This is a genomic window from Nocardiopsis sp. FR4 (assembly GCF_009830945.1).
Taxonomy (GTDB): domain Bacteria; phylum Actinomycetota; class Actinomycetes; order Streptosporangiales; family Streptosporangiaceae; genus Nocardiopsis.
In genome coordinates this window covers 1-56,390 of sequence record NZ_VWVV01000011.1, presented here as the reverse complement: position 1 = coordinate 56,390, position 56,390 = coordinate 1, and the positions used below count along the sequence as shown (strand labels likewise).

Genomic DNA, 56,390 nt, shown 5'->3' with positions numbered 1-56,390 from the left:
GCGACGTGGAGCGCGGGTTGGCGGCCCGGGGTCTTGGTCAGCCACACCACCTCGGTGCGGTCGCGCAGCGCGGGTTCGAAGGACTCCAGGACCCGCACGGCGGTGTCGTGCACCTCGCCGAGCGAGGCCAGGGCCAGGCGCCGGTCGCTGGCGCTGTCGGGGTCCAGCTCGCCCGGCGAGGGGCCGATCGCGGTGACACAGGCCGAGGCGGCGTCCCTGGTGGCGGCGACGGCGTTGGCCAGGGCGTCGTCGATGTGGTCCAGGCGCCCCTCGGGCACGTCGGAGAACATCAGGGCCAGGCCGTCGGCGCACTCGGTCAGGCGCTCGCTGGTCCCGGGTTCGACCAGGCGGGCCGCGCGCTTGGCGGCGGTGGTGACGGTGCGCTCGTTGAGGACGCCGGTGGCCACGGAGGTGGCGCGGTCGACGAGCTCGTGGGCCTCGTCGATCATGATCGTGTCGTGCTCGGGCAGGATGTGGTGGCCCTGGGACATGTCGATGGAGAGCATGGCGTGGTTGGTGACCACCACGTCCACCCCCTGGGTGGCCTCGCGGGCGAACTCGGCGAAGCACTCCTGGCCGAAGGGGCAGATCCGGGCGCCCACGCACTCGTTGGCGCCCACCGACACCTGGCGCCAGGCCAGGTCGCTGACGCCCGGAACCAGCTCGTCGCGGTCGCCGGTGGCCGTCTCCTCCGCCCACTCGTGCAGGCGGGCCACCTGGCGGCCCAGCGAGGAGAGCTGGCGGGGGTCGAACAGCTCCGCGTCCTCGGTGTCCTCCCCCGCGGTCTGGAGCCGGTTGCGGCACAGGTAGTTGCGCCGGCCCTTGAGCACGGCGAACGTGGGCTCGCGGGGCAGCAGCGGGGCCAGGGCCTTGGCCAGGCGCGGCAGGTCGCGGTCGATGAGCTGGTTCTGCAGGGCGATGGTGGCGGTGGAGACCACCACGGTGCTCTCCTTGGCCATCGCGTGCCGGATCGCGGGCACCAGGTAGGCCAGGGACTTGCCGGTGCCGGTACCGGCCTGGACCACCAGGTGTTCGCGTTCGTCGACCGCGTGGGCCACGGCGTCGGCCATGGCCGCCTGGCCCTCGCGGCGGCTGCCGCCCAGGGCGGTGACGGCCGCGTCGAGGAGGACGGGGATGTCGGGGAGATCTGCCACGGATCGACAGTACCGGCCCGAGCGGACAGGCCAGGAGTTATCCACAGGGCGCTTGTCCGCCGGGGCTCAGCCGCGGGTCCGGGCGCACTCCCGGACGGCGGCGTCGAAGGCGTCGGGGCGCTCGGCGTCGCACACGTGGCCGGCCCCGGGGATGACGGTGAGGCGCGCGGGGCGGACGCTCCGCGCGGGCGGAGCCGACGGTGCCAGCCGGTGCGCGCAGGTCGTCGGAGCCGTGGAGCGGCGGCACCGGGCGAAGGTCCGCCTCCGCGGCCGCGAGGCGCGGCGGCCGAGCGGCGCACCGGGGGCTCGGGGGTCTCCCCCCGGGAAAAACGAAGGACGACCCGGCGAGGCGGCCGAAGGCCCCCGAGCAGGATCGTCCTGAGTCCGTGGAGCTATGGGGATTCGAACCCCAGACCTCCTCCATGCCATGGAGGCGCGCTACCAACTGCGCCATAGCCCCGTGTGCCTTGCGGCAACGGTGCTCAGTCTATCGGATGCGGGAGGGTGCGATGGCCGCGGCCGGTGTCGGACAGCCCACACGCCCTCCTCCGCCCGTGTTCACCCCCGGCCGGTGCGGGGAACGGGGAGGGCATGGACGGTGAGGCACGGCAGGACCCGGTCGCGGTGTTGAGGCGCTGGGAGGAGCACGGTGCCGTGTGGCGGGTGGTGGAGCGCTCCCCCGGCCGGGTCACGGTCGCCCTGTGCCGCTGTGACGGAGGCGAGGAGGTGGAGCGCCTGGTGTCGGGGGACCCTCGGCTCCTGGCCTTCGTGGACGCCGCGGACCGGGCCGGGCCGCCCCGGACGCCGCCGTCCACACGGACGGGGTCATCCCGTAGGCGCGCTTGAACATGCGGCTCATGTGGCTCTGGTCGGCGAAACCGGCCGCGGTCGCCGCCTCGCTCAGCGGTGTGCCCCCGGCCGCCAGCCGCCGCACCAGGTCGAGTTGGCGCATGGTGCGGAACCGGGTCGGGCTGGTTCCGAACGCGGCGCGGAACTGGCGGGCGAGCGTCCACCGGTCCAGCCCGGCGGCCGACTCCAGCTCCGCCGCCGAGTGCCGGACGGCCGGGTCGGAGGCGATGAGGTCGCGCGCCCGGCGCAGTGCGCCCAGGGCCAGCCGCTCCCCTCCGGACGCGCCCGGGCCCGCCAGCAGGTCGGCCACCAGGCAGACCACCTCCGTCCGCTCGGCCTCACCGAGCGGGGTGTCGATGTCGAGCAGCCAGTCCAGCAGCGGCGCGCCCGCCCGCTCCGGTTCCAGCACGGGGTCCGCCACGAAGGGCAGCCGGACGCCGCCGAGCGCCTCCTGTACCACCGCGGGGTCCACGCGCAGGATCCGGTAGCGCACGCCCTCCCCCGTCCCCGGGGCCCCGTCGTGGACCTCGTCGGGGTGGAGCACGCAGACCTGGCCCGGCCGACAGGTGTGCCGCCGCCCCCGGTAGCCGAAGGACAGCACGCCGCCCAGGGTGACGCCGATGCCGTAGGTGTCGTGGCGGTGCGCGGCGAACGCCGAGCGCACCAGGAACGCCTCCAGGCGCTCGATGCCCTCGGTCCCCGTTCCGACGCGCAACCGGGACCTCTCCAGCCCGCCCACCGCCACCCGTACCACCGCTTCCTCCGGAACGCCCTTCCCGGCCATCCCAGCCGGTCCGGCCGCCGGTGACAACGGTCCAACGCGCCTACAGTGGACCGCATGCCCGTCGCCGCACACGCCCGAACCCGGTTGTCCGCCCGGCGCCTGTCCTCCCTGCTCGGTGAGTGGGAGAACGGCCCGAGCGTCTACGCGGCCCTGGCTGACCGGATCCGGCTCCTGGTGGTCGACGGGCGCGTGCCCACCCGGACCCAGCTGCCCTCGGAGCGCGAGCTGGCCGCCGAGCTCGGCCGCAGCCGGTCCACGGTCGTCGCGGCGTACCGGTCGCTGCGCGCCTCCGGGCACCTGGTGAGCGTGCGCGGCTCGGGCAGCGTCACGACGCTGCCCCCGCGATCCGCCTCCGCCCCGCCCGCCGTCGACTTCGCGCACGCGGTCCCGCCCCCGATCGCCGGGCTGGAGGAGATCATGGCCGAGGCCGCCGCGGCGGTGCCCCTGGCCCTGGACGGCCCCGGGCTCGACCTGTGGGGCGACCGCGAGCTGCGCGGTCGCATCGCCGACCGCTACACCGACCGGGGGCTGCCCACCACGCCCGAGCAGGTGATGGTCACCATGGGCGGACAGCACGCCATCGCGCTCACCGCACGCGCCCTCGTCAGCCGGGCGGACCGCGTCCTGGTCGAGTCACCGACCTACCCCCACGCCTGTGAGGCGCTGCGGGAGGCCGGGGCCAGGCTGGTCACGACCCCCGTGTCCGTGCACGGCTGGGACGGCGACCACCTCACGGCCGTCCTGGAGCGGTCCCGCCCGTCGCTGGCCTACCTGGTCCCGGACTTCCACAACCCGACCGGCGCGTCGATGCCGCCGGAGCTGCGCGAGCGCGTCGCGGCGGTCGCCGCCCGCACCGGCACCGTCCTGCTGGTGGACGAGACCACGGCCGACCTCGGTGTCGACCGGCCCTGGGACGACGGGCCGCTGGCCCGGTACCTGCCCTCGGGCACGGTGACGGTGGGCTCCCTGAGCAAGAGCGTGTGGGGCGGTCTGCGCCTGGGCTGGGTGCGCGCGGACACGGAGGTCATCGACCAGCTGGTCCGGGCGCGTCCCTCCCATGACCTGGGAACGCCGTGGTTGGAGCAGTTGGTCGCCCGCGGAGTCCTGGACCGCCTTCCCGAACTGCTGCGCCGGCGCTCCGAACAGCTGCGCGAGCGGCGCGGGCTGCTGTCCTCCCTGCTGCGCGAGCGGATCCCCGAGTGGGGAGTGCCCGCGCCTTCCGGCGGCCTGTCCCTGTGGGTGGGCCTGGGGCAGCCGCTCAGTTCCGCGCTCGCACTCGTCTGCCGCTCCAGGGGCATCGCGCTCTCGGCCGGTCCGCGGTTCGCCGTCGACGGCTCGCAGGAGAGGTTCGTACGCCTGCCCTTCACCGCCGAGCCGGACCGGTTGCGCGCCGGGGTGGCGGCACTGGCCGACTGCTGGTCCCTCCTGCCGCCGGCCCCACCGGCGGATCACCTGCCGGACGTCGTCTGAGGGTCGATCACAAACCTTCAAGACCGGCCTCCGACGCCCGGACTACAACGGTGTCCGGACACGAGGGGAGCCACCATGGGAGTCGGTTTCGTCGGCCTGGGCGTCATGGGCCAGGCCATGGCCCTGAACCTGGCCAGGGCGGGCACGCCACTGGTCGTGTGGAACAGGACGGCGTCCCGGTGCCGTCCGCTGGCCGGTCTGGGCGCGGCCGTCGCCGGATCGCCCGCCGAGGTGTTCGGACGGGCGGAGACCGTGTTCCTCATGCTGACCGACGAGCGGGCCACCGACGAGGTCCTCGGTCGCGGCCCGCGGGGCTTCGGCGTGGAGGTCGCCGGGCGCACGGTGGTGCAGACCAGCACGGTCTCCCCGGCCTACTCGCGGGAGCTGGAGGCGGCCCTGGAGGCCGCCGGGGGCCGTTACGTGGAGGCTCCGGTCTCCGGCTCGCGCGGACCCGCCGAGGCGGGGCGGCTCGTGGCGATGCTCGCCGGGCGGGAGGCGGCGGTGAAGGAGGTCACTCCCCTGCTGGCGCCGATGTGCCGGGAGTCGTTCGACTGCGGGGCCGTACCCGGTGGGCTGCTGATGAAGCTCGCCGTGAACGTGTTCCTGGTGACGCTGGTGACCGGGCTGGCCGAGTCGGTGCACTTCGCCGAACGCCACGGGCTCGACCTGGACCGCCTGCTGGACGTGCTCGACGCGGGTCCGATGGCGAGCGAGGTCTCCCGGGCCAAGACGGCCAAGCTGGTCGGCGGGGACTTCACGGTCCAGGCGGCGATCAGCGACGTGTGGAAGAACAGCCGCCTCATCGCCGACGCGGCCCGCACGGCGGGGATCGCCTCCCCGCTGCTGTACGCCTGCGAGGAGCTCTACGGGGAGACCGACGCGATGGGGCACGGCCACGAGGACATGGCCGCCGTCATCCGGGCCCTGCGGGCCCGCAGCGACACCCGCCCGTCCTGAGGGCCCGACCACAGCCCGGAAGCCGAAGGACCACCGCGACCACGGCCGTGCCGTGAGGCGCGGCGGCCGAGCGGCACACCGGGGGTCGGGGGAGTCCCCCGGAGAAACGACGGGACGACCCGGCTGGCGCGGTCACGCGCGAGCGGGGTCGTCCCGGAGTCGAGTGGAGCTATGGGGATTCGAACCCCAGACCTCCTCCATGCCATGGAGGCGCGCTACCAACTGCGCCATAGCCCCTGGTGTGCCGGGCGGTTTCCCCGCTCGGCGATGTGAATACTGTACCGGAGGTTGGGAGTGGGTTGCGACGCCGGGGCCGCGGGGTGGACGGACGGTGGCCGGTTTGGGGGCGCATACCCTGGAGTGGTGCCCGAATCAAAGCTTGAGATCCAGATGCTCCACGACCGCCTGTTGGTGAAGGCGGTCCCGGACAAGAGCGAGCGGCGCAGCAGTGCCGGTCTGGTCATCCCGGACACGGTCAAGCTGGCGACCCGGCTCGCGTGGGGTGAGGTCGTCGGTGCCGGAACCGGCGCCCGCCACGTCAAGACCGGGGACCGCGTGCTCTTCGACCCCGAGGAGCAGGGCGAGGTCGAGCTGAACGGGGAGCGCTACGTGATCCTGCGCGAGCGCGACGTGCACGCCGTCGCCAACGAGGCCCCCGAGCGGGGCACCGGGCTCTACCTGTAGCCCCGCGGGATCTCCCCCAGCCGCTCAGGCGCGTCCCCGGCCCTCGGCGGCCACGGCCTTGACCAGCGAGCGCACGCAGAGGTTGAGTGCCTCGTAGGCGGACGTGCCCTCGACGTTGACGTAGGTCCACGCCGCGTAGAGACCGGCCCACAGGATCTGCCGCGCCCAGCCCGGCGTGACCTCGGGGTCGATGCTGCCGTCGGCGTGGCCGCGTTCGACGAGCGAGCGCAGGGCCAGGTCGGCGGGCCCCCACTCGGCGTCCTCTTCCCACGTCTCCTCGCCGCCGAACGCGAGCATGACCACCCGCTGGAGCCCGAAGTACTCGGGGATGAGCCGCCGGAACGCCTCCAGTCCGGTGCCCTCGGTGGTGCGCGCCCGCTTGGTGGCCTCGTTGATGAGCTCTTCGGCGTACTCGCCGAGGGCGCGGACCAGGTCGGCGCGCTCGGCGAAGTAGCGCTGGAGGGTGCTGCGCGCCACCCCGGCGGTTCTGGCCACCTCGGACAGCGGCGCCGAGGGGCTCTCCGCCAGTACCTCCACCGCCGCCTCCAGGATCGCGCGACGCGTCCGGGCCCGGGCCCTGGTCTCTTCCTCCGCGGGAGCGCTCTTCACCATGCGCCCATCCTAGGCTCGCTGATAATTGGTTGACACGAATCGGTCAACCATGACCTACTTTGGATCATGAATGATCCTTCTGAGATAGACAACGAATCGCCCTCGGGTGCTTCCGAACCCCGCCTGGCCCAGTTACGGGTGCTGTGGTCCTTCGTGCGCCCGCACCGGGGCGCGCTCGCCCTGGGCCTGGTGCTGGCCCTGCTCGGTTCGGCGCTCGAACTGGCCAACCCGATGGTCATCAAGCTCGTCCTGGACACCGTCTCCGGGGGAGGCGGCCTCCTCGGTCCCGTCCTCCTCCTGCTGGGGCTGTTCCTGCTGGGCATGGGGTTCGGCCTCTGGCACTGGATCCTGCTGGGGACCGTCGCGGAGAGGGTGGTGCTGGACGCGCGCGCCTCGCTCGTGCGCCGCTACTTCCGGGCGGCGCTCCTGCCGCTGTCGCGCCGCCCCTCCGGTGAGCTCGTCACCCGGGCCACCTCCGACACCGTGCTCCTGCGCGAGGCCGCCTCCAGCAGCGTCATCAGCCTCATCAACGGGGGTGTGCTGCTGGTGGGAACCCTGGTGATGATGGGGTTCCTGGACCTGGTGCTGCTCGCTGTCACATTCACGGCGGTGGTCGTCGTCACCGTCCTGTTCCTGACGCTGATGCCCGCCCTGGCCCGGGCCCAGGAGCGGGCGCAGAACTCCCTGGGCCTCATGGGCGGTGTGCTCGACGGGGCGCTGCGGGCCATCCGCACGGTCCGGGTCAGCCGCGCCGAGGAGCGGCTGGGAGAGCGGATCCTGGAGCACGCCGAGGAGGCGGCGCGGCAGGGCGTGCGCGCGGTGCGGCGCCAGGCGGTCTCCTGGACGGTGGCCTTCGGCGGTGTCCAGCTGGCCATCATCACCATCCTGGACGTGGGCGCGCTGCGGGTGACCTCCGGGGACCTGGAGGTGTCCTCGCTCATCGCGTTCCTGCTGTACGCCTTCACCCTGATGAACCCGGTCATGGAGCTGTCCCAGAGCATCACCACGCTCCAGTCGGGCGTGGCCGCCGCCAGGCGTATCCGCGAGGTGGAGGCCCTCCCCCTCGAACCCTCCGCCCGGGCCCCGGCGGCCGGGACCGGCGGAGGAGGCCCCTCCCGGGGCCCGCTGCTGGAGCTGCGCGGGGTCACCGCCCGCTACGGGCCCGGCGCCGAACCCGCGGTGGAGGGGGTGGACCTGGTCCTGCCCCGGCGGGGCCACACGGCGATCGTGGGCCCCTCCGGAGCGGGCAAGACCACGGTGTTCTCCCTGCTGCTGCGCTTCCTCGAACCCGAGGAGGGTCAGCTGTTCCTGGACGGAACGCCCTACCGGGAGCTGACCCCGGGACAGGTGCGCGACCGCTTCGCCTACGTCGAGCAGGACGCCCCGGTCGTGCCGGGCACCCTGCGGGAGAACCTGCTGTTCAGCCGCCCCGAGTCCACCGAGGAGGAGGTCCGCCGGGTGCTGGAGCGGGTGCGGCTGTCGGACAAGGTCGACGCCCTGCCGGAGGGACTGGACACCGTCGTGGAGGCCACGTCCTTCTCCGGCGGGCAGCGCCAGCGGATCGCCCTGGCCCGCGCGCTGCTGCGCTCGCCGGACGTGCTGCTCCTGGACGAGGCCACCTCGCAGGTGGACGCGATCACCGAGGCCGCCGTCACCGAGAGCGTGCGCGAGCACGCCGACCGGGCCGCCGTGGTAACCATCGCGCACCGGCTGTCCACGGTGGTCGGGGCCGACACGATCGTGCTCATGGCGGAGGGGCGGGTGCGGGCCCGGGGCACGCACGTGGAGCTCCTGGAACGGGACGGCCTCTACCGGGAGCTGGTGGCGGCGCTGCGCATCGCGGCCCCCGAGGAGGAGTCGGCCCGGGTGGCCCCGCTCACGTGAGCGCGCGGTAGCATCCGCCCAGAGCCGGTCGGCGCGAACGGCTCGACGGCCGCGGGAGCGGCCGGGGTCCGCCCCGGCCTCCCGCCCCGCCCGCCCCGCGCCGTGCCCCGCGGCGCCCGTACCCGGCGCCCCGGCGCCACTTGAGGAAACATGAGCGACTACGCCCGGTACCAGGACGGCGTCTACGCCGACGCGACCAACGGCAGGCTCCCCGAACTGCCCTACCACCACGAGGATCTGCGCGACCTGGCCGAGCGCGCCATGGAACCGGGGCCGTTCGGTTACGTGGAGGGCAGCGCCGGACGCGAGCGGACCGCACGGGCCAACGTGGCGGCCTTCGAGCGCTACGCGCTGCGCCCGCGCACCCTGCGCCCGGGGTCGGAGGGGTCCGGCGACCTGGAGGTCACCCTGTTCGGGGAGCGCTACCCCACCCCGTTGCTGACCGCGCCGATCGGGGTGCTGGAGCAGGTGCACGAGGAGGCGGAGCTGGCCGTGGCCAGGGGAGCCAACGCGCTCGGGGTGCCCATGGTGCTCTCCACCGCCGCGTCGACGCCGATGGAGGAGGTCGCCGAGGCCGTGGACGCGTGGTGGTACCAGCTGTACTGGCCCAGCGACGACGCGCTGGCGGAGTCGTTCGTGCGGCGGGCGACGGCGGCCGGGGCACGGGCGGTCGTGGTCACCTCCGACACCAGGCGGCTGGGCTGGCGTCCGCGCGACCTGGCTCTGGGCCACCTGCCGTTCCTGCGCAGCCAGGGCACGGCGAACTACTTCAGCGATCCGGAGTTCCGGTCGCGGTTGAAGGCCGACCCGGAGCCGGGCGGGGTGTTCACCGAGGCGGTGTTCCACTTCCTCGGCGCCTTCGCCAACCCGTCCCTGAGCACCGACAACATCGCACGGATCCGCCGGTGGACGGACCTTCCCGTGCTGGTCAAGGGGGTGGTGCGCGGGGACGAGGCCGCCGACCTCGTGGCGGCGGGCGTGGACGGGATCGTGGTGAGCAACCACGGCGGACGGCAGGTCGACAACGCGGTGGCCGCCCTGGACGCCCTGCCCGAGGTGGTGGACGCGGTCGGCGACCGCGCCACGGTGCTGTTCGACTCCGGTGTGCGCTCGGGCGCGGACGTGGCCGTGGCGATGGCCCTGGGCGCCAAGGCGGTGCTGTTGGGGCGGCCGTGGGTGTACGGGCTGGCCGTGGCCGGTGCGGCGGGTGTGGAGCACGTGCTGCGCGCGACCCTGGCGGAACTGCAGATCACCGCCGAGCTGATGGGCCGGGACGCGGCCGACCTGGACAGGAGCGACGTCGCGCGCCGCTGACCGGGTACCGCACGTCCGTCCCGCCCCGCGTGACCGCACTTCCCGTGGAGGAGAGACCATGAACACACCACTGCTGCCTCCCGGTGCGGAGGTGGAGCGCGTTCCCCTGGAGGGCGGAAGCGTTCGGGTCCTGCGGGGAGGTTCCCCCCGCGGACCGGCGCTGCTCCTGGTGCACGGCGGGAGCTCGGACAACGCGGCGATCTCCTGGTACCGCCTGTTCGCCCCGTTGTCGCGGAAGTACCACGTGGTCGCCCCCGACCTGCCGGGGTTCGGCGGCACGACGGGCATCGATCCGGTCGGCGGGCCCGAGCGGCAGGCCGACTTCGTGGCGGCGCTCGCGTCGGAGCTGGGGCTGGCCGACGTGGTGGCGGTGGGCGTGTCCATGGGCGGCGACACCGTGCTCAACCTCGCCCTGCGCCACCCGCGGCTGGTCCGGGGCATCGTGCTGATCGCCCCGGGCGGTCTCGTGCCGGCCCTGCGCGGCCGGACCGCGCAGCGGGCGGCGTGGCTGTTCACCCGTCTGCCCGACCGGGTCCTGCTGCCCGCCGCGAGGCTGGCCAACCGCTTCGTCGGGACCGCGCTGCGCACGGTCGTCAGGGACGTCTCCGCCCTCCCGGACGAGGTGGTCCGGGAGTTCCGCCGGGAGGCGCTGCGCGCGGACGCGGGCCTGGGGTACCTGCGCTACAACCAGGCCGTGATCGGTCCGCGTTCCATGCGCAACAACCTGCTGCCGCTGGTGGGGCGGATCACCGTTCCCGCCCTGTTCTTCCACGGGCGGAACGACCCGCTGGTGCCGCCCGAGGGATCGCGCGAGGCCGTGCGCCGGATGCCGAACGCCCGGCTCGCGCTGGTCTCCGACTGCGGTCACTGGGCCCAGCTGGAGGCGCACGAACGCTTCCTGGCGGAACTGACGGACTTCCTGGCCGGTCTGAAGGAGTGAACCTACCCGGTGACCGGGGGCGCGGAGGTGCCGAAGGGACTGTCGACGACGTAGCGCCACAGGCCGTCGGCGCCCCGCCGCGCCACGTCGGTCGCGGTGCCCCGGATGTCGACCCCGCGGCCGCCGGTCCCCTCGCCCCGGATGGCCCAGTCCACGACGAGGAACGCGATGTCGTCGACGACGTGGACGCGCCGCGGGGCGACCGTGATGGGCGCCCCCAGGGCCATGAGTCGGGCGTTGGCCTCGCGCCTCGCCGCACCGGTCAGCGGGGCGGCCGGGTCCAGGACGAGGACGCCGCGGTCCTCGTAGACCCCGTCGACCCGGTCGGGGTCGCCGGAGTTGAAGGCGCTGGCGAACACGTACGGGTGTTCCTCGGCCTCCGTCGTCAGGGGGAGGATGTCCTCATGCGCGCTGCTTCGATCGTTCACGGCCACAGCACAGCAGACTCCCCCGCGGCTCACCAAGCGGTGAGCCACGGGTGGGACCGGGAGCTGGTGCCCGACGGGGCGGGGGAGACTCGCGAGCCCACACCCACCTGTCCGGTGGAGGCCGCCCTGGCGGCGGTCTCCGGCCGGTGGACCACGCTGGTGCTACGCGAGCTGGCGCACGGTCCGCGCTCCTACGGCGGGTTGCGCCGGGCGCTGCCCCGCCTGAGTGACAAGGTGCTGTCCGACCGTCTGCGGACACTGGTGGAGCAGGGGCTCGCCGAGCGCCGGGAGACCGCGGGGTTCCCGACCCGTACGGCGTACTCGCTCACCGCCCGGGGGGCGCTGCTGCGTCCCCTGCTGGTGCAGCTGTACCGGACGGGCAGTGAGCTGCTCGCCACCGGCGGGGACCGGGCCGGGGCGGGGTCCCCGGTCAGGCCAGACGGCCCAGGACGCCGATCGCACGGTTCCTGACCCCGCCGGCGCGGACGCCGGTGCTCAAGCGGTTGAGGACGCGGGAGGCGCGGACCACCCGGCGGGCGGGGCCGCGGCGCCGGCGGTCGTAGCGGGCCAGCGCGCCGCCGACGGTGGACTCGGCCCCGAGCGCCTCGGAGAGGACGGCCGCGTCGACCAGTGACTCGCAGGCGCCGCGTCCCAGGTTGGGCGCCATGGCGTGGGCGGCGTCCCCGATGACCGCGTGGCGGCCGTGGACGTAGCTCGCCAGGGCGGGGAGGTCGTACAGCTCGCGCCGGTCCACCCCGGTTCCGGGCAGGGCGTCCAGGACACGGGTGACTCCCGGGTGCCAGTCGCCGTACAGGTCCCGCAGCAGGTCCACGCGGTCCTGTCCGTCCCGGCCGTGGAGGAGTTCCCCGCGAAGGCAGGCGAACCAGTTGGTGGTGCGGTCGTCCATCGGGGTGACGCCGAAGAGCCTGCCCCTCCCCCACGTCTCGGCGGCCGTGTCCGTCCGGCCGGGGACCGTGCCCCGGTAGGCGACCGTGCCGAGCGGGCGGGGGGCGACGGCCCCCGGCAGGGCGGTACGGCGGACGATGCTGTGGATCCCGTCCGCTCCCACCACGGCGTCGAACCCCTCCGCGTCGCGGACCTCGTCCTCGGTGACGGGCGTGTCCCAGCGCACGACGCCGTCGGGGAGCCCTTCGAGGAGGACGGCGAGCAGGGACGAACGGGGGATGAGGCAGGCGTCCGCGCGCCGCGGGCCGACGGACACGAGGGCACGCCCCGAGGGGTCGGCGAGCACTCCCCGGCCGGGGCGCTCGGCGCGCTCGCGGATGCGGTCGCCGAGGCCGAGCCGGTCGAGCGCGGCCATGCTCCCGCGCCACAGGGCCAGGGCCCCGCCGATGTCGGGCGGATCGCCCCGGCGCTCGCGGACCTCCACCTCCCAGCCCGCGCGCAGCAGTCCCCGGGCCGCCGCGAGCCCGGCGATGCCTCCTCCGACGACCAGTGCCCTGCCGTGCATGTCCGCCACCTCACTACGATCGTAGTAGTACGCACTACGAATATAGTGGACAGATGTCGCGCACCAGGACCCGGGCCCTCGACGCAGCCCTGTCCCTGCTGGGCACCCAGGGACTGCACGCCCTCACACACGGCAGGGTGGACGCCGCCGCGGGGCTGCCCCGGGGTTCGGCCTCCAACCACTTCCGCACCCGCGCCGCCCTGGTGCGCGGGGTGGTGGAACGGTTGGAGGAGAGGGACCGGGAGGTCTGGGCCGGCCTCTACGACGCCTCGTTGGGTGACGTCGAGCACCTCACCGACGCGGCGATCGGTTTCGTCACCGCCGCGACCACGACGGAGCGCGTGCTCACCGTCGCCCGCTACACCCTGGCGATGGAGGGCGCGCACGACCCGGAGGTGCGCGCCTCGCTGGCCCGGGGGTCCGAACTCATCCACGGGTGGGCCTCGCGCGTGCTCGCCGATCTGGGGGCGGCCGACCCGGACGCGGCCGCACGCACCCTGGTGGCCTACGCCGACGGGCTCATCCTGCGCGGCATCACCCGGCCCGGGGTCGTCGAACCCCGCGAGCGGGTACTCCGGGTGGTCCGGGCCTGCCTGGACTGAGCGGCCCGGGTGCGGCGTCGCGGACCGCTCGCCCTCAGCCCTTGACCGCGCCCGAGGTCAGGCCCGCCACGATCCTGCGCTGCAGGATCAGGGCGAAGGCGATCAGCGGGACGGAGACCAGCACCGAGGCTGCCATGACCTGCCCGATCGGGTTCTCGTAGCCCACCCTCTGGAAGGTGCCCACGAAGACCGGGACGGTCTGCACGTTGAGGTCGTTGGGCGCGAAGGAGAAGGCCAGCAGGAACTCGTTGGTGGCGTACACGAAGGTGAGGATGGCCGCCGCGCCCACACCGGGCGCCGCCAGCGGGGCCACCACCCGCAGGAAGGCCTGGAAGGGGGTGGCCCCGTCCACCTTCGCCGACTCCTCGATCTCCCGGGGGATGCCCGCGAAGAACGTGGCGAGGATGAAGATGGCCAGGGGCAGGGTCAGCGCCACGTACGGGATGACCATGCCCGCGTAGGAGTTGAGCAGGCTGATCCCCGTCCACTCGTCGAGCCGCAGGTACATCTGGTAGAGCGGGTTGACCAGGGCCACCGGCGGGAAGAGCGTGGCGACCAGGGTGGCGGCCAGGAGCGCGAACTTGCCCGCCAGGGGCAGCCGCGCCAGCGCGTACCCGGCCAGCGAGGCCACCGGGATGCAGATGAGCGTGGTCACCGAGGCCACGATCAGCGAGTTGCGCAGCGCGAACTGGAACCCCTGGTCGAAGACCTCGCGGTAGTTGCTGAGGTCGAACGGGCCCCGGAGGATGTTCGGGTCGGTGATCGCCGCCGACCCCGACCGCAGGCTGGTCATGCCCATCCACAGGAAGGGGAACAGGCACCACACCAGCACCACGGCCAGGCCCAGGAGCTTGAGCGCGTTGACCACGGCCGGGTGCGTCCGGCGGCGGGGCCGGTGAACCGGTCCGCTGGCCCTGGCCCTCTCGGTCGCCATCACTTCTCCTTCCGCGCCACGTCACCGACCATGTGGCGGCCCATCCGGCTGATGAAGGCCAGGCCGACGAGCATGACGATGATGAACGTGACCGTGGACAGCGCGTTCGCGTAGCCCAGGTCCGGGTCCCGGACCAGGTAGCGCTGCGCGTAGACCGACAGCGTGGCCAGCGAGTTCGAGTAGCCGGTGAACACGTAGGCGAAGTCGAACATGCGCAGGGCGTCCACCGTGCGGAACAGCAGGGCCACGACGATGGCCGGGCGCAGCAGCGGCAGGGTGATGGTCCAGAAGCGCTGCAGCACGCCCGCGCCGTCCACCTTGGCGGCCTCGTAGTAGTCCCTCGGGATCGTCTGCAGGCCCGCGAGCAGCAGCAGCGCCACGAACGGCGCGGTCTTCCACACGTCCGCGCTGATGATGCCGACCATCGCCCAGGACGGGTCGCGCAGCCAGTTGATGTCCGTGCCCAGGACGGAGTTCACGAATCCCGGGTTGCGGTCGAACATGTAGCGCCACACCTGCGCGGCCACGGCGGTGGGGATGACCCACGGGATGAGGATGACCGCCCGGGTCAGGCCCCGGCCGACGAAGGCCTGGTGCATGATCAGCGCGAAGGCCATGCCGATCACGAACTCCAGCGACACCGACGCGGCGGTGAACACCAGGGTGTTGCCGACGGCGTTGAGGAAGCCGGAGTCGCCCAGGACCCGGAGGTAGTTGTCCGCCCCGGTGAACTCCTGGCGGAACCCCCGGATGTCGTAGAGGCTTATCCCGACCGCGTAGAACACCGGGAAGAGCGCGATCACGGCCATGAAGGCGAACGAGGGGGCGAGGAAGACCCGCCCCATCGCGCGTTCGCCCAGGCCCCGCGCGCGGGCCATCGGGCTCGTCGCCATCGGACCTACTCTTGTTCGAGCGCGTCGCCGGCCGCCCGGTCCACCGCGTCCAGGGCCTCCTGGGCGTCCCCCTGCCCGCGGAAGGCGGGGTGCAGGTTGTCCTGGATGGCCAGTGACAGGGAGTTGTACCCGGGCACCGGCGGCCGGGCGTGGGCCTCGGACAGGATCTCGCCGAGCATCTCGAAGTTGGGGTCCCCGGCGTTCTCGTAGGCGCTGAGCATGGTCGGCGGCAGGCTGTTGCGGGCCAGGATGTCCTGCGCCTCGGGGTCGGTGGCGGCCCAGACGGCGAACTCGCGGGCCAGCTCCTCGTTCTCGCTCAGGGTGCTGACCGCGTTGTTGAGCCCGCCCAGGGCGCTGGTGGTGCCCTCACCGGTGAAGGCGGGCAGCGGGGCGACGGCGAAGTCGTCGGCGACCGCGCTCTCCTCGCCGCCCTCGCCCGCCAGCAGCGGCACGGCGTAGGGCCAGTTGCGCATGTAGACGGCCTCGCCCGCCTGGAACAGGGCGCGCGCGTCGTCCTCCACCATGGAGTCGAAGCCGTCGGCGTAGAAGCCGCTCTCGTAGCCCTCGGCCATGAAGTCCAGGGCGGTGCGTGCGGCGTCGCCCTCCAGGAAGGTGCTCCGCTCCTGTGCGTCGTCGAACAGCTCCCCGCCCGCGGCCCAGAACAGCTCCAGGTAGTTGACGACGAAGCCCTCGTACTGGTCGCCCTGGCCGACGTAGGCGGAGATGCCCTCCCGCTCCGCGGCCTCCGTCCCGGTCTCGTAGAGCTCCTGCCAGGTGGCGGGCGGCTCCTCGACGAGGTCGGTGCGGTAGTACAGGAAGGCGCCGTTGGAGGAGTAGGGCAGCGCGTACAGCTCCTGCTGCCACTGGGCGCTGTCGAGGGCGCCCTCCAGGCTGACCCCCTCGACCTCCCCGCGCAGGTCCTCCAGCGACTCGACGTAGCCGAACTCGGCGAACTCACCGGTCCAGATGACGTCCAGGGCCAGGACGTCGAACTCCCCCGCCTGGTTCTGCAGGTCCTGGAACATGGCCTGCCGCTGTTCGTCGGCCGTGGGGGCGAGGAAGAAGATCTCCACCTGCCGGTCGGGGTTGTTCTCGTTCCACAGGCGGGCGACCTCCTCGTGGATGGCCCGGTCGGCCCCGGTGATCGCCCAGACGAACTGCGGATCTTCGGCGATCCCGGCGCTCTCGCCGCCCTCGGCCCCGGTGTCCTCGCCCGGGGGCTCACCGCACGCGGTGGCCAGGGTCAGGCCGATCGCGGTGAGTCCGGCGGCGCAGGCGCGCACCGCGTGCCTCGTGTGGTGTGACAGCACTGGCATGACTCTCTCCTTCCGCACCGGAGGGGTGTCCGGCCGTGCGGGGTCGAGCGTGTCCTGGTCCGTCTCCCCGAGGTCGTGCGGAAACGATGCCACCGCCGGTGTGACGCAGTCAACACGCACCGCGTCCCCTGTGCACAGCGCGCCCGTCCGAAAAGCGGCACGCGCCGCACGCGGATGAAAACGTTGCCAGGAACGGGGACGCGCTCCTACCGTGGACGCCATGCGCAGCCAGCCCGCCAGCATGCGGGACGTCGCCGACCGCGCGGGGGTCTCCCTCTCCACGGTCTCCCGGGTCCTGCGCGGTGCCCCGGGGGTCGCGCCCGGGGTGCGCGAGCGCGTCCGGCTCGCCGCGGACGAACTCTCCTACGTGGTCTCGCGCAACGCCTCGGGGCTGGTCACCGGCCGTACGGGCCGGGTGGCGGTGGTCGTGCCCTTCCTCCACCCCTGGTACTTCGGAGTGGTGCTGGCCGGGATCAGCGACGTCCTGCGCGAGGCCGATCTGGACATGCTCGTCTACCAGGTCGGCGAGAGGCGCGCCCGCCGGGGGTGGACGCGCGCGCTGCCGCTGCGGCGCAACGCCGACGCCGTGGTGACCGTCTCCATGGACCTGTCCGAGGAGGAGTGCCTCCGACTGGACGACGTGGGCGTGCCGATGGTCCTGGTGGGGCAGCGCGTGCCCGGCAGGGCCAGCGTGTACATCGACGACCGGGCGGGCGCGGCCGCGGCCACCCGGCACCTGCTCAACCTGGGGCACACGCGGGTGGCCTACATCGGCTCGCGGACGCGGGCGTGGTTCAGCGCGAGCTCACGGCACCGGCTGGAGGGCCACGAGGCGGCGATGGCCGACGCGGCGCTGACACCGTGGAGCGTGGTGAGGCCGCCCGGCCACGAGGGCGGCGAGCTGGCCATGGGCGAACTCCTGTCGGACCGCGAGCCGCCCACGGCGGTACTCGCCGAGTTCGACTCCATCGCCCTGGGCGCGCACCGCGCCCTGCGCCACGCCGGGGTGCGCGTCCCCGGGTCCGTCTCCCTCATGGGCTTCGACAACCACGAGGCGGCCGCGGTGCTCGACCTGACCACCGTCGACCAGGCCCCCTACGACACCGGGCTGGCGGCCGGGCGTCTGACGGCGGACATCCTCAGCGGGGCCGAGCGCGGCGACGCGCACCGGGAGATGCCCACACAGCTCGTCCCGCGCCAGTCCACCGCCGCGCCCCGGGGCACCCGGGGCCTGTTCACATGATCCGGACCCGATCACAGAGGAGGACACGGTATGCGGCAGTGGTGGCGCGACGCCGTCCTGTACCAGGTCTACCCGCGCAGCTTCGCCGACGCCGACGGGGACGGGACCGGTGACATCGCCGGGATCACCTCGCGGCTGGACCACGTGGCCGACCTGGGCGTGGACGGGATCTGGCTGTCGCCCTTCTACACCTCCCCGTGGGCGGACGGCGGGTACGACGTGGCCGGCTTCCGCGACGTGGACCCGCGCCTGGGCACCCTGGCCGACTTCGACGCGATGGTGGCGGCCGCGCACGCGCGCGACCTGCGGGTGATGGTCGACATCGTGCCCAACCACACCTCACACGAGCACCCGTGGTTCCGCGCCGCGCTGGCGGCGCCGCCCGGGTCGCCCGAGCGCGACCTGTACGTCTTCCGCGACGGCCGGGGCGAGCACGGGGAGCTGCCGCCGACCAACTGGCTCTCTGCCTTCGGCGGCCCGGCCTGGAGCAGGGTCGCCGACGGGCAGTGGTACCTGCACCTGTTCGCGCCCGAGCAGCCGGACCTGAACTGGGACGACGAGCGGGTGCGCGAGGAGTTCCGGGACATCCTGCGCTTCTGGAGCGGGCGCGGGGTGGACGGGTTCCGCATCGACGTGGCCTCCGCGCTGGTCAAGGACCTGCGTGAGCCGCTGCGCGACCTGGTGCTGGTGGAGGGCGGCCGGGTCGAGGACGTGGGGGCCAACCCGGACCACCCCTTCCTGGACCGGCCCGAGGTGCACGAGGTCTACCGGGACTGGCGGCGGGTGCTGGCCGAGTTCGACCCGCCCAGGGCCACGGTGGGCGAGGTGTGGCTGCCCGGGGAGCGCCGGGTGCTGTACACGCGGCCGGACGAGCTGGACCAGGTCTTCAACTTCGACTTCCTGCGCGCGGAGTGGGACGCCGACGCCTACCGGGGCGTGATCGACTCCTCCCTCGCCGACGCCGCCCGGGTGGGGACGGTCCCCACGTGGGTGATCGGCAACCACGACGTGGTGCGGCCCGTGTCGGTGCTGGGGCTGCCCCGGGGAACCGACCAGGAGGCGTGGCTGCTCGGCGACGGCGGCGACCCCAAGGCCGACCTGGAGCTGGGCACGCGGCGGGCGCGGGCGCTGGCGCTGCTGGAGCTGGCGCTGCCCGGGTCGGCCTACGTGTACCAGGGCGAGGAGCTGGGGCTGCCGGAGGTGGCGGACATTCCCGCCGAGGCCCTGGAGGACCCGCGCTGGGAGCGCAGCGGGCACACCGACAAGGGCCGGGACGGGTGCCGGGTACCGCTGCCGTGGACGGTCGCGGGCCCCTCCTTCGGGTTCAACGCGAACGGGGCGGCCCCGTGGCTGCCCCAGCCCGAGGAGTGGGGCCGCTGGTCCGTGGAGGCCCAGGCCGCGGATCCGGGGTCGGTGCTGCACCTGTACCGGCGGGCCCTGGCCCAGCGGCGGCGCTTCCGGGCCGACGAGACCCTGACCTGGGACGACAGCCTGAACCGGGGGCCCCTGCTGGCCTTCCGTCGGGGCGCGGACGTCCTGGTGCTGGTCAACACGGGAGAGGAGTCCCTGGGGCTGCCCGACGGAGAGGTGCTGGTGGCCAGCGCGGAACTGGACGGCGCGCTTCCGGGCAGCGCGGCGGTGTGGCTGCGCCAGGCCTGAGTTCCGTCCGCTCCACCCTCTATTCTATTACTCAATAGAATACGAGAAAATGGAGACGAGGCCCCGCCATGGACACCCGGTCCCCCGCCATCGCGAACTACTGGATCTGCCGCACCTGCGGCGCCAACCGGGCGCCGGCCGCGACGGCTCCCGAGGACTGCCCCGTCTGCGAGGACGACCGCCAGTGGGTGCCCCCGGGCGGCCACCGCTGGGCTACCCGCGAGCAGCTGGCCGCCGAGGGCCTGCACACCGTGCTGCGCCCCGTGGAGGAATCCGTCCTGGGCATCGGGGTCGAGCCCGGGCTCGGCGTGGGCCACCGCGGCGTCCTGGTGCGGACGCGGGAGGGCAACCTGTTGTGGGACCCGCCGGGCTTCCTGGACCGGGACGCCGTGGCCGAGGTCGGGCGGCTCGGCGGGATCACCACGGTCGCGTCGAGCCACCCGCACATGTACGGCGCCGCCGTGGAGTGGGCCGACCTGTTCGGGGCGGAGATCGCCCTGCCCGGGGCGGACGCGCACTGGCTCCAGCGGCCGAGCGACCGGGTGCGGACCTGGGGCGGGCGGGACCGGCCCCTGCCCGGGGTGACGCTCGTCCAGACCGGGGGGCACTTCCCGGGCAGCGCGGTCCTGCACCTGGACCGGGGGGTGCTGTTCACGGGGGACACGATCATGGTGACGCCCGGCGGACACCACGTGACCTTCCTGTACAGTGCCCCGAACCGCCTGCCCCTGCCCGAGCGCCTGGTGCGCCGCGTGGTCGCCGCCGTGGACGACCTGGACTTCGACCGGATCCACGGCGGGTGGTGGGAGCCCAGCGTCACAGGCGGGGCCAAGGAACTGCTCGCCCGCGACGCCGAACGCTACATCCGTTTCCTCACCGGAGCCCTGCCCTCCTATGACTGACTTCCCCGAAGCGCCGATCTACGAGCACCTGGCCCGTCTGGGCAAGGTGCTCTCCGCCCCGGTCCGGCTGCGCCTGCTCGACCTGCTGGACCAGGGCGAGTGCACCGTCGAGGAGCTGGCCCTGCGGGGCGGTCTGCCGCTGAAGAACACCTCGGCGCACCTGCAGCAGCTGCGCGCCGCGGGGCTGGTGTCCACGCGGCGTGAGGGCACCCGGATCCACTACTCCCTGCGCGACGCGGGGGTGTCCCGGTTCCTGGGGAGGTTCCAGGAGTTCGCCGAGGAGAGGACGAGCGACCTGCGGGCCGAGATCGAGGCGTACCTGGGCCGGGAGGGGGCGGTCAGCGCGGTCACCGGCCCGGAGCTGGAGGAGCTGCTGCGCGACGGCGGGGTCGTGCTGGTGGACCTGCGCTCACCGCGGGAGTACGAGGCGGACCACGTGCCCGGCGCGGTGTCCATCCCCTCGCGGCAGCTGGAGGAGCGCCTGGACGAGCTGCCGTGGGACGCGACGGTCGTGGCCTACTGCCAGGGGCCGTACTGCGTGGTGTCCCCGCGCGCCGTGCGGATGCTCAACGGGACGGGACGCCGCGCCCGCAGCCTCCGGGGCGGCTACGTCGGCTGGAAGCGCCGGCACGGCGCCCCCTGACCCGTCCCGGCGGACCGCGCGCCCCGGCCGCAACCGGAAGGCCGGAGGACCACCGCGGCCGCGCCGTGAGGCGCGGCGGCCGAGCGGCGCACCGGGGGTCTCCCCCCGGAAGACACGAAGGACGACCCGGCGGGCGCGGTCACGCGCGAGCGGGGTCGTCCCGAGTCCGTGGACCCTGGGCAGGCCAACTAACACCCGTGGGGCGAAGCCCCACATCGGGGGGCCGGGGGTCGTCCCCCAGAAGAAACGACGAGACGACCCGGTGAGGCGGCCGGAGGCCCCCGAACAGGGTCGTCTCGGAGTCGAGTGGAGCTATGGGGATTCGAACCCCAGACCTCCTCCATGCCATGGAGGCGCGCTACCAACTGCGCCATAGCCCCGTAAGGGAGTCGATCGGGCCGTGCGGACCGCCGACTCCCTGAACCATAGCGGAATCCGGGCGCGACGTCGAAACGGTTACCTGTCGTCGCTGAGCACGACCGGCTCGGGCAGGCTGGCCGCGTTGTGCTCCATCAGCCGCCAGTGGTCCCGGCGCCGCTGGATCACCGACCAGGAGCAGTTGCTCAGCGGGCCCAGGATCTCCCGTTGCTCGTCGGCCACACCGAGCATGCGGGCGATGCCCACGCGCAGCGCGGCGCCGTGGCTGACCACGACGAGCAGGCCCCCGGGCGGGGTCTTGCCCAACCCGCGCTCGATGGCGGCGCGCATCCGGTCGCCGACCTCGCCGATGGCCTCCCCGTCGGGGATGTCCATCCGCGCGTGCTCGGCCGGCCAGCGCGCGGACAGCTCCGCTCCGGTGAGCCCCTCCCAGGAACCGCCGAAGCGCTCGCGCAGGCCCTTGTCGAACTCCACGCGCACCCCCGAGGCACGGGAGAGGTACCCGGCGGTGTCGGCGGCCCTCTTCAGGTCGGAGGCCACGATGACGTCCGGCTTGAGGGAGGCGAGGAGTTCGCCCGCCCGCCGGGCCTGGGCGTGGCCGACCGGGTCGAGTTCGATGTCGGTCTGCCCCTGGAAACGGTTCTCCGCGTTCCAGGCCGTGCGTCCGTGCCGCCAGAACAGCACGCGGGGCGTGTCACTCACGTGGTGGGTCTCTCCGCTCGGGGTGGGGTCACGGTGGTCGGCGGCGTTACCGCTCGTCCAGCGGGGTGCGCTCGGCGCCGCGCGCGCTCTCGGGGAGGTCGATCTCGGGGCAGTCCTTCCACAGCCGTTCGAGACCGTAGTACCCGCGCTCCTCCTCGTGCTGGATGTGCACGACGATGTCGGCGTAGTCCAGGAGCACCCAGCGCCCGTCGCGCTCGCCCTCGCGGCGGACCGGCTTGGCGTTGGCCTTGAGGCGGAGCTGGTCCTCGACCTCCTCGACGATCGCGCGGACCTGGCGGTCGTTGGGCGCCGAACACAGCACGAAGGCCTCGGTGATGACCAGCTGTTCGCTGACGTCGTAGGCGATGATCTCCTGGGCGAGCTTGTCGGAGGCGGCCTCGGCGGCGACCTTGACGAGCTCCAGCGCCCTGTCGGTGGCTGTCACGTTGTGCTTGCTGCCTTTCAGGTCTCTCGGTAGAGCCCGGTCTTGTTGATGTAGCGGACGATGCCGTCGGGGACCAGGTACCAGATGGGTTCGCCCTTGCGGACCCGTTCCCGGCACTCGGTCGAGGAGATGGCCAGCGCGGGAACCTCCACCAGGGAGACCTTGCCCTCGGGCAGTCCGGGATCGCTGAGATGGTGACCGGGACGGTTACAGCCTACGAAATGCGCGAGCTCGAACAGTTCGTCGACGTTGTGCCAGCTCAGGATGGCGCCCAGCGCGTCGGCCCCGGTGATGAAGTACAGCTCCACGCCGGGCCCGTACTTGGCCCTCATCTCACGCAGGGTGTCGAGGGTGTAGGTGGGGCCGGAACGGTCGATCTCCAGCCGGTCCACCCGGAACTGGGGGTTCTCGGCGGTGGCGATGACCGTCATGAGGTAGCGGTCCTCGGAGGGGGTGACCTTGGCCGGGTCCTTCTGCCAGGGCTGGCCGGTGGGCACGAACACGACCTCGTCGAGTCCGAAGAGGTGCGCGACCTCACTGGCCGCCACGAGGTGCCCGTGGTGGATGGGGTCGAAGGTGCCGCCCATGATGCCGACCTTGGTCGGGTTGGCACCGCCCCTCCGCGCGGAGGGGCCCGCGCTCTGGGGGGCGCCGGAAGCTTCGTGCGCCACTGTGCGCTCCGTTTCGCCGTGGAGGTTGCCGTTGCCGGGATCGGCCAACCGAGAGTAGCCGACGGCGGAGGGTTCCGCCGTCCCCTTTTCTCCCCGTTCGCCCCTCGCCCAGGGACAACGGCCGTCGCGGCGCCCTGCTTCCCCGGCGTGCCGGCCGCGCTCTCCCCGGTGCTTCGGCCGCCCGTGAAAATCAAGTCATATCTCGACCCTCCGAACCGTGGCCAAGCGCGATCGTGACGCATAGCATGCCGATATGGCCAACACACCAGACCGCGTCCGCGTCCGGCTGTCCGAGATCTCTCCCCGCGCCTACGAACACCCCGCCGACCGCGGCGCCCTGGTGGCGCTGCGCTCGCTGCGCGGGTTCGACGAGGTGTTCAAGCGCATGTCCGGCCTGTTCAACGAACGGGCCCTGCGACTGATGTTCCTCTCCAGCGCGGTGCGGGTGGGCCCCACCCAGTTCCCGCACCTGCACGACTACGTGCGCGACGCCGCCTACGTCCTGGACCTGGACGAGGTGCCCGAGCTGTACGTCCAGATGAACCCCAAGCCCAACGCCATGGCGATCGGCAGCCAGCGCCCGTTCATCGTGATGACCACGGGCCTGTTCGAGCTGCTCAGCGCCGAGGAGCAGCGCTTCGTCATCGGCCACGAGGTCGGCCACATCCTCAGCGGCCACGCCGTCTACCGCACCATGCTGCTGGCCCTGGTCCGCCTGGCCATGCGCGTGGCGTGGGTGCCGCTGGGCTTCATCGGTCTCCAGGCCATCGTCGCCGCGCTGGAGGAGTGGTACCGCAAGTCCGAGCTGTCCTGTGACCGCGCCGGACTCCTGGCCAGCCAGGACCCCGAGGCGGCCAAGCGCGCGCTGATGAAGCTCGCGGGCGGCTCCACGCTCGTGGAGATGAACCCCGACGCCTTCCTGGAGCAGGCGCGCGAGTACGAGTCCGGCGGCGACGCCCGTGACGGCCTGCTCAAACTGCTCAGCCTGGTGGGCCAGACCCACCCCTTCGCGGTGGTGCGCCTGGCCGAACTGCACCGGTGGATCGAGAGCGGCTCCTACCAGCGCATCCTCAACGGCGACTACCCGCGCCGCTCCTCCGACCGCGACGCCAGGGTGGGCGAGGAGGCCCGCAGCGCGGCCAGGTCCTACAAGGAGGCGTGGGAGCGCTCGGGCGACCCGCTGCTGGGCACCCTGCGCGACGTCGCGGGCAGCGCGGCCAGCGCGGGCGGGAAGATCTTCGACACCGTCGCCGACCGGTGGCGCAACGGCTCCTCGCGCGACTCCGGTCAGGCGGCCAACGGCTCCTCCTGACGCCTGGGGCACGGTTCCCCTGGCCCGGGACCGGCCCGCGCCGCGCGGTACCCGGCGCGGGGCCCCGGACCCCGCGCCGGAGGCACGGCACCGCCCGGTTCGGGGCGGCGCCGACGGCCGGGGGCCGTCGGCGCCGGGGACGGCACGGCGGGCGCGGGTCCTAGAAGGCGGGACCGGCGGCCATGGCCTCGTCGATGGTCTCGGAGCGGGCCTCCTCGACCTCCTCGGCGAGCTCCTCCTCGTGGGCCTCGATCTCCTCGACCACGGCCGCGGAGAGGCTGCGCAGGGCGACCTCCTGGGTGAGGACGCCGCCGCGGACGCGGTTGTTGTCGCCGATCTGGGCGGTCGGGTTGTTGCCCGAGGTGACCAGGTCGCCGCCGACGATGTTGTTGTCGATGTAGACGCCGCCGCTGACGCCGGTGACGGTGAGGTCGCCGTCGACGTAGTTGACCGAGGAGCAGAAGCCCTCGGTCTCGCCCGCGCCGACCGCGACGGGACCGGTACCGCCGGTGTAGGTGGCCGAGCCGATCACCTCGCTGTCGCAGAGGATGCCGCCGCTGGCCGGGTCGGTGACGGTCAGGGCGCCGCGCACCACGGAGTCGTAGATGTCGGCGTACTCGACACCGGTGGCCTTGAAGGCACCGCTCACCCGGGAGCCGGAGAGGTAGACGGAGCCGACCTCGGCGTTGACGTTGCGGACGGAGGAGTCCACGACGTAGGCGAAGCCGTCGGTGTTGCCGCCCTCGACCGGGACGGTGCGCAGCGCGGCACCGGCGGAGCTGTCCTCCAGGTAGGTGCCGTAGGAGCCGCGGTTGACCACGCGGTCAGCGACGGTGCTCTCCTGGGCGTCGAAGTAGCCGTCCTTCTGGACGATCACCTGGCCCTCGATCTCACCGCCCACGATGTGCAGGTTGGCGCCCTGGCGGACGGTGACGTCGCCCTGGATGACCGTGCCGTCCAGGTAGCAGCTCTTGCCGGCCGGAACCGCGAGGTCCGTGGGCAGGGTGATCGCACCGCCGTGGCCCGAGCACAGCGTGACGAGGTCCGCGTGGGCGGGGGCCGCCGCCATCGTGACGCCGCCGATGGCCAGGGCGGTCGTGGCGATGGCCGCGACCTTGCTCCGAAGCTTCATTCGGGGGAATTCCTTTCGTCGTGACCGTGGGGGATGACGCTCCGAACGGTGGGGATGAGCGTCATGGCACCACAGAGAAAGTACCGACCGAGCTTCGTTTTGGGAATACGTGACAGGCGAAGATTCGCTTCTGTCCAGGTTTCCAGCGGGAAAACCACCCGGGTGGCAACACCGAACGGAACTTCTGTCCTTTTCTCGCCCGCGTTCGCACCCGGGTTCCCGTCCGCGCGCACGCCGCGGGGCCGCCCGCCGGAGCGGACGGCCCCGCGATCCCGGACTACCCGGTCCCGGACTACCTGAGGTGGCCGTCCCCGGTGACGACGTACTTGGTGGAGGTCATCTCGGTCAGGCCCATGGGGCCCCTGGCGTGCAGTTTCTGGGTGGAGATGCCGATCTCGGCACCGAACCCGAACTCGCCCCCGTCGGTGAACCGGGTGGAGGCGTTGACCATGACCGCGGCGGAGTCGACCCGGGCGACGAAGTACCGGGAGGCGCTGAGCGAGTCGGTGACGATCGCCTCGGTGTGCTGGGTGGAGTAGGCGCGGATGTGCGCGAGCGCCTCGTCGATGGTGGGCACCACGCGCACGGCCAGGTCCATGGACAGGTACTCGGTGGCCCAGTCCTCCTCGGTGGCCTCGACCACGGTGGCCCCGGTGTCGTGGGCGGCGGCGGCCTCGAGCACGCGCGGGTCGCCGTGCACCGTCACGCCGCTCTCGGCCAGCGCCGACAGCACACGCGGCAGGAACGCCTCAGCGACCGCCTCGTGCACCAGGAGGGTCTCCGCCGAGTTGCACACCGAGCAGCGCTGGGCCTTGGCGTTGGTGGCGATGGCCACCGCCTTGTCCAGGTCGGCGTCGGCGTCCACGTAGACGTGGCACAGGCCCTCGCCGGTCTCGATGACCGGGACGGTGGAGTCGCGGACCACGGCCTGGATGAGCGAGCCGCCGCCGCGCGGGATGAGCACGTCCACCAGCCCGCGCGCCCGCATGAGCGCGGTGGAGGACTCGCGGGTGCGGCCGGGCACCATCTGGACGGCGTCCACCGGCACTCCGGTGCCCTCCAGGGCGTCCCGCAGGACGGCCACGATGGCGGTGTTGGAGGAGTAGGCCGAGGAGGAGCCGCGCAGCAGGGCCGCGTTGCCGCTCTTGAGGCACAGGGCCGCCGCGTCCACGGTGACGTTGGGACGGCCCTCGTAGATGATGCCGATGACACCGAGCGGGACCCGGATCTGGCGCAGGTCCAGGCCGTTGGGCAGCACGCCTCCGCGCACGGACTCGCCCACCGGGTCGGGCAGTTCGACGATCTCGCGGACGGCCTCGGCGATGGCCTCGATTCGCTGCGGGGTCAGGGTGAGCCGGTCGATCATGGCCGGGCCGGTGCCGCCCTGGCGGGCCCGCTCCACGTCCTCGGCGTTGGCCGCGGTGATCTCGTCGGACCGCTTGACCAGGGCGTCGGCGATCGCCAGCAGGGCGGCGTCCTTGACCGCCCGGCTGAGCGGGGCGAGGTCGGCCGCCGCGTCCCTGGCACGTCCGGCCACCGCGTGGACCTCACGCTCGATGTCGCTCATGGTGTTCTCTCTTGGTTGGGAGGCCATCCCGGCGCACCAGCCCTGCGGCGTCGGAGGGCGTCACTGCGGGAACCGGGTGAACGCCTCCAGCGTATAACCGTGCGCGCCCCGGCACACGGCGGTGCCCGGGACCCGCGGACGCCGCCGCGCCGAAGAACCGGTCCGTCCGCCCCACCCGCCCGTTTCCACCCTCCGGACCAGCGTTTTTCCTGCCGTTCCGGGAACCTGACGGCTCGTCCTTTCCGGCATTTCACGAAAGAAGCCGCCATATGCTTCACGATAAAGGCGTGAAGCATTCCCGCGGCAGCGCATACGTGTGGGCGGTCCCACCTCGCCGGACGGGAGCCGTCCGCCGCCGTCGGCGGTATTCCGCGTTAGCCGGGTCAGCGCCAGCCGTAACGGGCGCGCAGGACCGCGGCGACCTTCCAGAACAGGTCCTCGTCCATCACCGCGGCCTCCCGGCGGATGTCCTCCTCGTCGAACTCGAAGAGGCGGTCCACCCGCAGGTAGGAGTCACGCCGCTCCCGGTCCCAGGGGCCCGAGCCGATCGGCAGCCAGTCCTGGCGCTCCCGGTCGGAGGGGCGCCGGGAGGACAGCATCAGGCCGTGCAGGCGGCTCTGCCTGCGGCCGATCACCAGGAGCGGGCGGTCCTTGCCCTGGCCGGGGTCCTCCTCGTAGGGCACCCAGGTCCACACGATCTCACCCGCGTCGGCGAGGCCGTCGCGCTCGGGCGCGTAGACGAGGGTGGTGGCGTTGTCGGCGGTGGGGATCTGGCGGAGCTCGCCCCTCCGGGGGTGGTCGTCGCGCATGGTTGGTTCGCTCACGCCCGCATCCTAGACCGAACGGGGGGTGCCGCGGCCCACGCTGAGCAGGGCCTCCAGGGCCCGGACGCAGTGGTCGGCCTCCGCCTCCAGCCCCGTGGCCCGCTCCGGCCCCGGTACGGCCGACCAGCGCAGTGCCCGGTCCTCCACGTAGGCGATCCACCCGTGCGCGACGGGCAGCGCCTCCCCGTCCAGGCCCAGGACGGTCGCCACGCGCTCGGCCAGGGTCAGGCGCAGGCCCGCCACGTTCTCGCCGCCCAGGCGCACCGCCCCGCTCCCGAAGACCAGGGCCAGGTACGACGCCCGGCGCCGGTCCACCTGCTCGTAGTAGCGGGCCACGAACTGCGCCAGGGCCTCCTCGGGCGGCAGTCCCTCGTCCGGGGCGGTGTTGCGCACGACGCGGCGCCCGGCGGCGGCCACGACGGCCCCGTGGAAGGCGGTCTTGGTGGGGAAGTAGTGGAACAGCAGCCCCCGGGAGATCCCCGCCTCCCGGGCCACCTCGTCCACGGACAGCTCCTGGATGGGCCGTTCCACCAGCATGCGCAGCCCGATCCGGACGAGCTGGCGCCTGCGCTCGTCCTGCGTCATCCGCGTGCGCCGCGTCCCCTCCCCGCTCACGCTGTTGAGCATTGCTCAACAAGATCGTAGTGTCAACGCCGGGGGCAGCGCGCCGCCGAACCGGCCGGGCGCCCCACGACCGACGGCGGAGGGAAGCACGCATGAGCAAGGGGACCGTTCTCATCACCGGGGCCAGTTCCGGGCTCGGGGCCGAGATGGCGCGCCAGTTCGCCGCGCTCGGCTACGACCTGGGGCTGTGCGCGCGGCGCACCGGGCGGATGGAGGCCCTGCGGGAGGAGATCGCCGGGTCCCGTCCCGAACGCCGGGTGGAGCTGCGGGAACTGGACGTGACCGACGGGGAGGCCGTGTTCCGCGTGTTCGGCGAACTGGCCGCCGCCTTCGGCACCGTGGACCGGGTGATCGTCAACGCGGGGCTGGGTAAGGGGGCCGCCCTCGGCACGGGCCGCCACGGCGCCAACCGCCAGACCGCGATGACCAACTTCGTGGGCGCCCTGGCCCAGTCGGAGGCGGCCATGGAGATCTTCCGCGCCCAGGGGCACGGCCACCTGGTGATGGTCTCGTCGATGTCCGCGCTGCGCGGTATGCGCAGGTCCATGACCGTCTACGCCGCCACCAAGGCCGGGCTGGCCTCCCTCGCCGAGGGCCTGCGCGCCGAGCGCGTGCCCGGCGTGGACGTGTCCGTCGTCTACCCGGGCTACATCCGCTCGGAGATGAACGAGCACGTGGAGCAGCGGACCCGGTTCATGGTGGACACCGAGACCGGGGTGCGGGCCATGGTCGCCGCGATCGAGCGCCGCAGGGCGCGGGCCTACGTCCCCGCCTGGCCGTGGGCTCCGATCGGCTTCGCGATGAGGCGGCTGCCCCTGTCCGTGGTCCGGCGGATGGTCTGAGCGGGGCCCGCTCAGCAGGACTCCCGCAGGTGTCCGTCCCGGCCCGGAACCAGCAGGCCGCGGTCGCGCAGGACGGTACTCGGCGGCGTGTCCGGATCGTCGCACACGCGGGCCAGGCCGGTGCCGAGCGTGTCGGGGTACTCCACGACCAGGACCGCGTCACCGTAGACGGAGGTGTAGGCGGCGCACTCGTCGAAGGCCACGCACTCCTCGGCCACGGCGAAGTCGAAGCCCGCCTCCCGCCGCGCCCGCGCGGCCAGCTCGGCGGTGTTCTTCTGGGCCGCGGCCAACCCCAGCGCGTGGGCGGCGGCGACCAGGTCGGCGGCCAGGGCCAGGTTGTCCACGGCGGTCACCGCGCCCCGGGTGAAGGAGTCCAGGTTGTCGAACTCCACCGCGTCGAAGCCCCGCTCGGCGCAGGTCCCGACCGTGTCCGCCACGAGGTCGGCGATCCGGCCGCGGCGTTCGGCCGTGGAGGTGTCCAGCAGGTACTCGTCCGGCCAGTCCGGATCCGCCACCGGTTCGCCGTCGGCCCCGCGCAGGACCAGGTCGGGGTGCTCCTCCAGCCAGAACGACGCGTCCTGGGGCTGGGTCTGGAACCCGTTGACGTAGCAGACCGAGTACAGCCCGGGCTCGGGGTGCTCCGTGGCGTCGCGGACCACGGTGACCGCGTCGGCGGCCGGAGGGTAGGCGCCGCCCAGCTGGTAGTCGAAGGGCCCCGGCGGAGGCCCGGACGGCCGCGCCGCGGACTCCGCCGGGGACTCCTCCCCCGCGGTCCCCCCCGGCGCGGCGCACGAGGCGCACAGAAGGCAGACCAGGGCCAGGGCGCACGGCCCCCGGTACCGGCGCACGGTCCTCCCTCCGCCGTGTGGCGTCCTCAGAGGAGGACGAGGTCGTCGCGGTGCACCAGCTCCCGCTCGTAGGAGGGTCCCATCTCCCGGGCCAGCCACCGGGTGGAGCGCCCCAGGAGGTCGGGCACCTCGGCGGCGTCGTAGTTGACCAGCCCGCGCGCGATCACACGGCCCTGCTCGTCGCGCAGGTCCACCGGGTCCCCCGCGCTGAAGTCGCCCGTCACCCGCACCACGCCCGCGGGCAGCAGCGAGGCCTTCTCCGTGACCACCGCCGTGACCGCGCCGGGGTCCAGGACCAGGCTGCCGCGTCCCGCCGTCGCGTGCGCCAGCCACAGCTGGCGGGCGGAGGGGCGCCGCCCGTCGGCCGGGGTGAACAGGGTGCCCACCGCGCCGCCCGCCAGGGCGTCGCGGGCGTTGGCGGCCGAGGTCAGCACGGTGTGCACCCCCGCCTCGGTGGCGATCCGCGCCGAGTCCACCTTGGTGACCATCCCGCCGGTGCCCACGCCCCGCCCGCCCGCGGTGCCGATGTCGATGCCGTCCAGGTCGCCCGGGCCGCGCACGAGGCTGACCACGGACGACTCCGGGTTGGAGGGCGGGCCGTCGTAGAGGGCGTCCACGTCCGACAGCAGCACCAGGGCGTCGGCGCGCATCAGGTGAGCCACCAGCGCCGCCAGGCGGTCGTTGTCGCCGAAGCGCAGCTCGTGGGTGGCCACGGTGTCGTTCTCGTTGACGATGGGCAGGGCGCCGATGTCCAGCAGGCGGCGCAGGGTGCGCTGGGCGTTGCGGTGCTGCACGCGGCGCATCATGTCCTCGACGGTGAGCAGGACCTGCGCCGCGGTGAGGCCGTGCCCGGCGAACTCCGCCGTGTAGGCGGCCAGCAGCAGGCCCTGTCCCACGCTGGCGGCGGCCTGCTGGGAGGCCAGGTCGCGGGGGCGGCGGGCCATGCCGAGCGGGGTCATCCCCGCCGCGACCGCGCCGGAGGAGACCAGGATGACCTCCTGTCCGGCCGCGCGGCGGTCCGCCAGCACCCGGACCAGGTCGCGGATACGGCCGGAGTCGATCCGGCCGTCGGGGGTCGTCAGCGACGACGACCCCACCTTGACCACGACCCGGCGCGCGGCGGCCACCGCCGCGCGGCCCGCGGTCTCGGGGGATTCGCTCTGTTGGAGTCCTGCGCTGTGCACCGTGAGGGGCTTTCCATCCAGTGGCGCGGCGCCGGGCGCCGCGCGCGTGCCTGTTGGCCGGGCCGTCGGTCCCCGCGCGGTTCAGCCCAGCCGGGCGTCGGTTCCGCGCGGGCCGGACGGGACGGCCTCGGCGTCCGTGGAGGGGTCCCAGTCGAAGACCACGGAGTCCTCCTCGGTGCCGATGTGCACCTCGGCGCCCTCGGTGGCCCCGGCCTTGGCCAGCTCCTCCTCGATGCCCAGGCGGTTGAGGCGCTCGGCGAGGTAGCCCACGGCCTCGTCGTTGGAGAAGTCGGTCTGGCGCACCCACCGGGCGGGCTTGTCCCCGCGCACCCGGAAGGCGTTGCCGCCCAGCGGCACCACCTCGAAGGGGGTGTCGCCGATCATCTGGGGCCGGATCACGACGCGGGTCGGCTCGGCGGGCGGTGCGGCCTCGCGGGCCGCGGCCACCTGCTCCGACAGGGCGAAGGCCAGCTCGCGCAGGCCCTCGCGGGAGGCCGCGGAGACCTCCATGACCTTGTAGCCGCGCTCGACCAGCATGGGGGTGACCAGTTCGGCCAGTTCGCGCGCCTCGGGCACGTCGACCTTGTTCAGGGCGACCAGGCGGGGCCGGTCGGACAGGTCCACGCCGGTGGCGTGGCCGTAGGCGGCCAACTCCCGCTCCAGGGCCTCCAGGTCGCTGACCGGGTCGCGGCCCTGCTCGTAGGTGGCGCAGTCCAGCACGTGCAGGAGGGTGGAGCAGCGCTCGATGTGGCGGAGGAACTCCAGGCCCAGCCCCTTGCCCTCGCTCGCGCCGGGGATGAGCCCGGGCACGTCGGCGATGACGTACTGGACGTTGCCCGCCTCCACCACGCCCAGGTTGGGCACCAGGGTGGTGAAGGGGTAGTCGGCGATCTTGGGCCGGGCCGCGGACATCGCGGCGATCAGCGAGGACTTGCCCGCGCTGGGGAAGCCCACCAGGCCGACGTCGGCGATGGTCTTCATCTCCAGGCGCACGTCGAAGCCCTCGCCCTCCTCGCCCTTGAGGGCGAAGCCGGGCGCCTTGCGCTTCTTGGAGGCCAGTGCGGCGTTGCCCAGGCCGCCGCTGCCGCCCCGGGCCAGGACCAGGCGGGTGCCGTGGCCGACCAGGTCGGCGATGACCTCGCCGTCCGCGCGGGTGACCACGGTGCCGTCGGGTACCGGCAGGACGAGGTCCTCGCCGTTGGCCCCGGCGCGGTGGCCCCCCTGGCCGGGGGTGCCGTTGCGGGCGGTGCGGTGCGGGCGGCGCTGGTAGTCCAGCAGCGTCGCGGTCTGGGCGTCGACCTCCAGGACGACGTCCCCGCCACGGCCGCCGTTGCCGCCGTCCGGCCCGCCCAGCGGCTTGAACTTCTCCCGGTGCACGGAGGCGCAGCCATGCCCGCCGTTCCCGGCCTTGACGTGCAAGACCGCCTCGTCGACGAAGTCAGGCATAGCTTCTCCCCGTTGCTCTTCCGGTTCCCCTGCGGAGGAACCTGGACTTCCCCACGTGTCACCCAGTGACAACGCGAGAGGCGGGCCAGTGTTCCCTGGCCCGCCTGTGCACAGTGCCCGCGTGGCCTACTCGGCGGCGGCGGGAACGATGTTGACGGCCTTGCGGCCGCGGAAGTTGCCGAACTTGACCTGACCGGCGACCAGCGCGAACAGGGTGTCGTCGCCACCGCGGCCGACGTTGGCGCCGGGGTGGAACTTGGTGCCGCGCTGACGGATCAGGATCTCGCCGGCCGAGACGGTCTGGCCGCCGAAGCGCTTGACGCCGAGGCGCTTGGCGTTCGAGTCACGACCGTTACGGCTGGACGAAGCGCCCTTCTTGTGTGCCATCTCTCCAGGCCTCCTACTTCGCCGCGATGCCGGTGACGCGCACCTGGGTGTGCTTCTGGCGGTGTCCCAGGCGCTTCTTGTAACCGGTCTTGTTCTTGTACTTCAGGATGTTGATCTTGGGGCCCTTGGTCTCACCGAGGATCTCGGCGGTGACCGTGTAGCCGCTCAGCTTGTCCGCGTCGCTGATGACGTTGCCGTCCTCCACGACGAGGATGGGCTGCCACGTGATGGTGGCGCCGGTCTCCTCGGAGACCTTGTCGATGTTCAGGACGTCATCGACAGACACCTTCTCCTGTCGGCCGCCCGCTCGCACGATCGCGTACACCGGGTAACTCTCTTCCTGCTCGCTCAACGAATAATGCTCGGGACCATCCCCGAGACATGAGCCCGGGGTCCGGGTCCGGCGGTGCCTGTGCCCAGGCCAGCCGGGAGGTCCATCCCCGTGTGGGCGGGGCGGAGCCTCGTTCCACGATCCACTGATCGCCTGTAGCGGGGCGCGGGGATCCGAGGGAAACAAACCCTGCGTGGAGAGCACTTCGGTGTCGGGGCGCGCGATGTGGTGGAGCGCGCCGACGCACCGTCCCTCAGATTACCACTGGCCCGCCACAGGCCCGCACACGTGCCGTGGTCCGGACCGGAGGGAACCCGGTCCGGACCACGGCGGGACTGGTCGTCCCGGACTCAGCCCGCGTCCACCGCGGTCGGCGGGGTGGACGCCGCCCGGGTGCGCCGGGTGCGCCTGCGCTTGGGACGCTCGGCCGCCTCGTCCTCGCCCTCGGCCGGCGCCTCCGCGGCGGTGTCGGCCTCAGCCGCGGCCTCCGCTCCCCCGCCGGGCGCCTCCGGCTCCCCTGCGTCGGCCGCCGCCTTGGCGGTACGACGGGTGGTGCGCCGGGTGCGGGTCTTCTTGGCCGGAGCCTTCTCGGCCGCCTCGGCGGACTCCTGAGCCTCGCCGGTCTCCGGAGCCTCCGCCTCGGGCGCGGGGACCTCCGCGGCCTCCTCGGTCCCGGGCGCGGCGGACTCGGCTGTGATCTCCTCCTGCTCCTGGGCCTGGGCGGCCTTGCGGGAGCGGGAGGCCCGCTTGCGGGTCTTCTTGGCGGGCTCGGCCGGGGCCTCGGGCTCGGCCGCCGGAGCCTCGGCAACCGGGGTCTCGGCGGCCGGGGCCTCCGTGTCGGGGGCCTCCGGCTCAGCGGAGTCGGTCCGGCCCTGCTCGGCCGTCTCGGCCCGGGCCTCCGCCTTCGCCTCCTTCTCCGCGGCCTTGTCGGCCTTGCCCTTCTTCTTGCGTCCGCCGCCGTTGCCGCCGCCGCCCTTGCCCTCGACCGGGTCGGTGGTGATCACCAGCCCGCGGCCGTTGCAGTGCTCGCAGCTGTGCGAGAACGCCTCCAGCAGGCCCTGGCCGACCCGCTTGCGGGTCATCTGGACCAGGCCCAGCGAGGTCACCTCGGCCACCTGGTGCTTGGTGCGGTCGCGCGAGAGGCACTCCAGCATCCGGCGCAGCACCAGGTCGCGGTTGGACTCCAGCACCATGTCGATGAAGTCGATGACGATGATGCCGCCGATGTCGCGCAACCGGAGCTGGCGGACGATCTCCTCGGCCGCCTCCAGGTTGTTCTTGGTGACCGTCTCCTCCAGGTTGCCGCCCTGGCCGGTGAACTTGCCGGTGTTGACGTCGACCACGGTCATGGCCTCGGTGCGGTCGATGACCAGGGAGCCGCCGCTGGGCAGCCAGACCTTGCGCTCCAGCGCCTTGTTGATCTGCTCGTCGATCCGGTAGGCGGCGAAGACGTCGCGGTCCTCGTTCCAGTGGGTGAGGCGCTCGGCGAGGTTGGGCGCCACGTAGTCCACGTACTCGTGCACGGTGGTCCATGCCTCGTCACCGGAGACGACCAGGCTGGAGAAGTCCTCGTTGAACACGTCGCGCACGACCCGCACCGTCAGGTCGGGCTCGCTGTTGAGCAGCGCGGGGGCGCTCGCAGTCCTGGACTTGCGCTTGATGGACTCCCACTGCTTGGCCAGGCGCGTGACGTCGCGCTCCAGCTCCTCCTCGCTGGCGCCCTCGGCGGCCGTGCGCACGATGACGCCCGCTCCGGAGGGCATGACCTTCTTGAGGATCTGCTTGAGGCGGGCGCGCTCCTTGTCCGGGAGCTTGCGGCTGATGCCGTTCATCGAGCCGCCGGGCACGTAGACCAGGTAGCGGCCGGGCAGGCTGATCTGGCTGGTCAGACGGGCGCCCTTGTGGCCGACCGGGTCCTTGGTGACCTGCACCAGGACCGACTGGCCGGACTTGAGCACCGACTCGATGCGCTTGGGCTGACCCTCCAGGCCGAAGGAGTCCCAGTTGACCTCGCCCGCGTACAGGACGGCGTTGCGGCCCTTGCCGATGTCGACGAAGGCGGCCTCCATGGACGGGAGCACGTTCTGCACCCGGCCCAGGTAGACGTTGCCCACGTAGGAGCGGTGCGTGGACCGGTCCACGTAGTGCTCGACGAGGATGTCGTCCTCCAGGACCGCGATCTGGGTGCGGTCGCCGGTGCGGCGGATGACCAGGTCGCGCTTGACCGACTCGCGGCGGGCCAGGAACTCCGACTCTGTGACGATCGGGGCGCGGCGGCGGCCCTGTTCGCGGCCCTCGCGGCGGCGCTGCTTCTTGGCCTCCAGGCGGGTGGAGCCCCGCACCGCCTGGACCTCGTCCTCGATGGGCTTGTCCTGGCGCGGCTCGCGCACGCGGACCACGGTGTTGGGCGGGTCGTCCCCGGTGGCCTCGGCGCCGGTCCCGGAACGGCGGCGACGGCGGCGACGGCGACGGCTGCCGCGCTCCCCGCCCTCGGCGGAGTCCTCGTCCTGCTCGGCGGAGGGTCCGCTCTCCTCGGTGTCGGGCTCCTCCCGGGCCTCGGCGCGCCGATCGGCCTCGGACCCGGCGGCCTCCTCGGCCTCGGTCTCGGCGCGGGAACGGCCGCGTCCGCGTCCGCCGCGACGGCGGCGACGGCGGCTGGGGCGCTCCTCGTCGGCCTCGGTGTCGGTCTCGGCGCCGGTGGCCTGGGCCTCGGGCTCCCCGGCCTCCTCGTCCTTGTCCTCTTCCCCCTCCTCATCCTCGACACCGGTGTCGGCGGTGTCGGCGGTCCGGACGGAGGGCGCGGCGGCCACCGGAGGCTGGAAGAGCATGGCCGGGGCGTGGAAGGCGTTCCCGCCGGCGGACTCGTCGGTCTCCTCGCCCTCGGCGGAGGCGTCGGCGGTCTCGCTGACCGCGCCGGACCGGGTGCGCGCGCGTCCGCGCGTGCGGACGCGCGGGGCGGCCGTCTCCTCGTCGGCCGCGGGAGCGGCCTCGGTGTCCGCCCCGGCGGCCTTCGCGTCCTCGGCCTTCGTGCCCTCGGCGGCGGCACGGGTGCGGCCGCGGCGCGGGGCGGTCGTCTCCTCGTCGGGACAGCCCGCGGCGCGCACGGTGCGCCGGCGCGGAGCGGTGGCGGTCACCGCGGTGTTGACCGTTCCGCCCTCACCGGAACCGGCGGGGGAGGTGACGGGCATCGAGGGAGGGGCGAAGACGTCGTCCGGTTCGGGGGGTGGTCCGGCGGCGCGGCGGACGCCCTTGGCGGGTGCGGGCGTGGACACGCGCACCTCGCCGCCCCCCACGGGGGGCGCCGCCGCCCTGTCGTTGTGTGTTTCAGTTGTACCCGCGGTGCCGTCGGCACCGTTGTTGGGCTCGTTGTCGAGCATCCGGGCGGTCTCCCGTCAGAGTTCTCGGGCGCGCAGCGACCTTGCGGTCGGCGGCGCGGCTCACGAGAACTGTCGTCGCTGTGTCAGCGCCGACGGCACCGGGGTGCCGTCGGGGCAGAGTCCTGTGGTGTCGCCCACGTTCCCCGTCCGGGAGCCGCTCATCCGCGCGGTCCCGGCGTGGGCGTCGACGGCCGTGGTGCGCTGTCGCGCCGCTCGTCCGCGTTGTCGTCCGCGGGGCCGGGGCTCGTGTGAGCTTCGGGCCGGTCGTGGGTGAGCGGGTCCGCGAGCGCACCTGTCGTCTCGTCCAGTGGCCCCTGCGCCAGCCGGGTCATCAACGGCGATGACGGCGGCGCGAGGTCGGCCACGTGGCGAAGGCCGGTCAGCACGTCGTCCGGTCGTACGGCGGGTGTCGTGTGCCGCACAACCATCCGAAGTATGGCATATGTCGTGTGATGTTCCTCTGGGGCGCGCCCGTGGGAGTCAGTGCACACGTCGATACGGACCACTGCGGGTCTCGTGTCGAAGCGGCGACGACCCTTCTTCGTCATCCGCTCCACCTCGACACTGTCGGCGGCCAGATAAGCGGCCACCGCCCTGGCGGCGTCGTCGGGGTCGACACCCGCCATCTCCACCCGCCACTCGGAGGCCTGGAGCCGGTCGGCGAGCCCGGCCTGCCGGGCTTCGACGACCTCGACGATGTCGATGCCCGAGGGCATGGCCGCGTCGATGTCGGCTCGGACCCGTTCGGGCGGGCGCGGCTCGGCCAGAGTGAGTTCAAGGTACTCCGCCTCGCTGGCGACCCCGGTGGGGGCCGCACCGGTGTAGGAGACCTTGGGGTGAGGTGAGAAGCCAGCGGAGAAGGCCACGGGCACGGCGGCCCTGCGCAGGGCGCGCTCCAGTGCCCGGGCGATGTCACGGTGGCTGGCGAACCTCATGCGTCCGCGCTTGGCGTAGCGGACGCGGAGCCGTTGTCCGGGTTTGGCGGTGGAGGGTGAGGTGGTGCCCTCGGATGCGGGGGGCAGCTCAACTCCTTTCCTCATGCCCCCTGGTGTGGTCGGCGGGGCGACCTGAAGGGGCTGTTCCTCGTCCTGTTCAGCGTACGGTGCGCGGTGGTGCACATGCGCCAACAGGACTACGCATACCGGTATCTCCCCCACTGACCTGCGCTCGAAAAGTCCCGGGCGGGTCGGAACGGGCATCGAACCGGCGTTCACTCCCAGAACACGGGGTCCGCCGAAAAAAATCCGAAGAAAATCTGCTCGCGATGGCAACCCCCCGCGCACCCCGCGAGTCCTATTACACGTACGGCCCGGCGCGAGCGGGGCGCCGGGCCGTACACCTTCCTCCCCGGGCCGCCTCCCCAACGGGTTGAGGCAGCGCCGGAGCGCGCATCCTACTCCACACCCCTTCGGACACACCTGTCCGCCCCGGCGTCCGCGTCCCGACCGCCCCAGGCCCGGTCCCACACCGGGGACAACTGCTCCGACTCCCCGCCTCTCCCCCTCAGACCGAACGCAGACCGGTCAGGACCACGGCCGCGGTGCGCTCTCGGGCGGCTGGGGCCGCCTCAGCCGACTAGCGGTGCCCCCCGTCCGCGGGGGCCCGCTCCGGGGCGGCGCGGCTTCGCTCCGCCCAGCCCGGAGCGGGTCCGTGCGCGGGAGCGGCTACACCACGGACAGCGGCAGCAGCGGGCGGCCCTCCGAGGGGGCGTTGATCTGGATCTCGGTGCCCATGCTCGGGCACACACCGCAGTCGTAGCAGGGGTTCCAGCGGCAGTCGTCGACCTCCAGCGACTCCTCGCCGTGCAGCGAGTCCTGCCAGTCCTGCCACAACCACGAGCGGTCCAGACCCGCGTCCAGGTGGTCCCAGGGCAGGACCTCATCCTCGTCGCGCTCGCGGGTGGTGAACCAGTCCACGTCCACCGGAAGGCCGGCCAGGGCCGTCTCGGCCGCCTTGGTCCACCGCTCGTAGGAGAAGTGCTCGCTCCAGCCGTCGAACCGCCCACCGGCGCGCCAGACCTCCTCGATCACCCGGCCGACCCGGCGGTCGCCCCGGGAGAGCAGGCCCTCGATGATGGAGGGCCGCCCCTCGTGGTAGCGCAGGCCGATCGACTTGCCGTACTTGCGGTCGCCGCGCAGCCGGTCGCGGAGCTTGCGCAGCCGCGCGTCGACCTCCTCGTGCGAGGTCTGCCCCGCCCACTGGAACGGGGTCTGCGGCTTGGGCACGAATCCGCCGATGGAGACCGTGCAGCGGATGTCCTTGCGCCCGGTCACCTCGCGGCCGGCCCGGATCACCTCCGTGGCCAGGTCGGCGATGGCCAGGACGTCCTCGTCCTCCTCGGTGGGCAGCCCGCACATGAAGTACAGCTTCACCTGCCGCCACCCGGCCGCGTAGGCGGCGGTGACGGTACGGATCAGGTCCTCCTCGGTGACCATCTTGTTGATCACCCGGCGCATGCGCTCGCTGCCGCCCTCGGGGGCGAACGTGAGGCCGGAGCGGCGCCCGTTGCGGGTCAGCTCGTTGGCCAGGTCGATGTTGAACGCGTCCACCCGGGTGGAGGGCAGCGACAGGCCGGTGTTGGTGCCCTCGTAGCGGTCGGCGAGGCCCTTGGCGATCTGCCCGATCTCGCTGTGGTCGGCGCTGGACAGCGACAGCAGGCCCACCTCCTGGAAGCCGGAGGCCTTCACGCCGTCCTCGACCATCCTGGTGACGGTCTCCTTGTTGCGCTCGCGCACCGGGCGGGTGATCATCCCCGCCTGGCAGAACCGGCAGCCGCGCGTGCAGCCCCGGAAGATCTCCACGCTGTAGCGCTCGTGCACGGACTCGGCCGTCGGCACGATGGGCTTCTTGGGGTAGGGCCACTGGTCCAGGTCCATGACGGTGTGCTTCTGCACGGTGCCGGGGACCCCGGGCCGGTTGGGCGTGTAGGCGGCGATCCGGCCGTCGTCGTGGTAGGACACGTCGAAGAAGCGCGGCACGTAGACCCCGCCGGTCGCGGCCAGGCGCAGCAGGAGGCCGTCGCGCCCGCCCGGCTCGCCCTCCTCCTTGAACTCGCGGATGATCTCGGTGATGGCGAGGGTGATCTCCTCGCCGTCGCCCAGCACCACCGCGTCCAGGAAGTCGGCGATCGGCTCGGGGTTGAAGGCCGAGTGCCCGCCCGCCAGCACCACGGGGTGCTCCTCGGTGCGGTCGGCCGCGTGCAGCGGGATACCGGCCAGGTCCAGCGCGGTGAGCATGTTGGTGTAGCCCATCTCGCTGGCGAAGCTCAACCCGAGCACGTCGAAGGCGGTCAGCGGCCGGTGGGCGTCCACGGTGAAGTGCGGTACGCCGTGCTCGCGCATGAGCTTCTCCAGGTCCGGCCAGACCGCGTAGGCGCGCTCGGCCAGCACGCCCTCGCGTTCGTTCAGGACCTCGTACAGGATCTGCACACCCTGGTTGGGCACGCCCACCTCGTAGGCGTCCGGGTACATCAGCGCCCAGCGCACCTGGGTGGCGTCCCAGTCCTTGACCACGGAGTTGAGCTCGCCCCCCACGTACTGGATGGGCTTGCTCACCTGCGTCAGCAGGGGTTCCAGTCTCGGAAAGAGGCTTTCGACGGACATGGTGTGGGCCTTCGCTCGGCGGACATCGTGTCGGAACGCGCGGCTCCCGCCGGAACGGGAGGTGCCACCGGGACGCGTGGTGGACGCCGCGTGGATCCCTCCAGGCTACCGGCGCGCACGGCCCGGTGACGGCCCGTCGGGAGGTTCCGGTCTCCCCTTCGGCGGACCCGTCGGCGGGGGCCGCCGGACGGACCCGTCAGGCGAAGCCGCGGTCGCGGGAGTGGACCCCCAGCACCAGGCCGAGGGCGATCATGTTGGCCATGATCGCGGTGCCGCCGTAGGACACGAACGGCAGCGGCAGACCGGTCACCGGCATGATGCCCAGGCCCATCCCGATGTTGATGAAGGCCTGGAAGCCGAACCACGCGGCCACGCCCACGCACAGCAGGCGCGGGTAGGGCTGCTCACACCCCTGGGCGATGCGCAGGATCCGCCACAGGATGAGCGCGAACAGGCCGATGACCAGAACGGCGCCGGTGAACCCGAGCTCCTCCCCCGCCACCGTGAAGATGAAGTCGGTGTGCTGTTCGGGCACGAACCGCCCGTGCGTCTGCTCGCCCTGGAACAGCCCGGTCCCGTTGAACCCGCCCGAGCCCACCGCGATGAGCGCCTGGTTGGAGTTGTACCCCGCGCCCATCGGGTCGGCCGCCGGGTCCATCAGGGTGGCGATGCGGTCCAGCTGGTAGGGCTCCAGCATGTCGAACCACCACACGCAGAAGGCCCCGAACGCGCCGCAGGCCAGCATTCCGGCCACCCACACGATCGGGGCGCCCGAGAGCGTGAGCGTCCCCAGGAAGATCGCGCCGAGCACCAGGGTGGTGCCCAGGTCGGGCTGGGCCATCACCAGCGCCAGCGGTGCCGTCAGCACCACCAGGCAGAACAGCACGTCGCGCGTCATCGGCCGCGCCTCGCCGTCGCGGGGCTCCCCCAGCAGGGTCGCCAGGATCAGGACCAGCCCGACCTTGGCCAGCTCACTGGGCTGGAACTGGAATCCGCCGACCACGATCCAGCCGCGCGAGCCGTTGATCACCGCGCCGAGCGGGGTGAGCACCAGCACCAGGCCGATGATCGTGACCAGGTAGGCGACGGGCGCGTAGGCGCGGATGGTGCGGTGGTCCACCGAGGCCACCAGCAGGCACAGCACCCACGCCACCGCCAGGTGGAGCAGGTGGCGGCGCAGGTGGCCGGTGGAGTCCAGCGGGTGCCCGCCGTCGCCGGGCAGGGTCGCCGACCACACCAGCAGCGAGCCGACGGCGCACAGTACGGCCACCGAACCCACCAGCGTCCAGTCCAGCCGCCGCGCCAGTCCCGCGGCGCTGCGCCCGAGTTCGGCGCTCCGCGTCCGGGGAGCCCCCAGGTATGTGCTCATGCTCACCGATCCAGCACGTCGATGGAACCGTCGGGACGGATGGTCGGCAGCTCCTCGGTCGGCTTGCCGCCCGGGAGCAGCGGTTTCGCGGAGGTGGCGCCCTCCTCCCCCTCGGCCTCGCCCGCGGCGGCCGCGTCCGCGTTCGTGAACCCGTAGATGCCGTCGTAGATGGCCCGGGCGATGGGCGCCGCCGTCATACCGCCGGTACCGCCCTGGGAGACCAGGACGACGATGGCGAACTGCGGGTCGTCGGCGGGCGCGTAGGAGGCGAACCAGGAGGAGACCTGGCGGCCCTCCACGTCCGCGCTGCCGGTCTTGCCCGCGACGGACACCCTGTCCTGCGGGAACCCGGCGAAGGCACCGCGGGCGGTGCCCTCCTTGGGGACCGCGGTGAGCGCGTCCTGCAGGTAGCGCAGGGTCTCGTCGCTGATCGGCAGTTTGCCGCGGACCACGGGTTCGATCGGCTGCACCCGCGTGCCGTCCGCGGAGACCAGCGCCTTGCCGATACGGGGCTCGTAGAGCGTGCCGCCGTTGGCGATGGCCGCGTAGGCGTTGGCGAGCTGGAGCGGACTGACCAGCACGTCGCCCTGTCCGATGGAGAAGTTGATCGCCTCGTTGGCCCGCCACTCGAAGCCCTCGACGCACTGCTCGTAGGCCAGCAGCTTGAGGTAGGCCGCGCGCGAGGGGTCGGTCTCGGCCACCTCCGGGTAGCCGTGCTGGCCCCGGTAGCAGTTGTTCTCGCGGGTCTCCTGCCAGAAGGTGCGCTTCCACTCACGGTCGGGGATGCGCCCGCCGGTCTCGTAGGGCAGGTCGATCCCGGTCGGGGATCCGAAGCCGAAGCCGCGCGCCATGTTGGCCATGGCCTCCTTCGGCTCGCCCTCGGGGTGCAGGCCGCCGTCCTCCTTCCACATCTGGTAGCCGAAGTTGTAGAAGACGGTGTTGCAGGAGACCACGATCGCCCGGTGCAGCGTGAGCGGCCCCTGCCCCTGCCCCTCGTAGTTGGAGTAGCTCTGCCCGGCCAGGGTCACCGACCCCGGGCAGGCGTAGGTGCTGCGCAGCGAGTACCCGTTCTCGGCCGCGGCCGAGAGCGAGGAGACCTTGAACGTGGAGCCCGGCGGGTAGGTGCCCTGGACCGCGCGGGAGAGCAGGGGCTCGCCCGCCTCCTCGCTGAGCATCCGGTCGAAGGTCTCCTGGTCGATGCCGCCGCGCCAGATCGCCGGGTCGTAGGTGGGCAGGCTCGCCATGGCCACCACCCCGCCGGTGCGCACGTCCAGGACGATGGCGGCGCCGGAGTCGGCCTTGTACCGGGGCCTGGCATTGGCCATGCCCTCGGCCAGGGCCTCCTCGGCGACCTTCTGCACGCCCAGGTCGACGTGGGTGACCAGGTGCATGCCGGGTTCGGGCGGCGTCTCGGAGATCACCTCCATGACCTCGCCGTGGTTGTTCACTCCCAGGACCCGCTTGCCCGCCGTGCCGCGCAGCTGCGCGTCGTAGACCGCCTCCACGCCGTCGCGGCCGACCTGGTCGATGCCGGTGAACTGGGTGCGCAGGTCCTCGCGGGCCTCCAGTTCCTCCTGGGTGACCGGCTGCAGGTAGCCCAGCATCTGTGAGCCGTGCTCGCCCTGCGGGTACTCGCGGACGGCGTGGGCCTGGGCGCTGATGCCGGGGAAGGCGTCGGCCCGCTCCATGATCTGCAGGGCCACGGACGGCTCCACGTCCTCGGCCAGGGTGACCGGTTGGTAGGGCGAGCCCGGCCAGCAGGGGCGGCTCACCTCGGGGCCGCACAGGCGCATGCGCTGCTGGAGCTCCTCCAGCGGCACGTCGAGCACCTCGGACAGGTCTGCGAGGACCTTGGCGCCGCCGTCCTCCATGCCCGTGAGCTCGTGGTAGTCGCCGGAGACCACCAGCTCGGTCCGGTTGTTCACCAGCGGCCGGCCGGTGGCGTCGAGGATCTGCCCGCGCGTGGCGGGGACGATGAGCTGCTGGTGGTGGTTGGCCACCGCCAGCTCCCGGTAGTGCTCCCACATCGGGATCTGCAGGTACCACAGGCGTGCGGCCAGGACCGCGAAGAGCGCCAGGACCAGGACCTGGGCCATGACGAGCCCGGCCCGGCCGAGCCTGCGCCCGGGGACCTCGAAGTCGTCGTCGGGTGCCCTGAGCACGGCTCACCACCCGCCCGGGACGGGACCGTGCACCGTGGCGTACTCACCGTCGGAGAGGGCGCCGCGCAGGCGCAGCAGCGGGAGGGTGGCCACGGGAGAGACCAGGGCGGTGAGCGCGGTGCCCACCAGCACGTTGACGGCGACCGCGGCCAGCGTCACCCGGGCGTCGCCCATGAGCAGGCCGACGGCCGCGTACCCCAGGCCCACGCCCGCCGCGGTGACGGCGGTGGCGCCCGCCACCGCCCACGCCGAGGGGCGTCCGCCCAGCGGGCCGGCGGCTCCGGTGTTGCGGTGCAGCAGGGCCAGCGTGTAGGCGGCCACGCACAGCACCAGGGCGTAGCGGCCCAGGGCGTGTTCGGCGGGAGGCAGGACGTCCATGGCCAGCCCGGCGGCGAAGCCGCATCCGGCGGCCGCGCCGGGGCTGGCGGTCAGGGCGACCGCGACGACGACCGCGACCACCAGGTCCGGTCCGGCCCCCCACCCCAGCGGGAGGCGGTTGACGACGGCGGCCTGGGCGACGACGGCGACGCACACCAGGGCCAGGGTCGCGAGTGTCCTCATGACTGGTCCCCCTTCTCGGGTCGGGGCGGGAGCACGGAGTCGCGCGGGTCCTGGGCCGGGCCCCGGACCACCACGCCCACCACGTCCAGGGACGCGAAGTCCACGGCCGGGGTGAGGCGGGCGAGGCGGCTGAGCGAGCCGGGCGTGGCCACCACCTCGTCGACGGTGCCGATGGGGACGCCGGGCACGAAGGGGGCGCCCTCGTGCGAGCCGAGCGTGACCACCCGGTCGCCGGGCTCCACCGGTGCCTCCAGGTCGAACAGCTCCAGGGTGAGCTCGGCGTCGGGCCCGCCGGGGACGCTGCCGCCGGTGACCGCGCCGATCTTGCGGGTGGCCTCCAGCCGGGCGCCTACGGCGGAGCCGACGTCGGTGGCGAGCGTGACCGTGGCGGTGCGCGGACCGGCGTCGGTCACCCTTCCCACGAGGCCGGAGCCGTTGACCACGGTCATGTCCGGGCGCACGCCCGACTCGGTGCCCACGTCGATGGTGACCGTGTCGGCGTAGCCCCGGGCGGTGACCCGGGTGACGGCCTGGGCGGGCACGATCTCGTAGCCGCCCAGGCCCGCCAGGCCGAGCAGTTCGTCGAGCTGCTCGGCGCGCCGCTCGTCGATGCGCGCGGCCTGCAGCTGGGACTCCAGCGCGGCGTTGGCCTGCTCCAGTTCGGCGACGCGTTCGGCGGTCTCGGGGCTCTGGCGCAGTCCGTCGACGAGGGCGGCGGCCGGGGCGACGGCCCAGCCCACGCCCGCCGCGGTGGGCGCGAAGACGAGTTCGCCCCCCGCGCGGGCGGTCGAGGTGACGGGGTCGCCGCCCGGGCGGGCGTCCAGGACGAGCAGGGCCACGGCCGCCGCGACGAGCACGGCGAGGAAGAGTCGGGATCTGGTGGAGTCGCGGAACATGTCATCGCCGCCGTTCGGGCACGAGGACCTGGTGGAGCCGTTCGTAGTTCTCGACGCAGGTGCCCGAGCCGACGGCGACGCAGTCGAGGGCGTTGTCGGCCACGTGGATGGGCATCCCGGTCTCGTGCAGGAGCCGTTCGTCGAGTCCGCGCAGCAGGGCCCCGCCCCCGGTGACCGCGATGCCGCGGTCCATGATGTCGCCGGACAGTTCGGGCGGGCACTTGTCGAGGCTGGTGCGCACCGCGTCGATGATGGCGGTGACCGGTTCCTCGATGGCCTGGCGCACGTCGGTCTCGGACAGGACGATGGTCTTGGGCAGGCCGCTGACGAGGTCGCGCCCGCGCACCTCGGCGCGGATCTCCTCGGCGCCGGTCGGGTAGGCCGAGCCGACGGCCATCTTGAGCTCCTCGGCGGTGCGCTCCCCGATCATCAGGGAGTACTCCTTCTTGACGAAGGTCGCGATGGCCTGGTCCAGTTCGTCCCCGCCCACGCGGATGGACTGCGAGGTGACGATGCCGCCCATGGAGATCACGGCCACCTCGGTGGTGCCGCCGCCGATGTCCACGACCATGTTCCCGGTGGGCTCGTGGACGGGGAGCCCGGCGCCGATCGCGGCGGCCATGGGCTCCTCGATGATGTAGACCCTGCGCGCGCCCGCCTGGAAACCCGCCTCCTTGACGGCGCGGTGCTCGACGGAGGTGATACCGCTGGGAACGGCGACGATGAGGCGCGGCTTGGCGAAGTGGCGCCGTCGGTGGATCTTCTGGATGAAGTAGCGCAGCATGCGCTCGGTGATCTCGAAGTCGGCGATGACGCCGTCCTTGAGGGGGCGGATGGCCGTGATGTTGTTGGGCGTGCGGCCGATCATCTGCTTGGCCTCGATGCCGACGGCGACGATCTTGCCCGTGGAGGTGTTGAGCGCGACCACCGACGGCTCGTTCAGAACGATGCCGCGTCCGCGCACGTACACGAGCGTGTTGGCGGTACCAAGGTCGACGGCCATGTCCCGGCCGAGAAAAGCAAGGTTGTTCGGCATGTAACGTCCTCAGAGGCGCCGTGTCGGGCGTGGTTGCGCGGAGCGACCATACGTAGCCGATCCAGCACGATAGGTATTCAGTCCCCCGTATCGTAACGGTCTGCACTTAGTCCGTTACGCAAACACACCGAATTGTTGCCTCGACGGTGGACGAATGGGAAGAAGTCGCCCTGAACAGCGGGGGCCGCGGGTCCATGCCAACCCGCGGCCCTCCCGGTCCTCCCGGCCTACAGGTCGGGGAAGAAGAGCTTGATCTCGCGCTCGGCGGAGTAGGTGGAGTCCGAACCGTGCACGATGTTCTGCTGCACCTCCAGCGCGAAGTCGCCGCGGATGGTGCCGGGGGCGGCGGTCACCGGGTCGGTGGCCCCGGCCAGGGCGCGGAAGGCCTCCACCGCGCGCTCGCCCTCGACCACCATGGCCACCAGCGGACCTCCGGTGATGAACTCGACGAGCGAGCCGAAGAAGGGGCGTTCGGCGTGCTCCTCGTAGTGCGTCCGGGCGGTCTCGGCGTCGAGCGTGCGCAGCTCCATCGCGACCAGCTTCAGGCCCTTGCGCTCGATGCGCGAGATGACCTCGCCGACGATGTTGCGGCGGACGCCGTCCGGCTTGATGAGAACGAGAGTGCGCTCCACGTGCGTGTCAACTCCTCACTGGGGCTCCGCGGGGCGCACGTGGGCATCGCCCACGGCATCGGCCGCACACGGAGGGATTCGGGTGATGGGTCGCGGACGCGGGGACCGAGGAGGGGAGGTGTGCTCCCGGAGCGGCCGCCCGCCCGGACGTGCGTCACACTATCGCGTTTGCCGGGACCGCGCGGAGGACGCGGGGTCTCCGCCCGGCCCGTCGCCGTCAGCCGCCCCGGCCTCGGCCCGGGCCTGGTGCGCGGCCTTCATCTCGTCGGTGCGGCTGCCCATGACCACACCGGTCACCCACAGGGACACGAAGACCACGGCGATCAGCATGGCCCCCGACACCAGGAAGGAGGTGAACAGGAACGCGGCCTGCAGCACCCAGGCGGCGTAGTGGGCCCAGCGGTACTTCTGGAGCCCGGCCAGCACGAGGGCCGCGGCGGCCATGCCGCCCCACAGGCCCGAGGCCAGGAGCGGGTCCATCCCCTCCAGGGAGATGGCGACGGGTATGAAGAGGCCGATCACGATGACCTCGAAGGCCAGGATGACAGCGCACACTACGCGCACGGGAGGTTCCCTTCGTCGTGGACCGCCGTCCTGTCCGTCACTGCCCCGCACCGCGCAGCAGGTGCACGGCGTCGCCCGCGGTCACGACGGAGCCGGTGACGAGTACACCGGTACCGCCGAACTCGCCGTTCTCCTCGGCCAGGCCCACGGCCTGGTCGATGGCGTCGTCGAGTCTGGGAGCCACGTGCACGCGGTCCTCGCCGAAGATCTGCTGGGCGACGGCGGCCAGCCGGTCCGGTTCGAGGGAGCGCGGTGAGGAGTTACGGGTGACGACGATCTCGTCGAGCAGTGGTTCGAGGGGGTCCAGGATCCCCTCCACGTCCTTGTCGGCCATGATCGCGACCACGCCGACCAGCCGGGAGAAGGTGAAGGCCTCCTCCACCGCGGCGGCCGTGGCGATCATTCCGGCCGGGTTGTGCGCGGCGTCGGCGAGGATGGTCGGGCTGGTGCGCACGACCTCCATGCGGCCCGGGGAGTCGACCCCCGCCAGGGCCTCTCCGACGATCGCGGGGTCCAGTCCGACGGCGTCGTCGGAGGAGGCGAACGCCTCCGCGGCCGCGACGGCCACGGCGGCGTTCCCGGCCTGGTGCTCCCCGAACAGGGGGAGGAACAGGTTCTCGTAGCTGCCGGTGAGGCCCTTGACCGCGATCTGCTGGCCGCCGACGGCGACCTCCCGGGAGGTGACCCCGAACTCGAAGCCCTCCCGGGCCACCTGGGCGCCCACCTCGGCGGCGTTGCGGAGGAGGGTCTCGGCTGCGGGCAGCGGCTGCTGGGCCAGCACCGCCACGGAGCCGGGCTTGATGATGCCCGACTTCTCGTCGGCGATGCCCTCCAGCGTGTCGGGCAGGTAGTCGGTGTGGTCGATCCCGATGGGGGTCACCACGGCGACGTCTCCGTCGACGACGTTGGTGGCGTCCCAGCGGCCGCCCATGCCGACCTCGACCACGGCGACGTCCACGGGGGCGTCGGCGAAGACGGCGTAGGCCATGACCGTGAGGATCTCGAAGAACGACAGCGGGGCGTCGTTCATCGCGTCGGCCATCTCGACGTAGGGGCGGATGTCGTCGTAGGCCTCGACGAACCGCTCCTCGGAGATCGGCTCCCCGTCGATGACCACGCGCTCGCGCACGGTGCGCAGGTGCGGGCTGGTGTACCTGCCCACGCGCAGGCCCCGCGCGCGCATGAGCGCGTCGATCATGCGGGCGGTGGAGGTCTTGCCGTTGGTGCCCGTGACATGGATGACCCGGAAGGTGCGGTGCGGGTCGCCCAGGAGGTCCAGCAGGGTGCGGACCCGGTCCAGTCGAGGGTCGATCTCGGACTCGGGCGCGCGGGAGAGGATCTCCGCGGTCACCTCGGTATAGCGTCGCTCGGCGCTGTCGTCACTCACGGCGTCTCGGTGTCTCGTGTGTTCGGGGTGTACACCCGGGCAAGTGTACGCGCCCCCACCTGGGCACGGACCCCGGGCAAAGGAACCGTTGGCGTATGTCGCGCAGACCATACTGGTGCCATGCCAAGCCTTGACCCCTTCTTCACCGAGTGGACGCGACGGAGCCCCGGAGTGACCCGCAGCCTGGACCGCGCCGCCGCGCTCGCGCGCCTGCTCGGACTGGACACCGCACGTGCCCCGGTGCTGGGGGTGGTGGGCTCCAAGGGCAAGGGCAGTACCGCGACCACGGCCGCGGCCGCGCTGTCCTCGGCCGGGCTGCGCACGGTCCTGGTCACCGGGCCGAGCTTCCGGTCCTACCGGGAGCGGGTGCGGGTGGACGGGACGTCGGTGACCGACGCCGAACTCGACGCCCTGGGGGCCCGGATCGAGGCGGCCCGCCGGGAGCTGCCCCCGCCGGAGGAGGCCGGCGGCTACCTGGCGCCGAGCGGGCTGTTCCTGTTCGCGGGTCTGCTGCGCGCCCGGGAGGCGGGCGCGGACGTGTGCGTGCTGGAGGCCGGGATGGGCGGCCACCGGGACGAGCTGCGCCTGGTCGGCCCGGAGGTGGTCGCGCTGGGGAAGGTCTTCGCCGAGCACGTGGGGGTGCTGGGCGCGAACGTGGTGGAGATCGCCCGCGAGAAGACCGGGGTGGCCGGGGAGCGGACCCGGGCGCTGGTGCGCCTGCCCCAGACGGCGGAGGTGGCCGCCGAGGTCGACGCCGCCCTGGCCGGGGCCACCGGCGGACGGGTGCGCGCCGAGGTGGTCGACCCCGCGCTGCCCGGGACGGAGCCGCCGCCCGGCCTGCGCCCGCCGGGCCTGTCCGCCGCCTCGGGGGTGCTGGGCACGGCCGCCGCGGCGCGGATGCTGGAGCACCTGGGCCGGCCCCCGCTGGACCCCGAACGGCTGCACGCGGTGCTGCGCACCGTCCGGCTGCCGGGACGGCTGTCCCGCCACACCGTCCCGGCCGGGAGCGCGCCGGGAACCGGGGCCGCGGGAACGCCGGTGGCGGAGGTGCTGGTGGACTCGGCCATCGAGCGCACCGGGGTCGCCGCCGCGCTGGACCACGCCCGGGCGCTGTGGGGCGGGGTGGACCACGTGCTGCTGTGCCTGCCCGACCACAAGGACGTGTCCGGTGCCGTGGCGGCGCTGGGCGGCCTGCCCGTGACCGCGGTGCGCCTGCCCGAGGCCCACCTGCGCTTCGAGCACGCCCTGCCCGCGCGCTGGGGCCGGATGGAGGCCGGGGACCTGTCCCCCGACTCCCTGCGCGCCCTCGGCGGACGGATCCTGGCCCTGGGCACGGTCTACTTCACCGGGCGGGTGCTGGAGGCGGTGGACGCCCCCACCGACCGCCTCTTCGGCTGAGCCCGGGCCGGACGCACGAAGGCGGGGGCGGTGCCGCGGCACCGCCCCCGCCGGGGCCGCCCTCTGAGGGGTTTGTCCTAGCGACCGTTGCCGCGGCCCGGCCGGTAGCTCGCCTGGCTCTGCGGGTTGAACTCCTCCATGCGGACCCGTTCGGCCGCGCGCAGGCGCGGGTCGTCGAGGCGCAGCACGTCCAGGCCGCGCTCGATGTCCGACGAGTACACGTAGCCGTTGTAGTAGTAGGCCGACCAGGTGTCGTTGTCCTGGACGCCCTCCTCCACGCGGGAGTCGACGTCGAAGAAGCCGATCTCCTCGGCGTTCTTCGGGTCGTTGAAGTCGATCACCGAGACGCCGCCCTGGTACCAGGACTGCACGAAGTAGTCGCGGCCGGGGACCGGGATCAGCGAGCCGTTGTGCGCCACGCAGACCTGGTCGCCCTGGTGGCGCTCGATCTTGTAGTAGCTGGCGAAGTCCAGCTCGGGGGCGCCCTTCGTGCCGCCGACCTGGTAGATCGCGTTGGCACCGCGCTCGGGGCCGATCTCCTCGGTGCAGGTGGGCGCGCCGCCGCCGCCGAGCTCGTCGGTGAACAGCACCGTCTTCGCGTCGTTGGTGAAGGTGGCCGAGTGCCAGAACGCGAAGTTCTCGTCCCGGACCTGCTCGATGACGACCGGGTTCACCGGGTCGGAGATGTCCATCAGGATGCCGTCGCCCATGCAGGCGCCCGCGGCGATGTCGCGCTCGGCGTACACGGTGATGTCGTGGCAGCCCTGGGTGGGCAGCAGCAGGTTGCCCTGCTCGTGGTTCCCGCCGTCCGGGAAGAGCACCGGCTCGTTGACGACCGCGGCCTCCTCGGGCGCGTCGTGCGGCACCTCGATGACGGAGATCTTGTCGTGCGGGGGCTGGCAGTTCGGGAACCTGGCCGAGGGCGAGTACGAGGACACGTAGATCAGGTCGCTGTCCCCGCTCTTGCTCGGCACCAGGGTGTTCGTGTGCGAACCGCAGTCGGTGCGCACGGCGGACACGTACTGGGGGTTGGCCTTGTCCGAGATGTCGAAGATCCGGATGCCCTCGAACCCGTTCGGGTCGGTGGTGGGCACGGCCGGAGCGCCGCAGTCCTCGTTGGCCCGGGGGTAGTCGACCGAGAAGTAGAGCAGGTCGCCGCTGACCGACACGTCGCCCTGGCCGCCGGGGCACAGGACCTCGGAGACCACCTGCGGGCTCTCCGGGTTCGAGATGTCGTAGATGACGAAGCCGTCGTAGTTGCCGCCGATGGCGTAGTCCCCGGTGAAGGCCAGGTCCGAGTTGACGCTGCGCACGGCCGAGGGCTTGGACACGTGGGTGACGTGGGTGACGTTGTCGCTGGTGATGCTGTCGGCGGGGGCCTCGTCCGCGAGGGCGCCGGCCGGACCGAGGAGTCCGACGAGCAGCGAGGCCGCGGCTGTGGCGGCCAGGGCCGCGACGCGCCGCGGCCCCCTCCGGGATCGGGGTGCTGCGGGAGGTGCGGACACTGTTGCTCTCCTGTGCACTAGGGGATCGGGGGTGGGGCGGGGGGCGCGGCGTACACGGCCGCGGCCCCCGTGCCCGAGCGTCCTCCAGCGGGGACGCTCGGGCACGGCGCCCCGGACCGGGGTCCGGGGCGCCGGACGGTCAGCGGCCGTTGCCCCGCCCGGGCTTGTACTCGGGCTGGGACTGCGGGTTGAACTCGTCCATGTGGACCTGCTCGGCCACCCGGAACCGGGGGTCCTCCAGCTTGAGGACGTCGAGTCCGCGGGTGATGTCGGAGGAGTAGACGTAGCCGTTGTAGTAGTAGGCCGACCAGGAGCCGCCCAGGACCAGGCGGTCCTCGTTGATCGGGGCGCGGTCGAAGTAGCCGATCTCCTGGGCGTTCTTCGGGTCGTTGAAGTCGATCACCGAGACGCCGCCCTGGTACCAGGACTGCACGAAGTAGTCGCGGCCCGGAACCGGGATCAGCGAGCCGTTGTGCGCGACGCAGTTCTCGGTGTCGGCCTGGTGGCGCGGCAGCTTGTAGTAGCCCTCAAAGCCCAGCTCGGGGGCGTCCTTCGTGCCGCCGACCTGGTAGATCGCGTTGGCACCGCGCTCGGAGCCGATCCGCTCGTTGCAGGTGGCGCCACCGCCGCCGCCGAGCTCGTCGGTGAACAGCACCGTCTTCGCGTCGTTGGTGAAGGTCGCCGAGTGCCAGAACGCGAAGTTGGTGTCGCGGACGACGTCGGTGACCACCGGAGCGGCCGGGTCGGAGATGTCCATCAGGATGCCGTCGCCCATGCAGGCGCCCGCGGCGATGTCACGCTTGGGGTAGACGGTGATGTCGTGGCATCCGGCGGTGTTGGTGTTGCCGCCCTCGGGGAAGAGCACCGGGGTGTCGATGACCTTGGCCGCGGCCGGGTCGTCGAGCGGGATCTCGATGACGGAGATCTTGTCGTGCGGGGGCTGGCAGTTCGGGAACCTGGCCGAGGGCGAGTACGAGGACACGTACACGTACTCGTGCTCGCCGTCCTTGCCCGGCACCAGCGTGTTGGTGTGCGAACCGCAGTCGGTGCGCACGGCCGACACGTACTGGGGGTTGGCCTTGTCCGAGATGTCGAAGATCCGGATGCCCTCGAACCCGTTCGGGTCGGTGGTGGGCACGGAGGGCGCCCCGCACTCGGTGCCCGCCCGCGGGTAGTCGACCGAGAAGTAGAGCAGGTCGCCGCTGACCGACACGTCGCCCTGGCCGCCGGGGCACAGGACCTCGGAGACCACCTGCGGGCTCTCGGGGTCCGAGATGTCGTAGATGACGAAGCCGTTGTAGTTGCCGCCGATGGCGTAGTCCCCGGTGAAGGCCAGGTCCGAGTTGAAGTCACTCATCACCTCGGTCTTGGGGACGTTGGTCACATGAGTGACGTTGGAGCTGGTGTCGGCGTCGCTGACGAACGTGTCGTCGGCCGAGGCCGTTGCGGGGACCAGCAGGCCCGCCACGAGGGCGGCGGCTCCGGCCAGGGTGAGACCGGCCAGTCCGCGTCTGGCGTTTCGGGGGTTGGGGGCTGAGGGGGATGACGCCATGCGTACTCCTGATTCTGATTGGAGCGAAACAGGAAGAAGGTACACAGTTGCTGATCAATATGTATAGGGGGATACAAAAGAAACTTTTTTCTTAACACAGTGTCGGGCTGACTCGGTCTGGCTACACACCGTGCCTAGGACCGTGCGGCGGGCACACTGAGTGCCGGTGGACCGTCCCGGCGCTCCGCGCGCCCGCCGCCCTCCGTCAGGACATGGGCAGCACCGGCTGCGACTGCGGGTTGAACTCCTCCAGGTGCGTGTCCGCGGCCCCGGCCAGCCGCGGATCCGTCAGTTCGAGCACGTCAAGCCCTCGCCGGATGTCGGAGGAGTAGACGTGGCCGTTGTAGTAGTAGGCCGACCACGAACCCGCCGTGCTCAGTCGCCCCGGCTTCCAGGGGCCGCGGTCGAAGCAGCCGATCTCCTCCGGCCGGTCCGGGTCGGTCAGGTCGATGACCGAGACGCCGCCCTGGTACCAGGACTGCACGAAGTGGTCCTGCCCCGGCACCGGGATCAGCGAGCCGTTGTGCGCCACACAGTGCTCGGTTTCGGTCTGGTGACGTGGCAGCTTGTAGTAGCTCCGGAACTCCAGCTCAGCGGTCACCCCATCGTGGTTGGGCGAGTACACGGCGTTGGCGCCTCGCTCGGGTCCGGTCTCCTCGTCACAGGTGGCCGCGCTGCCTCCGCCGAGCTCGTCGGTGAAGATCCCGCTGCGGGCGTCGTTGGTGAAGGTCGCCGAGTGCCAGAACGCGAAGTTCTCGTCCTGGACCCGTGCGAGGACGACCGGTTCCACCGGGTCGGAGATGTCCAGCAGCAGGCCGTCGCCGAGGCAGGCCGCGGCGGCGATGTCCCGGACCGGGTGGGCGGTGATGTCGTGGCAGCCCGTGGTGGTCCTGTGGGCCCCCTCGGCGAGGATCCGCGGCCGTTGACCACCCTGGCCCCGGCCGGGTCCTCCAGCGGCACCTCGACCACCATGACCTTGTCGTGCGGGGACCGGCAGTTCGGGAAGTCCCCCGAGGGCGAGCACGGGGACACGTACACGTACTCGTGCTCGCCGTCCTTGCCCGGCACCAGCGTGTTGGTGTGCGGACCGCAGTCGGTGCGCACGGCCGACACGTACTGGGGGTTGGCCTTGTCCGAGATGTCGAAGATCCGGATGCCCTCGAACCCGTCCGGGTCGGTGGTGGGCACGGAGGGCGCCCCGCACTCGGTGCCCGCCCGCGGGTAGTCGACCGACAGGTACAACAGGTCGCCGCTGACCGACACGCCCCCCGGGACGCCGGGCAGGACAGTGGTCACCGGGCGCGGCTCGCGCGGCCGGGAGATGTCGTAGACGGAGAAGCCGTCGTAGTTGCCGACGATGACGTGGTTCCCGGTGAAGGCGAGGTCGGAGTTGTACGCGGCGTCGCTGTCCAGCCCCTCGGATTTGGGCAGGTTGGCCAGGTGCTCGACCCCCCGCCGGTGGTCGCGTCGTCGGCCCGGGCACCGGGGACGGCCAGCAGGGAGGCGGTCAGCAGGGGTACCGCCCCGAGGGCCCGCCAGCGCACCCGGTTCCCGTGTCCTCGTGCCTCGGCCATCGCCCGCACCCCCCTATTCACCCAAAGGATTGCATTGGCCACTTTGAGTGATACTCCGCTCGCCTGGGTGGACACCCGGGGAAACCGGAACGACCGGCCCGGCCCGCCGCGGGAGGACGGCCGGGGTCCGCGCCCGAACACGGACCCCAACTGAACGAAGAGGCACCAACACGGGCTCAGGGCTGGACAAAACACCCAGCGAGTGAGTAGAAAGCCCGCAGGACGTTGCCCCCGGAGGGCGTTCCCGTCCCCACCGACATCGCGGCCCCGTCCGCACCCCACCCCATCGGAGGACACCTCGTGCGTCGTTTGGCACTCGCGGCCGGAACCGCTCTCGTGCTGCTCGGAGCCTCGGCCTGTACGGGCGGCGACGGCGAGCAGGAGTCGGCCAACGTCATCGCCCCCGGCGCGCCCGGGGAGTCGTCCACGCCCGCCACCGAGGAGCAGATCGCCTCCCTCGCCGAGGAGCAGGGCCACAACGAGGCCGACGTGGTCTACCTGGTGAAGATGATCGAGCACCACGCGCAGGCCCTGGAGATGACCGACCTGGTCCCCGAGCGGCACGAGCGCGAGGGCGTCGAGAGCATCGCCGACCGCATCTCGGCCGCCCAGGGCCCGGAGATCACCGCCATGGAGGCCTGGCTGGAGGAGAACGTCTTCGGCCCGGCGCGGGAGAACCCGGCGCACCAGAACTTCTGCGGGCTGGAGGGCGACGGCACGCACCACGGGGAGGACTCCGACGTGCCCGCGTGCGAGCTGGAGGTGGACCACGACGACATGCCGGGCATGGCCTCGGAGGAGGACATGGAGCGGCTGGCCGCGGCCGAGGGCGACGAGTTCGACCGGCTCTTCGTGGAGCTGATGACCGTCCACCACGAGGGAGCGGTCACGATGGCCGAGGACCTGATGGCCGAGGGCAAGGACCAGACGGTCCTGAGGATGGCCAACGACGTGATCGCCGAGCAGAACGCCGAGATCGCGCGGATGGCGCAGGTGCTGGAGGAGTAGGGCCCGCGCCCGGGAGGCCGCCCCGGGCCCCGCCCCCGTCGGAACCCGACGGGGGCCACAGGGGTCGTGCGGGGCCTTCCGCGCCAGCGCGGGGTCCCGCCGGACGGCGGGATCCCGCGGTGTCAGGACGGCGGCGGCGTCCCGGGGGCGTGTGCGCGGCCCGGGGCGCCCGCGGTCTCAGACGGGCCTCAGGCGGACTTCTCCTGGCGGGCGCGGCGGAGTTGGGCCCGAGGCACGATCGTCGGATTCACGTGCTCACGCACCGCCTCCCGCGTAATGATCACCTGACCCACATCCTCACGCGAAGGCACCTCATACATCACCGACAACAACAC

The 56,390-nt window shown here is 72.7% G+C and carries 49 protein-coding genes, 3 tRNA genes and 2 pseudogenes (1 of these 54 running past the window's edge); 16 read left to right on the top strand and 38 right to left on the bottom strand.

Annotated features, from left to right (window positions below; all coding sequences use genetic code 11):
- The 3 genes from FYW95_RS12610 to FYW95_RS12600 all read right to left on the bottom strand — a co-directional run.
- On the bottom strand, positions 1–1,154 hold the 5' portion of the coding sequence (locus tag FYW95_RS12610; RefSeq protein ID WP_159942761.1) for an ATP-dependent DNA helicase. 904 nt of this gene lie to the left of the window's left edge; only the first 1,154 of its 2,058 coding nucleotides appear in the window; the start codon lies at positions 1,152–1,154; its stop codon lies beyond the left edge, outside the window.
- Positions 1,155–1,541: 387 nt separating this feature from the next.
- A tRNA-Ala gene (locus tag FYW95_RS12605) sits at positions 1,542–1,614 on the bottom strand.
- Between the two features lie 228 nt (positions 1,615–1,842).
- Positions 1,843–2,757 carry an AraC family transcriptional regulator gene (locus FYW95_RS12600; protein WP_370462983.1) on the bottom strand — a complete coding sequence of 305 codons (915 nt, stop codon included), beginning with the start codon at positions 2,755–2,757 and terminating at the stop codon, positions 1,843–1,845.
- Positions 2,758–2,841: 84 nt separating this feature from the next.
- Here FYW95_RS12600 and FYW95_RS12595 point away from each other — a divergent pair, with 84 nt between their 5' ends.
- Positions 2,842–4,257, top strand: a complete 1,416-nt coding sequence (locus FYW95_RS12595; RefSeq protein WP_159942763.1) for a MocR-like transcription factor YczR — start codon at positions 2,842–2,844, stop codon at positions 4,255–4,257.
- Positions 4,258–4,332: 75 nt separating this feature from the next.
- Positions 4,333–5,214, top strand: coding sequence for an NAD(P)-dependent oxidoreductase (locus tag FYW95_RS12590; protein WP_159942764.1), 882 nt, complete (start codon positions 4,333–4,335; stop codon positions 5,212–5,214).
- Between the two features lie 164 nt (positions 5,215–5,378).
- Here FYW95_RS12590 and FYW95_RS12585 read toward each other — a convergent pair.
- Positions 5,379–5,451 (bottom strand) — tRNA-Ala (locus FYW95_RS12585).
- Positions 5,452–5,604: 153 nt separating this feature from the next.
- On the opposite strand from FYW95_RS12585, the gene FYW95_RS12580 reads away from it, so the two are divergent.
- Complete coding sequence (locus FYW95_RS12580; RefSeq protein WP_159942812.1) at positions 5,605–5,898, top strand: GroES family chaperonin; 294 nt, start codon at positions 5,605–5,607, stop codon at positions 5,896–5,898.
- Between the two features lie 24 nt (positions 5,899–5,922).
- Here the strand turns inward: FYW95_RS12580 and FYW95_RS12575 are convergent, their stop codons facing one another.
- Positions 5,923–6,510 (bottom strand): TetR/AcrR family transcriptional regulator, encoded by a 588-nt coding sequence (locus FYW95_RS12575; protein WP_159942765.1) that lies wholly within the window; start codon positions 6,508–6,510, stop codon positions 5,923–5,925.
- A gap of 138 nt (positions 6,511–6,648) precedes the next feature.
- Between FYW95_RS12575 and FYW95_RS12570 the strand changes: the two genes are divergently transcribed.
- From FYW95_RS12570 to FYW95_RS12560, 3 genes are all read left to right on the top strand, one after another.
- Positions 6,649–8,394: an ABC transporter ATP-binding protein gene (locus FYW95_RS12570; RefSeq protein WP_160050371.1), complete on the top strand. Its 1,746-nt coding sequence runs from the start codon at positions 6,649–6,651 to the stop codon at positions 8,392–8,394.
- A gap of 150 nt (positions 8,395–8,544) precedes the next feature.
- Entirely contained in the window at positions 8,545–9,708 is a 1,164-nt protein-coding gene (locus FYW95_RS12565; RefSeq protein WP_160050364.1) for an alpha-hydroxy-acid oxidizing protein, read from the top strand.
- A 58-nt stretch (positions 9,709–9,766) separates the two neighbouring features.
- A complete protein-coding gene (locus FYW95_RS12560) occupies positions 9,767–10,648 on the top strand; it encodes an alpha/beta fold hydrolase (RefSeq protein WP_160050363.1) in 882 nt (293 codons plus the stop codon).
- Positions 10,649–10,650: 2 nt separating this feature from the next.
- Here FYW95_RS12560 and FYW95_RS12555 read toward each other — a convergent pair whose 3' ends face one another.
- Positions 10,651–11,076, bottom strand: a complete 426-nt coding sequence (locus FYW95_RS12555; RefSeq protein WP_159942768.1) for a YybH family protein — start codon at positions 11,074–11,076, stop codon at positions 10,651–10,653.
- A 39-nt stretch (positions 11,077–11,115) separates the two neighbouring features.
- Between FYW95_RS12555 and FYW95_RS12550 the strand changes: the two genes are divergently transcribed.
- The gene (locus tag FYW95_RS12550) at positions 11,116–11,547 is read left to right on the top strand and encodes a winged helix-turn-helix transcriptional regulator (RefSeq protein ID WP_236567802.1); all 432 of its coding nucleotides are present in this window, start codon (positions 11,116–11,118) and stop codon (positions 11,545–11,547) included.
- Here the strand turns inward: FYW95_RS12550 and FYW95_RS12545 are convergent.
- Positions 11,507–12,547 (bottom strand): FAD-dependent monooxygenase, encoded by a 1,041-nt coding sequence (locus FYW95_RS12545; protein WP_160050362.1) that lies wholly within the window; start codon positions 12,545–12,547, stop codon positions 11,507–11,509. The genes FYW95_RS12550 and FYW95_RS12545 overlap by 41 nt on opposite strands.
- Positions 12,548–12,600: 53 nt before the next feature.
- Between FYW95_RS12545 and FYW95_RS12540 the strand changes: the two genes are divergently transcribed.
- Entirely contained in the window at positions 12,601–13,149 is a 549-nt protein-coding gene (locus FYW95_RS12540; RefSeq protein ID WP_159942771.1) for a TetR/AcrR family transcriptional regulator, read from the top strand.
- 34 nt (positions 13,150–13,183) lie between these two features.
- On the opposite strand, the gene FYW95_RS12535 is transcribed toward FYW95_RS12540, so the two are convergent.
- The 3 genes from FYW95_RS12535 to FYW95_RS12525 are packed head-to-tail and all read right to left on the bottom strand — an operon-like array spanning position 13,184 to position 16,292.
- On the bottom strand, positions 13,184–14,083 hold the full coding sequence (locus tag FYW95_RS12535; protein ID WP_160050361.1) for a carbohydrate ABC transporter permease: 900 nt from the start codon (positions 14,081–14,083) through the stop codon (positions 13,184–13,186).
- On the bottom strand, positions 14,083–14,928 hold the full coding sequence (locus tag FYW95_RS12530) for a carbohydrate ABC transporter permease (protein WP_159942814.1): 846 nt from the start codon (positions 14,926–14,928) through the stop codon (positions 14,083–14,085). Before FYW95_RS12530 ends, FYW95_RS12535 begins: the two co-directional genes overlap by 1 nt.
- Before the next feature lie 53 nt (positions 14,929–14,981).
- Positions 14,982–16,292 (bottom strand): ABC transporter substrate-binding protein, encoded by a 1,311-nt coding sequence (locus FYW95_RS12525; RefSeq protein WP_159942773.1) that lies wholly within the window; start codon positions 16,290–16,292, stop codon positions 14,982–14,984.
- Between the two features lie 220 nt (positions 16,293–16,512).
- Between FYW95_RS12525 and FYW95_RS12520 the strand changes: the two genes are divergently transcribed.
- The 4 genes from FYW95_RS12520 to FYW95_RS12505 all read left to right on the top strand — a co-directional run bounded on the left by FYW95_RS12520 (position 16,513) and on the right by FYW95_RS12505 (position 20,739).
- Positions 16,513–17,535, top strand: coding sequence for a LacI family DNA-binding transcriptional regulator (locus FYW95_RS12520; protein WP_160050360.1), 1,023 nt, complete (start codon positions 16,513–16,515; stop codon positions 17,533–17,535).
- Between the two features lie 30 nt (positions 17,536–17,565).
- On the top strand, positions 17,566–19,194 hold the full coding sequence (locus FYW95_RS12515; RefSeq protein WP_160050359.1) for a glycoside hydrolase family 13 protein: 1,629 nt from the start codon (positions 17,566–17,568) through the stop codon (positions 19,192–19,194).
- A gap of 68 nt (positions 19,195–19,262) precedes the next feature.
- Positions 19,263–20,096, top strand: coding sequence for an MBL fold metallo-hydrolase (locus tag FYW95_RS12510; protein ID WP_160050358.1), 834 nt, complete (start codon positions 19,263–19,265; stop codon positions 20,094–20,096).
- Positions 20,089–20,739, top strand: coding sequence for an ArsR/SmtB family transcription factor (locus FYW95_RS12505; protein ID WP_159942777.1), 651 nt, complete (start codon positions 20,089–20,091; stop codon positions 20,737–20,739). Before FYW95_RS12510 ends, FYW95_RS12505 begins: the two co-directional genes overlap by 8 nt.
- Positions 20,740–21,046: 307 nt before the next feature.
- Here FYW95_RS12505 and FYW95_RS12500 read toward each other — a convergent pair.
- The 4 genes from FYW95_RS12500 to nadD all read right to left on the bottom strand — a co-directional run bounded on the left by FYW95_RS12500 (position 21,047) and on the right by nadD (position 22,935).
- A tRNA-Ala gene (locus FYW95_RS12500) sits at positions 21,047–21,119 on the bottom strand.
- Between the two features lie 76 nt (positions 21,120–21,195).
- Entirely contained in the window at positions 21,196–21,819 is a 624-nt protein-coding gene (locus FYW95_RS12495; protein WP_201294837.1) for a histidine phosphatase family protein, read from the bottom strand.
- A gap of 46 nt (positions 21,820–21,865) precedes the next feature.
- A complete protein-coding gene (gene rsfS / locus FYW95_RS12490; RefSeq protein WP_159942778.1) occupies positions 21,866–22,264 on the bottom strand; it encodes a ribosome silencing factor in 399 nt (132 codons plus the stop codon).
- Between the two features lie 17 nt (positions 22,265–22,281).
- Complete coding sequence (nadD, locus tag FYW95_RS12485) at positions 22,282–22,935, bottom strand: nicotinate-nucleotide adenylyltransferase (protein ID WP_159942779.1); 654 nt, start codon at positions 22,933–22,935, stop codon at positions 22,282–22,284.
- A gap of 253 nt (positions 22,936–23,188) precedes the next feature.
- Here nadD and FYW95_RS12480 point away from each other — a divergent pair, with 253 nt between their 5' ends.
- Positions 23,189–24,247 (top strand): M48 family metallopeptidase, encoded by a 1,059-nt coding sequence (locus FYW95_RS12480; protein ID WP_159942780.1) that lies wholly within the window; start codon positions 23,189–23,191, stop codon positions 24,245–24,247.
- Between the two features lie 160 nt (positions 24,248–24,407).
- On the opposite strand, the gene FYW95_RS12475 is transcribed toward FYW95_RS12480, so the two are convergent.
- From FYW95_RS12475 to FYW95_RS12460, 4 genes are all read right to left on the bottom strand, one after another.
- A complete protein-coding gene (locus FYW95_RS12475; protein WP_159942781.1) occupies positions 24,408–25,379 on the bottom strand; it encodes a hypothetical protein in 972 nt (323 codons plus the stop codon).
- Positions 25,380–25,671: 292 nt separating this feature from the next.
- Positions 25,672–26,946, bottom strand: coding sequence for a glutamate-5-semialdehyde dehydrogenase (locus FYW95_RS12470; RefSeq protein WP_159942782.1), 1,275 nt, complete (start codon positions 26,944–26,946; stop codon positions 25,672–25,674).
- A gap of 383 nt (positions 26,947–27,329) precedes the next feature.
- Positions 27,330–27,770 (bottom strand): type II toxin-antitoxin system PemK/MazF family toxin, encoded by a 441-nt coding sequence (locus tag FYW95_RS12465; protein WP_159942783.1) that lies wholly within the window; start codon positions 27,768–27,770, stop codon positions 27,330–27,332.
- 9 nt (positions 27,771–27,779) lie between these two features.
- Entirely contained in the window at positions 27,780–28,397 is a 618-nt protein-coding gene (locus FYW95_RS12460) for a TetR/AcrR family transcriptional regulator (protein ID WP_236567803.1), read from the bottom strand.
- A gap of 89 nt (positions 28,398–28,486) precedes the next feature.
- On the opposite strand from FYW95_RS12460, the gene FYW95_RS12455 reads away from it, so the two are divergent.
- Positions 28,487–29,236 (top strand): SDR family oxidoreductase, encoded by a 750-nt coding sequence (locus tag FYW95_RS12455; RefSeq protein WP_159942784.1) that lies wholly within the window; start codon positions 28,487–28,489, stop codon positions 29,234–29,236.
- Between the two features lie 11 nt (positions 29,237–29,247).
- Here FYW95_RS12455 and FYW95_RS12450 read toward each other — a convergent pair whose 3' ends face one another.
- From FYW95_RS12450 to FYW95_RS12375, 16 genes are all read right to left on the bottom strand, one after another.
- Positions 29,248–30,084, bottom strand: coding sequence for an endo alpha-1,4 polygalactosaminidase (locus tag FYW95_RS12450; protein ID WP_201294836.1), 837 nt, complete (start codon positions 30,082–30,084; stop codon positions 29,248–29,250).
- A gap of 26 nt (positions 30,085–30,110) precedes the next feature.
- Positions 30,111–31,268, bottom strand: coding sequence for a glutamate 5-kinase (gene proB / locus FYW95_RS12445; RefSeq protein WP_159942785.1), 1,158 nt, complete (start codon positions 31,266–31,268; stop codon positions 30,111–30,113).
- Positions 31,269–31,349: 81 nt separating this feature from the next.
- Entirely contained in the window at positions 31,350–32,714 is a 1,365-nt protein-coding gene (obgE, locus tag FYW95_RS12440; RefSeq protein ID WP_159942786.1) for a GTPase ObgE, read from the bottom strand.
- Between the two features lie 126 nt (positions 32,715–32,840).
- Entirely contained in the window at positions 32,841–33,101 is a 261-nt protein-coding gene (gene rpmA / locus FYW95_RS12435; protein WP_159942787.1) for a 50S ribosomal protein L27, read from the bottom strand.
- A gap of 13 nt (positions 33,102–33,114) precedes the next feature.
- Positions 33,115–33,426 carry a 50S ribosomal protein L21 gene (gene rplU, locus FYW95_RS12430; protein WP_159942818.1) on the bottom strand — a complete coding sequence of 104 codons (312 nt, stop codon included), beginning with the start codon at positions 33,424–33,426 and terminating at the stop codon, positions 33,115–33,117.
- A gap of 356 nt (positions 33,427–33,782) precedes the next feature.
- The gene (locus tag FYW95_RS12425; RefSeq protein WP_160050357.1) at positions 33,783–36,809 is read right to left on the bottom strand and encodes a ribonuclease E/G; all 3,027 of its coding nucleotides are present in this window, start codon (positions 36,807–36,809) and stop codon (positions 33,783–33,785) included.
- A gap of 158 nt (positions 36,810–36,967) precedes the next feature.
- Positions 36,968–37,744, bottom strand: coding sequence for a TIGR03936 family radical SAM-associated protein (locus FYW95_RS12420; RefSeq protein WP_236567805.1), 777 nt, complete (start codon positions 37,742–37,744; stop codon positions 36,968–36,970).
- A 729-nt stretch (positions 37,745–38,473) separates the two neighbouring features.
- The gene (locus tag FYW95_RS12415) at positions 38,474–40,411 is read right to left on the bottom strand and encodes a TIGR03960 family B12-binding radical SAM protein (protein WP_159942789.1); all 1,938 of its coding nucleotides are present in this window, start codon (positions 40,409–40,411) and stop codon (positions 38,474–38,476) included.
- Between the two features lie 196 nt (positions 40,412–40,607).
- Positions 40,608–41,780, bottom strand: coding sequence for a rod shape-determining protein RodA (gene rodA / locus FYW95_RS12410; RefSeq protein ID WP_159942790.1), 1,173 nt, complete (start codon positions 41,778–41,780; stop codon positions 40,608–40,610).
- A gap of 2 nt (positions 41,781–41,782) precedes the next feature.
- A complete protein-coding gene (gene mrdA, locus FYW95_RS12405; RefSeq protein ID WP_159942820.1) occupies positions 41,783–43,876 on the bottom strand; it encodes a penicillin-binding protein 2 in 2,094 nt (697 codons plus the stop codon).
- 69 nt (positions 43,877–43,945) lie between these two features.
- On the bottom strand, positions 43,946–44,503 hold the full coding sequence (gene mreD / locus FYW95_RS12400) for a rod shape-determining protein MreD (RefSeq protein WP_159942791.1): 558 nt from the start codon (positions 44,501–44,503) through the stop codon (positions 43,946–43,948).
- On the bottom strand, positions 44,500–45,399 hold the full coding sequence (mreC, locus tag FYW95_RS12395; protein WP_159942792.1) for a rod shape-determining protein MreC: 900 nt from the start codon (positions 45,397–45,399) through the stop codon (positions 44,500–44,502). The genes mreD and mreC overlap by 4 nt, the downstream gene beginning before the upstream one ends.
- A gap of 1 nt (position 45,400) precedes the next feature.
- Positions 45,401–46,435, bottom strand: coding sequence for a rod shape-determining protein (locus FYW95_RS12390; protein ID WP_159942793.1), 1,035 nt, complete (start codon positions 46,433–46,435; stop codon positions 45,401–45,403).
- Between the two features lie 227 nt (positions 46,436–46,662).
- The gene (gene ndk, locus FYW95_RS12385) at positions 46,663–47,067 is read right to left on the bottom strand and encodes a nucleoside-diphosphate kinase (protein WP_159942794.1); all 405 of its coding nucleotides are present in this window, start codon (positions 47,065–47,067) and stop codon (positions 46,663–46,665) included.
- Positions 47,068–47,226: 159 nt separating this feature from the next.
- Positions 47,227–47,631, bottom strand: coding sequence for a DUF4233 domain-containing protein (locus FYW95_RS12380; protein ID WP_159942795.1), 405 nt, complete (start codon positions 47,629–47,631; stop codon positions 47,227–47,229).
- 37 nt (positions 47,632–47,668) lie between these two features.
- Positions 47,669–49,018, bottom strand: coding sequence for a bifunctional folylpolyglutamate synthase/dihydrofolate synthase (locus FYW95_RS12375; protein ID WP_159942796.1), 1,350 nt, complete (start codon positions 49,016–49,018; stop codon positions 47,669–47,671).
- 120 nt (positions 49,019–49,138) lie between these two features.
- Between FYW95_RS12375 and FYW95_RS12370 the strand changes: the two genes are divergently transcribed.
- Positions 49,139–50,416: a folylpolyglutamate synthase/dihydrofolate synthase family protein gene (locus FYW95_RS12370; protein WP_160050356.1), complete on the top strand. Its 1,278-nt coding sequence runs from the start codon at positions 49,139–49,141 to the stop codon at positions 50,414–50,416.
- 77 nt (positions 50,417–50,493) lie between these two features.
- On the opposite strand, the gene FYW95_RS12365 is transcribed toward FYW95_RS12370, so the two are convergent.
- The 3 genes and pseudogenes from FYW95_RS12365 to FYW95_RS12355 form a co-directional block, all read right to left on the bottom strand.
- Entirely contained in the window at positions 50,494–51,921 is a 1,428-nt protein-coding gene (locus FYW95_RS12365; protein WP_159942798.1) for an LVIVD repeat-containing protein, read from the bottom strand.
- Between the two features lie 139 nt (positions 51,922–52,060).
- The gene (locus tag FYW95_RS12360) at positions 52,061–53,473 is read right to left on the bottom strand and encodes an LVIVD repeat-containing protein (protein WP_159942799.1); all 1,413 of its coding nucleotides are present in this window, start codon (positions 53,471–53,473) and stop codon (positions 52,061–52,063) included.
- 205 nt (positions 53,474–53,678) lie between these two features.
- A pseudogene (locus FYW95_RS12355) lies at positions 53,679–55,047 on the bottom strand (LVIVD repeat-containing protein).
- A gap of 300 nt (positions 55,048–55,347) precedes the next feature.
- On the opposite strand from FYW95_RS12355, the gene FYW95_RS12350 reads away from it, so the two are divergent.
- Positions 55,348–56,055, top strand: coding sequence for a DUF305 domain-containing protein (locus FYW95_RS12350; protein WP_160050355.1), 708 nt, complete (start codon positions 55,348–55,350; stop codon positions 56,053–56,055).
- A 188-nt stretch (positions 56,056–56,243) separates the two neighbouring features.
- On the opposite strand, the pseudogene FYW95_RS28170 reads toward FYW95_RS12350, so the two are convergent.
- Positions 56,244–56,390 (bottom strand): annotated as a pseudogene (locus FYW95_RS28170) (ATP-dependent Clp protease ATP-binding subunit ClpX); the annotation flags it as partial.

Excerpts from the sequence above, each read along its gene's own strand:
- FYW95_RS12595 (WP_159942763.1), top strand. The coding sequence starts at position 2,842 with ATGCCCGTCGCCGCACACGCCCGAACCCGGTTGTCCGCCCGGCGCCTG.
- FYW95_RS12590 (WP_159942764.1), top strand. The coding sequence starts at position 4,333 with ATGGGAGTCGGTTTCGTCGGCCTGGGCGTCATGGGCCAGGCCATGGCC.
- FYW95_RS12580 (WP_159942812.1), top strand. The coding sequence starts at position 5,605 with ATGCTCCACGACCGCCTGTTGGTGAAGGCGGTCCCGGACAAGAGCGAG.
- FYW95_RS12575 (WP_159942765.1), bottom strand. The coding sequence starts at position 6,510 with ATGGTGAAGAGCGCTCCCGCGGAGGAAGAGACCAGGGCCCGGGCCCGG.
- FYW95_RS12565 (WP_160050364.1), top strand. The coding sequence starts at position 8,545 with ATGAGCGACTACGCCCGGTACCAGGACGGCGTCTACGCCGACGCGACC.
- FYW95_RS12560 (WP_160050363.1), top strand. The coding sequence starts at position 9,767 with ATGAACACACCACTGCTGCCTCCCGGTGCGGAGGTGGAGCGCGTTCCC.
- FYW95_RS12545 (WP_160050362.1), bottom strand. The coding sequence starts at position 12,547 with ATGCACGGCAGGGCACTGGTCGTCGGAGGAGGCATCGCCGGGCTCGCG.
- FYW95_RS12540 (WP_159942771.1), top strand. The coding sequence starts at position 12,601 with ATGTCGCGCACCAGGACCCGGGCCCTCGACGCAGCCCTGTCCCTGCTG.
- FYW95_RS12535 (WP_160050361.1), bottom strand. The coding sequence starts at position 14,083 with ATGGCGACCGAGAGGGCCAGGGCCAGCGGACCGGTTCACCGGCCCCGC.
- FYW95_RS12530 (WP_159942814.1), bottom strand. The coding sequence starts at position 14,928 with ATGGGGCGGGTCTTCCTCGCCCCCTCGTTCGCCTTCATGGCCGTGATC.
- FYW95_RS12525 (WP_159942773.1), bottom strand. The coding sequence starts at position 16,292 with ATGCCAGTGCTGTCACACCACACGAGGCACGCGGTGCGCGCCTGCGCC.
- FYW95_RS12520 (WP_160050360.1), top strand. The coding sequence starts at position 16,513 with ATGCGCAGCCAGCCCGCCAGCATGCGGGACGTCGCCGACCGCGCGGGG.
- FYW95_RS12515 (WP_160050359.1), top strand. The coding sequence starts at position 17,566 with ATGCGGCAGTGGTGGCGCGACGCCGTCCTGTACCAGGTCTACCCGCGC.
- FYW95_RS12510 (WP_160050358.1), top strand. The coding sequence starts at position 19,263 with ATGGACACCCGGTCCCCCGCCATCGCGAACTACTGGATCTGCCGCACC.
- FYW95_RS12505 (WP_159942777.1), top strand. The coding sequence starts at position 20,089 with ATGACTGACTTCCCCGAAGCGCCGATCTACGAGCACCTGGCCCGTCTG.
- FYW95_RS12480 (WP_159942780.1), top strand. The coding sequence starts at position 23,189 with ATGGCCAACACACCAGACCGCGTCCGCGTCCGGCTGTCCGAGATCTCT.
- FYW95_RS12475 (WP_159942781.1), bottom strand. The coding sequence starts at position 25,379 with ATGAAGCTTCGGAGCAAGGTCGCGGCCATCGCCACGACCGCCCTGGCC.
- FYW95_RS12470 (WP_159942782.1), bottom strand. The coding sequence starts at position 26,946 with ATGAGCGACATCGAGCGTGAGGTCCACGCGGTGGCCGGACGTGCCAGG.
- FYW95_RS12460 (WP_236567803.1), bottom strand. The coding sequence starts at position 28,397 with ATGCTCAACAGCGTGAGCGGGGAGGGGACGCGGCGCACGCGGATGACG.
- FYW95_RS12455 (WP_159942784.1), top strand. The coding sequence starts at position 28,487 with ATGAGCAAGGGGACCGTTCTCATCACCGGGGCCAGTTCCGGGCTCGGG.
- obgE (WP_159942786.1), bottom strand. The coding sequence starts at position 32,714 with ATGCCTGACTTCGTCGACGAGGCGGTCTTGCACGTCAAGGCCGGGAAC.
- rpmA (WP_159942787.1), bottom strand. The coding sequence starts at position 33,101 with ATGGCACACAAGAAGGGCGCTTCGTCCAGCCGTAACGGTCGTGACTCG.
- FYW95_RS12425 (WP_160050357.1), bottom strand. The coding sequence starts at position 36,809 with ATGCTCGACAACGAGCCCAACAACGGTGCCGACGGCACCGCGGGTACA.
- FYW95_RS12420 (WP_236567805.1), bottom strand. The coding sequence starts at position 37,744 with ATGAGGTTCGCCAGCCACCGTGACATCGCCCGGGCACTGGAGCGCGCC.
- FYW95_RS12415 (WP_159942789.1), bottom strand. The coding sequence starts at position 40,411 with ATGTCCGTCGAAAGCCTCTTTCCGAGACTGGAACCCCTGCTGACGCAG.
- rodA (WP_159942790.1), bottom strand. The coding sequence starts at position 41,780 with ATGAGCACATACCTGGGGGCTCCCCGGACGCGGAGCGCCGAACTCGGG.
- mrdA (WP_159942820.1), bottom strand. The coding sequence starts at position 43,876 with ATGGCCCAGGTCCTGGTCCTGGCGCTCTTCGCGGTCCTGGCCGCACGC.
- mreD (WP_159942791.1), bottom strand. The coding sequence starts at position 44,503 with ATGAGGACACTCGCGACCCTGGCCCTGGTGTGCGTCGCCGTCGTCGCC.
- mreC (WP_159942792.1), bottom strand. The coding sequence starts at position 45,399 with ATGTTCCGCGACTCCACCAGATCCCGACTCTTCCTCGCCGTGCTCGTC.
- FYW95_RS12390 (WP_159942793.1), bottom strand. The coding sequence starts at position 46,435 with ATGCCGAACAACCTTGCTTTTCTCGGCCGGGACATGGCCGTCGACCTT.
- FYW95_RS12370 (WP_160050356.1), top strand. The coding sequence starts at position 49,139 with ATGCCAAGCCTTGACCCCTTCTTCACCGAGTGGACGCGACGGAGCCCC.
- FYW95_RS12360 (WP_159942799.1), bottom strand. The coding sequence starts at position 53,473 with ATGGCGTCATCCCCCTCAGCCCCCAACCCCCGAAACGCCAGACGCGGA.